Here is a 51,283-nt window from a genome sequence, read left to right as displayed (position 1 = left end):
CTGCTCTTCGGAGAAACGGCTGCGCTTCATGTTCTGGTCCTTATTGATCGGCCAGAACGAACTTCAACCTGGATCAAGCCACAGGGGCAACGTCAGGTTCATTGGTTTCAGAGCTCCGGTTCGTCATATCGACCTCCAGCAGGAATGCCTTTTGTATTCTGCTAGCGTGCTCGACATAGTTTAAGGCAGCGTGACTGAAGGGGGGCCGCGCCAGAGCGCTCGAAAAGTTTGTCTCAAACCGGCTGCCGATCTGTCGCAAATTCGCCGCCGCGCCACACGCTCCAACGGAACAAGCCGGGACCATAATTGTCTAACTCGACTGTCTAACCCCGGCATGTCGCATCCAATCGCACTGAGGCGGGACGCTGAAAGACCTGAGAAATAAGGGGTTTTTTGGTAGCGGAGGAGGGACTCGAACCCCCGACACGCGGATTATGATTCCGCTGCTCTAACCAACTGAGCTACTCCGCCACGCGTCGGTGCGTTGCGCCGTGCCGCGTCCCTATAGGGGAGGGGTGGGGCGTCTGTCAACGCTCTTTGGCCGGATGGAATCGCTTGATTTGTCATCGTCGCTGGTGGGCTCTGAAACGTGCTCGAATGCCGTGGTGACGGGTCGTTCGCCTTTTGCCGATCGGGTGAGGGTGCTTGGCCGTTCGCGCTGCCTGGCGGAACGTCGCGGGAACAGGGCGCGATACTTCGCAGGCGGCAAATCTTGAGACACGCACGAAGCTGCGCCGCAGCATGTGGGGCGGATGATCGCTCAAGCCATGGTCCTCAGAGACGCTTGCTGGCATAGATGGCGAGATCAGGCCGTTGGCGTCGGCGGATCAGAGGCTCTTGCCTTGCGCCGAGGCTTCAGGATCGGCAAGACCCCTTGCGCCGGCATGGCCGATCGCTTCGACATTAGGCATCAGAAGGAGACTTTCATCATGACCATCGGCGTCGGAGATACGCTTCCCAACGCAACCTTCCGCACGAAGACGGGTGACGGCATGGCCGATCTGTCGACCGACGATGTCTTCAAGGGCAAGACCGTCGTCCTGTTCGGCGTGCCCGGCGCCTTTACGCCGACCTGCTCGATGAACCATCTGCCCGGCTTCCTGGCCTATAATGACGAGATCCGCGCCAAGGGTGTCGACGAAATCGCCGTGGTTTCGGTCAATGACCCCTTCGTCATGCAGGCCTGGGAAGAGGCAAAGGAGGCCAGCGGAAAGATCCTGTTCCTGTCGGACGGCAATGGCGAATTCGTCAAGGCGGCGGGGCTCGACATCGATCTCTCGGCCGGAATGCTCGGCATTCGCTCCAAGCGCTTTTCGATGATCGTCAAGGATGGCGTCGTCGCCAGCCTTGCCATCGAGGACTCGCCTGGTCAGGCCGAGAAGAGCTCGGCCGAGGAAATTCTCCAGCAGCTTTGATCCGAACCCGCATCGGCGCCAGGACGCGGCCGGAGCTTACGGGTCTCGGCCGGGTCTTGGTGCTAAAAGCGCGGCAGCGCCGGGTTCCCTCGTGCCGGAGGGGGTGCAATGGGGTTGCGGCTCAGCCCCTCGTCAAGCGGGGGCGAGCGCCATGATGAGGAGAACGCTGGCGGTCAGGCAGAGGGCGGCGAAGAGGAAGAACTGCCGGTTCCAGCGCACGCCGACTTCGAGGGCGGTGGTATGGCCCAGCCGGCCGATCAGCATGGTCGTCGCGGTAAAAGGCGAGGTGGCCCCGGCCAGCGACCAGCCGGCCGTGATTGCGCAGATGACGGCGGCGGGCGAGACGCCCATCGCCTCAGGCGTCGGGAGCAGCGGGGCGAACAGCGAGACGGCCAGGATCGGGTTCATGCCGAGCTGGCCGAGAAGCGGAATGATCCAGACCAGAGAGCCGATGACGAGGGCGGGCGGCAGGCCCGATGGATCGATGCCGGCTGTCTCGATCAAAGGCACTGCGAGATCAGAACCAAGCGAGCCGATGATGCCGGCCATGACGAGCAGCACCATTTCGGAGCGATAAGCGGGGATTTCGGTGAAGAGGATGGTGGTGAGGCGCGTTCCCGTTTCCCTCAAGGGGGCGGGGCTTTCCCTGGCTTCGATATAGAGCCAGGCGATCGCCACGAGTGGCACGAAGACCATCACCACCGAGACGATCCGCAAACCGGTGAGAAGCTCCAGAAGGCCGACGCCGGAAAAGATGACGACGAGTAGGAGAAGAAGCGGCTTCAGATCTCGCCAATTGCCGATGGGAACAACGCGCGGGCGCGGGCCTGAATATTTCGGTTTGACGATCGTATCCAGCGCCCAGCCGACGAAGGTCAGGAGCGCGGCATTGAAGATTGCAAAGATCGCCGCGCCCGACCAGCTCGATCCGGGCACCACCGAGGTGGAGATCGCCATGGCAAAGGCGAGCGGCGACCAGCAGAGCGAGGCGCAGAAGCCGCGCTGAATGGCCAGAAGCATGCGCCGATTGCGGATCTCGCGGAGCACGGGATCGCGCTCCTTGGCGGTGATGCTTTCGGTCAGGCCGCCGAGAAGTTGGATCGCGCCGTAATTCAGAATGAGTGAAAAGAGATGGCCACCGGAGGTCAGCGCCAGATAGCGCTTTCCGGGCGGCTGGCTTGCCAGATATTCGCCGCATCGCGCGATCGCCGGCGAGGTCGCGGCCGGCGTTCGCAAGGTGGCGAGCGCGATGAAGAAGGTCGCGATGAAGGCGCCCTGGCCGAGGCCGTCCAGAATGAGGGGGATCGCATCCTTCCGCGTGGCGAAGGCGAGAAGCGCCAGCACCGCGCCGATAGCCATGAAGGTGCGCCGCGACGCGCTCGCCTTGGGCAGGGCGACGATCAGAAAGGCGAGCGTCAAGAGCGCCGCGATCGGGGCGGCGCCCGGCACGGCGAACCAGTCGCGCAGGACTGTGGCGGCCGCAACGAGAAGAAGGACGGAGCCGAGGAGGCGATCGGGCAAGGCGGGGACGATTCGTTCAGGAACTGGGATGAAACGCGTCTCGCCAACATAGCGCTTCCTCTCGGCCTGTCACCTGAGCAGGGCCAAGTCCAGAAGGGGCTTTCAATCACAGCAGCGCCTTGAGGGACGCGTCTTTTGCGAAAACCCCTTTCCCCTTTTGCATGGGAGGATTTATCACGGCGCCTATGACCGCCTTTTCCGTTGCCGCCTTTTATCGTTTTCTGCCGCTTGAGGATCTGCCCGAGCTCCGCCGCTCCTTGACGGAGGCCTGCGCCCTGCTCGGCCTCAGAGGCACGATCCTGATCGCGCCGGAGGGCGTCAATGGCACCATGGCTGGCAGCCCCGAGGCGATCGAGGGCCTCGTCGGCGAACTCGATAGGCGCTTTGGGCTGCCGCGCGAGGAGATCAAATTTTCCAGCGCCGAGATCTGGCCGTTTCAGCGATTGAAGATCCGCATCCGCCCTGAGATCATCACCATGCGGGCGTCGGAGGCCAATCCCTCCCATAGGGTCGGCACCTATGTGGAGGCGGGCGACTGGAACGCGCTTGTCGAGGATCCGGAGGTTCTGCTTCTCGATACGCGCAACCGCTACGAGACCAAAGTCGGCGGTTTTGCCGGCGCGCTCGATCCGGCGATCGACAGCTTCACCGAGTTCAAGGCCTTTGTGGAGGAAAAGCTCGACCCCTCCGTTCACAAGAAGGTCGCCATGTTCTGCACCGGCGGCATTCGCTGCGAAAAGGCCTCGAGCTTCATGCTGGCCAAAGGCTTCGAGAGCGTCTTTCACCTCAAGGGCGGCATCTTGAAATATTTGGAGGACGTGCCGGCTGAAGACTCGCGCTGGGAGGGCGAGTGCTATGTCTTCGATGGCCGCGTGGCGGTGGGACACGGCTTGGGGCAAACCGATTGGACGGCCTGTTTTGCCTGCGGTGCGCCCCTATCGGATGCCGAGCGGGCTTCGCCTGCCTTCGAGCCGGGCGTCTCTTGCCCGGCCTGTGTCGATCGAACGGATGAAGCCAAGAAGGCGGCTCTGCGCGAGCGCCACCGGCAATTGACGCCGGGCTGAGGCCGGTTGGCCGTTCAGCGTCAGCCAGCAGCGCGCTCGGCGGCCAGCGGTCCCTCGACCGGCATGGCCTGGAATTCGGCAAAGACCGGGCCCACACCAATCAGGATCGGCCGGTCGACGCCGATCACCTCGACCAGATGGCCGAGCCCGTCGAGACGGCCGCAGGCGCGGGTCTCGTCGGCGCGCGAGAGATTGGCGGCGACCGCGACCGGGGTTGCGGCCGACAAGCCTTCCGCGATCAGCCGCGCTGCGATCCGGCCGGCCATGCGCCCGCCCATATAGAAGATCGTCGTCGCATGCGGCTCGGCCAGCGCATGCCAATCGAGCTCTTCCGGCAGGCCGCCTTTCTTGGAATGGCCGGTGACGAAACGCACCTGCTGGGCGCAGTCGCGATGGGTCAGCGAGACGCCGAAGGCCGCCGCAAGGGCCGAGGCCGCCGTGATACCCGGCACGATCTGGACGGGAATGCCCTCACGCTTCAGCTCGTCCAGCTCTTCGCCGGCCCGGCCGAACACCGAGACATCGCCCGATTTGAGACGCACCACATGCTTGCCGGCCTTGGCGAACTGCACCATCAGCCGGTTGATGTCCTCCTGGCGGCAGCTTTCGCGCGCGGCGCGCTTGCCCACCAGCATGCGCTTGGCCTCGCGCCGGGCGAGCTCCAGAATGTCGTTGGAGACGAGATCGTCGAATAGGATGACATCCGCGGCTTGAAGCGCGCGAACCGCCTTGAGGGTCAGGAGCTCGGCTTCGCCGGGGCCGGCGCCCACCAGCGTCACACGTCCGCCGCTTTCGCCGGCTGTCGCGATCGCCTCGATCGAGGCTTTCATCTCGTCGTCATTGGCCGGAGACTTTGCCAGAAAGGCGCGGTCGGAAAAGCGCTCCCAGAAGGCCCGGCGCTTGGGCCCTGGGGCGAGCCTGTCGATCACCTCGCCGCGGATGCGGGCCGCAAGCTGTGCCCAGCCGGCAAGAGAGGGCGGCAGCAGCGTTTCGATCCGCCGGCGCGCGGCCTGGCCGAGAATGGGTGCGGCGCCATCGGTCGAGATGCCGATGACGAGCGGCGAGCGATTGACGATGGAGCCGAAGCGGAATTCGCAGAAGGCCGGCTTGTCGACCACATTGACCGGAACGCCGGCCGCCTTTGCCGCGCAATAGAATGCTTTCGCCTCGGCTTCGCTTTCCACGTCGCCGACGGCGATCGCCGCGCCCTGGAAGATGTCGATGCCCCAAGGGCGGTCGTGATGGCGGATCGATCCGTCGACCGGGCCGGCGGCGAGAAGCTCGGCCATGTCCTCGCCGATGTCATCCGCTTCCGCGTAAAGATCGACCTTGGCGCCGCTTGCGGCGAGAAGTTCGGTCTTCCAGGCCGCGCCCGCGCCACCGCCGGTCATCACCACGCGTTTGTCGCGAAGGTCGAAAAAGACAGGCAGCGTCGCAAGCGAGCCCATGCGCTCGCGCCGACCGGCGGCCTCGTTGGTTTCGCTGATGGTCGACAAACGTCGTTCGATGCGCGGTCCAGTCATGGAGCGTCCGTCCTTTAGATGTCGGGATGGGCGATCCGGCGACGCCCCGTTGCGGCACCGATGTCAGGCTCAAAGATAACGGGACTGCGCGGGGATGGCGAGGCTAATTTTCTCGCAATTCGTCTCGATCGGAGATGAATCTTTCGGCAAAGCGCTGAAAGGCGCATCAGCATCACGGGCATCCGGGATGGGTGTCGGTTCGGCAGCGAGCCTCGCTGTTGGCCGCGGGACCAGACGAAATCCTTAACCGGAGCTTTCCATCAGGTGTCGCGCTTAACCAAGCGTTAACCCTATCGGCAAAGAAATCGGCGTCGAGGAGACGCCTGATGTCCGTTCGCCGCCTTGTCCTTTCCCTGCTTCTGCCGACGGCGCTGCTTGCGGGCTGCGCCGGACAGACGTCGCGTTGCTATGTGACGATCGATCCGGCGGGTGACCCAACGGCCGAAGCCTGCGAGACGGGTCCGCATCTCATCGTACGACCGCTCGGCGAGACGAATGCCGCCTATTATGTGCCGCCTTATGTGCTCGGCGCCTTGCGTTATGAGGGATTTTTGAAGGAGGCGGACGAGGCGCTTGCCGCTGAGACGCGGCCCGTTGATGGCGAGGCCGGCCAGACCGCGGTGGCCGACGATCGCTGGCTCGGATTGCGATGGCCGGAAGATGGTGATCCATGGGCCGTATCGACGGCTTGGTTGCCGAGGCCAGAGACACGGCAACCGCTGTCCCTTGCGCTAGGCACGCTGGTTGCTGGTTCCAGACCATCGGACGTTACCGATCTGGCGACGGATGCTTTCAACGAGGCGGGCGGAATGGCGCCGCACGGATCGGCTCAAGCCTTTGGACCTCCCATGAGGGCAGGGCGCGCCGCTTTGGCTCTAACGACGGATGCGGCAGATGCTTTAAGCGGCGTGGGCGGGCTGAACCCTGTTTCGTCCGGCGTGGGCGTCGCGGAAAACCGGAGCGCTGAGGAGACCTTCCTTTTGAGCCGTCATTTCCATCCGGTTCGCGCGGCGAACGCGGACGGAAAAGAGCCTCGTCTCGGCGCCGCTAGCGGAAAGCTCGCGGCCGCTTATGCGGCGGGCGAAGCTTGGCGGAAAGAGGGGCGTCTCGCACGTCCTTTTTCGGTCGCCGAGGTTCTGGCGCTCCGGTTGCCGGAGCGTCACACGATCGACGGCGAGATTCGCTACCGGCGGCCCGTGTCATACGCTGCCATGAACGGCGCCATGCTTACCGACTGGCCTCTATGAGAAGCGGCATGCCGTTGACGAAAACACGGCCAGGCGACAAGCGCCTGAGCGCGATCGGCGGCTGAGGGCTGGCGGCATCGACCAAAACGGCGCCGTCGCGCACGTCGAAGGAGAATGAGACGCCGTCGCAGCTGACGGGTGTCCCGAACGCGGTCTCTTCAAAGGATGCGATGTCGATGCTTCTGCAGGACGCGATCGGCGTCGAGGCCCGCGTGCCGGCCGAAAGATCAAACAGAAGGGCGTTGAGCTGATAGCTGCCCTCGCGCTCGGCGAATTCGAAGGAGGTCTCCAGCATCGTTGCCGGTGCGGAAGCCGCAGGCTTTTCCGGCGCGGGACTGCTTTCGAAGGGAATGGCGAGTGCCGAAGCGGCAAGAATGATCGCCGAGAGCATGGCAGCCTCCTATGGGACGATATGGAAGGGGAATGTTGACGCAACGCTCCCCTTCCAGTGAGTGAATGCGGATCAGCAGCCGGTCAGGGTGTAGTGATCCTGCTCGACCAGCTTCTTGGTCGTCATGTAGACGGCCGGATTGCGGCGGTGATAGACCTTGCCGCCGTCGACGATCTCGCCCGACCAAGTCGTGCTTTCGCCCGTGACGAGCTTTCCCTTGGTGTTATATTTATAAGTCGAAGGGATATATTCGACGACATAGCATTTTGCGCTACGCTCGTCGACATGCTTCTTATAGTACTTCGCTTCGGCCGTGGCCGAGAACGACACTGCGGCCGCCAGGGCGGACATCGTGAGCAGCACTTTGCGCATGGAAATAACGCCTCCGTTGTTTTGATGTTGCGCAACGGAACAATGAAAGGGCGTTGGGGAAATAGCAACTGATTCCTGAGCCTTATAGATCGAATTTTCGCCATAAAGCAGGCGCGGTTCCAAATCGATCCAGGCATTGATCCAATATGAAACAAAGCCATCGCAAAGATGTGCCGAAACGGTCGAGCGGGACGCCATGACGCAGCCGCGAAAACCTCCTCTTGAGTAAGGCGGTGTAGATCATTCGCGGTTTTGGAGATGAAATCACGCAGCCGTGATGAATAGATTCCTGGCGGTTCGGGCATGACGACGGCGCTTGTTGCTCGCATTCAGGAAAATTGAGCGCGCGAGAGTCGCGATCGCAGCCGGGCGACCTTGGCCAACCTTGACCGGCCGTGACGAGCCTAGGTCTTTTTGGGCTTTCGCCCGGCGCTTTAAGCCCGGGGGCTCAGCCGCGTCCGCGATAGGGCGGTACGCCCTGGTCCGGCAGAAAGCAGCCGTCCGGCGCGGGGCCGGTCTGCCAGAAGACGTCGATCGGGATGCCGCCGCGCGGATACCAATAGCCGCCGATCCGCAGCCAGAGCGGCTTGGTTGCCTGGACGACGCGCCGGGCGATCATCACGGTGCAATCCTCGTGGAAGGCGCCGTGATTGCGGAAGCTCGTCAGAAAGAGCTTGAGCGATTTCGACTCCACCAGCCGGGCATCCGGCGCGTAATCGATGACGATATGGGCGAAATCCGGCTGGCCGGTCACCGGGCAGAGGGAGGTGAATTCCGGGCAGGTGAAGCGCACGATCGCCGGCGGCCCCTCGCGCCGCGTATAGGGCACGGTCTCCAGCACGGCCTCTTCCGGCGAGGCGGCCGGCCGGCTTTCGCGGCCGAGTTGCGAGAGATCGGTCGTGTCGGTCATCAGCTTCGTCTCTTCCAATCAGCGTTCGATGCGGTCGATGAACCAGCGGGTGAGGCGTGTCCAGACCTCGTCCTTTTCCGCCTGATCCTCGACGCCATGTTCGAGATTCGGATTGTCGTTCACTTCGATCAGGAAGATCCCGTCCTCGGTTTCCTTCAGATCGACGCCATAGAGGCCGTCGCCGATGCAGCGAGCGGCCTTGACGCCGATATCGAGGACGCGCGGGTCGGCATCGGCGAGCGCGAAGGCGGTGAAGCCGCCCTCCATCGGGCGCCCGCCCGTCTCGTGGTTGATGATCTGCCAATGCTGCTTGGCCATATGGTATTTGACGGCAAAGAGCGGCTCGCCGCCGAGAACGCCGATCCGCCAATCGAAGCTGGTCGGCATGAATTTCTGGGCGATGAGGAGATCGGTGTCCTCGAGCCAGGACCCGGCCAGGCGTACCAGCGCCGCCATGTCCTCGACCTTCTTGACGCCCCGCGAGAAGGAGCCGTCGGGGATCTTGAGCACCAGCGGAAAGCCGAGAAGATCGGCCGCCTTCTGGAAATCGTCCTTCGAGCCGATCATGACCGAAGGGGGCGTCGCCACGCCATTCGCGGCCATCAGCTCGTTCAGATAGACCTTGTTGGTGCAGCGGATCATCGACACCGGATCGTCGATGACCGGCATGCCTTCCTGCATGGCGCGCCGGGCGAAGCGATAGGTGTGGTTGGAGATCGAGGTGGTCTCGCGGATGAAGAGCGCGTCGAAATTGGCGAGGCGCGGCAGATCCTTGCGGGTGATCGGCGAGACGTCGACGCCGAGGCGCGCTGCGGTCTTCGCCCAATATTTCAGCGTATCGACGGAGGAGGGCGGCAACTCTTCCTTCGGATCGTAAAGCGTCGCGAAGGCGTATTTCGCCGGCGTCTTCACCTTGGCCGCGCGCCATTCGCGGGCGGTGTAGCGATCCATCGCCGCCATCAACAGGTCCTGGGTCGCATCGCTCATCTTGGCAAGCGATGCGAAGGCGATGCGCCGGATGGTCGCTTGAGCGCTCTTGGGCTCCAAATGGATTTCGAGTGCGGGGGCCCGGAACCAGTCGAAGACAAGCTTGGCGAAGCGCTCCAGACGCGGATCGTCCGAATAGCCGAAGAGGACGAGAATGGGAGAGGCCGGGGCCGCGCCCTCCTTGCCGAGCCCCGAACGCAAGGCCGCGTCGAGTTCGGGCAGGGCGTTCTCGTAGAGTTTCTTCTCCGACAGATCGATCATCGTCTCGACGGAGGGGATCACCCGATGTCCGCGCGCCCCCGCCAGTAGCGAGGCGTAATAGGCCCGCGACTGATAGGCATAGGAAGAGGCGATATTGATGAGCTTGGGACGTTGGCCGGCAAAGAGGCCTGGCCGTGCCAGATAGTCCTTCTGGCTCATGATCTTGTGGGGCGTCGCCCCGTTGTCGAGATCGGACGGGCGTCCGGTCAGCACCACCCATTGGGACATGGAGAGTTCGTTCAGCCTCGCTTGAAAAGGGTATCCGTCGGCAGCAGAGCGGTCGGCGGGATCGTATCTGTCCGTCTCATGCCGTCGCTTCCGTACCGCCGCGCTTTTTCAGGAAGACGGCGGCGCGAAGGCCGACCTTCCCGAAGCGCGCGATCCGGTCGAAGGTTTCATAGGGGATCGGCAGATTGGCCGCATCCGAAATGGTCTCTCCGCGCTCGTCCGCCACCCATGGATCATGGATGACGATATGGGAGCCGTCGTCGCCATGGGCGAGCACCCAGTGCGGCACCTTCTTGTCGAACATATGATAGCCGGAGATCAGCACGATCGCCGTGCCGCCGGCCTTCAGATGCCCGGACAGATCGTCGAGCGTGAAGGGGCGCACGAGGACCGGGATTCCGCTGGCTTCGGCCCGGCGGCGGAAATCCTCCTGGGCAAGCGTCATCACCTTCTGCTTTTCAGTCGAGCGGACGGAATCGAGAAAGAGGTCGCCGGCCTCCGAGACGTGAATTTCGGCGGCCAGGCCGAAATCATGGGCGGCAACCGCCAGGCCGTAAGGATCGCAGCCGCCGGGCCCCGACATCATGAAGATGGTCGTTGCCTCGCGCCACAGGCGGATCTCGGTGACCGGATCAAAAACGAAGCCCGGCACGTCCCGCGCCATCGCCATCATCAGACAGGAAGGGCCGCAGGTGAAATCGGTCGTCTGCTCGTAATAGGGAACGCCGGTCTCGATCCGCTTCTCGCCCTTCAGCACCTTCTCGAAGCGAAGAGCGGGCATGTGGTCGGCATAATAGTCGAGATAGCGGCCGATCGGCCGATAGCCGCTCGCCTTGTAAAGCTCGATGGCGCGGTGATTGTCTTCGCGCACCTCCAGCCTCAAGGCGATCCGGCCGGCCTCGAAGGCGTCCTGTTCGGCGCGCGACAGGAGAAGCCGCCCGACGCCGCGCCCGGAAGCCTCTGGCGAGACGGCGAGAGAATAGAGGCGGGCAAGACCCGTTCCTTTGCGGAACAGGAGAGCGCCATAGCCGATCAGCGTTCCGGCCTCGTCCTCGGCGAGGACAAGCGAAGCGCTCGGCGAGACGACCAGCTTGCGGAAGGAGCGCCGGGAAATGCGGTCGGCGGAAAAGACCAACCGTTCGAGCCGGGTCAAGGCGTCGACATCGGCGGGCAAAGCGCGCCGCAGATGGACGTTCGTCTTCGGGCTGGGCGCTTCGGCCGGCATCCGGGCGGGGGCGAGGGGAGCAAGTTGCATGGAAGATCGCTGCGTCGTCGGGCGGCATGCAAAGGGAAAATGCGCGGCCCACACCGTCTCATACGCCCAAGCGGCGCCGCTGGCGAGTGGCATTCCCGCATGGCGGGTTTGCGCATCGAATGTCGTCCTGAAATCGACATCCGAAGCGATCGGCGCGGGGCGCGAGGGCATCCGCGCCCCGCATCGTCAACAGAAGCGTCTGTTCTCAGACCACCGAGGCGTCTTCCAGCATGACGGGCCGTGGGATGCCCTTGGCGGAGAGGGGAACGCCCTCGGCCGTCGACGGATCGAAGGCCGGCAGATCGTCGAAAGCGCGCTTCAGGGCGTCCGACCAGCCGCCCGAGATCTGGCGATAGTAAGGGTCGTCCTTGGTGAAGCGATGGCGGAATCCAGCACGAAGGCTGTCGGTCTCATAAAATTGCAGATCGAGCGGCAGGCCCACCGAGAGATTGGATTTCAGCGTGGAATCGAAGGAGACCAGAAGCAGCTTGGCGCAGTCTTCCAGCGACATAGTCCGATCATAGGTTCGAATGATGATCGGGCGGCCATATTTGTGCTCGCCGATTTGGAAGAACGGATTGTCGTCCCCCGCCTCGACGAAATTGCCTTCGGCATAGATGTTGAAGAGCCGGGGGCGCGAGCCCTTGATCTGACCACCAAGGATGAAGGAGCCGGAGAACATCGGGTCCGGAGACTGGGCCTGGGGCCCGGTCGAACACTGGATGACCTCGCGCAAGGTCTCGCCGACGAGACGCGCCGTCTGAAACATCGAAGGCTGTTTCAGGATGGCGGGTTCGCGCTCGGAAGGCGCCACCAGCCGCTCTTCCAGAAGCGAGATCGTCGACTGTGTCGTTGCCAGATTGCCGGCCGAGAGCAGACAGATGAAGCGCTCGCCCGGGACTTCCCAGGTCTTGAGCTTCAGGACGGTCGAGATGTTGTCGATCCCCGCATTGGTCCTTGTATCGGACATGAAGACGAGTCCGCGATCGACGAGTAGTCCGACGCAATAGGTCATGGCACGCCTTAAGCCTCCCTCCCATGGGGCGACGAATGAATGAAGGCCGATGACGCGCCCGGCCATGCCCCAGCATGACGTCGGCATCGATCACGATCACTCGGCGAGGACCGAGGAGATCGGCCATCGAAGTGATCGGCAGATGCCTGCCCGACATGCTTTGGACGGCCGAGTAAATACCGAAAGGCTTTCGCGAGGCCTATGGCCGGCGCGCCACGATTGACGGAGTTTTAACGCTCGCCCGATCAGAGCCTCGCGTTCCGGCTTTCGCCAAAGCTTCGGAAGGCGGCAATCCCCGAAATGCGGAAGCGCCCGCCCGAAGATGCGGAAGCGCCGGATTAGGCCGATTGTGTCTGGATCTGCGATCCGTCCGTGTTGGCGGGGGCGTCGGGATAGAAGCGGAAATCGGCCGCGATCTGCTGGGCGACGCGATTGTTGTCGATGATGAAGCGTTCCAGAAACTCGTGCAAGCCGTTATTCAGCACTTGGCGAACGGTGACGGACGACAGACGGTTCGAAACGTCCCGCACGAGTTCGTCGGACGGGGCTGGCTCTGGACGGTTGCGATCGAGATAGCTGAGCGCATCGCCGATGACGCCGTAGCAATGGCCGAGTGAGCGCGGCATCCGCCGATTGAGCATCAAGAAGTCGATGATGTTTGGCGCCGTGTAATTGCCGTCATATTCCCAGGCATAGGAGCGATGGGCGGCGACCGAGCGCAGGATCGAGGTCCATTGGAAATTGTCCAGCGCCGAGCCGATCGAGGAATGTTCGGGCAAGAGCACCCAATATTTCACGTCGAGAATGCGCGCCGTGTTGTCGGCCCGCTCGAGCGATGCGCCGAGCTGACAGAAATCGAAGATCTCGTTGCGCAGCATCGTGCCATGGAAGGAGCCACGGATCAGGGCGCAGCGATGTTTGACGAGGTCCAGAACGCGCGGCAGGCTGCGATGATCGAGCTTTGAGGCCAGAACCGACTTGATGACGAGATAGCTCTCATTGATCGCCTCCCACAATTCGCGGGTCAGCGCCGTGCGCACCATACGTCCGTTCATGCGCGCCGTATCGAAAGAGGAGCGAACACTCGACGGGTTGTCCTGATCGCGGACTAGAAAGTCGATGATGAGATCGGGGTCGTAGTCACCGTGCTTTTCGCGATAGGCGCGCTCGACGCCGGCCGAGACGAGAATCGATTCCCATTCGTCGGTTTCGCCCGACAGATTGGTGAGCGAGATGCGCAGGCCCGCATCCACGAGGCGGGCCATATTCTCGGCTCGCTCGATATAGCGGAACATCCAGAACAGGCCGTTCGCCGTGCGTCCGAGAAGTGCCATCTTTGAGAAGTCCTTTCGTCGAAAATTGATCGCCGGTTCCCGCAAGCGGGCGCGTCAGTCGCGCAGCACCCAGGTGTCCTTGGTGCCGCCGCCCTGGCTGGAATTAACGACGAGCGAGCCTTCCTTCAGCGCGACGCGCGTCAGCCCGCCGGGAATGATGCGGATCTTGTCGGAGACGAGCACGAAGGGCCGCAGATCCACATGGCGGGGCGCAAGACCCTTTTCGGCAAGGATCGGAACCGTGGAGAGGGCGAGCGTCGGCTGGGCGATATAATTCGACGGATTTTCCTTCAGCTTGGCCGCGAAGGCTTCGCATTCGGCCTTCGACGCCGTCGGCCCGACCAGCATGCCGTAGCCGCCCGAGCCGTGGACCTCTTTCACGACGAGCTCCGAGAGATGCTCCAGCACATATTTCAGGCTGTCCTCCTCGGCGCAGCGCCAGGTCGGCACGTTTTCCAGCATGGCCGGCTTGCCGGTATAGAATTCGACGATCTCCGGCATGTAGGAATAGATCGCCTTGTCGTCGGAAATGCCGGTGCCGGGCGCATTGGCGATGGTGATCGCGCCGCGCTTATAGGCGTCCATGATGCCGGGAATGCCGAGCATGGATTCCGGATTGAAGACCTTCGGATCGAGGAAGGCGTCGTCGACGCGCCGATAGATCACGTCGATCGGCTTGTAGCCCTCCGTCGTGCGCATCTGGATGCGCCCGTCGATCTCGGCGACGTCCGAGCCCTCGACCAGTTCGACGCCCATCTGATCGGCAAGGAAGGCGTGTTCGAAATAGGCCGAGTTGAAGATGCCTGGCGTCAGAACGGCGACGCAGGGGTTGCCGTCGCAGGCCGGCGGGGCGACCGCTTCCAGCGAGCGGCGCAGGTGATGGGGATAGGTCTCGACCGGCCGCACCCGGTTCTGGGCGAAGAGCTCGGGAAACATCTGCATCATCGTTTCCCGGTTCTCGATCATGTAGGACACGCCCGACGGGGTGCGGGCATTGTCCTCCAGGACATAGAACTGATCCTCGCCAGTCCGAACGATGTCGGTGCCGATGATATGGGTGTAGACGTTGCCCGGCGGCGTGAAGCCGACCATTTCCGGCAGGAAGGCCTCGTTGCCCTCGATCAACCGGGCGGGCAGCTTACCGGCTTTGACGATCTCCTGGTCATGATAGATGTCGTGGAGAAAGGCGTTGAGCGCCTCCACCCGCTGCTCGATGCCGAGAGCGAGCCTGTCCCATTCGCCCTTCGCCATGATGCGCGGAACGAGGTCGAAGGGGATCAGGCGCTCGGCGGCTTCTTCCTGGCCGTAGACATTGAAGGTAATGCCCGTGCGCCGGAAGAAGCTTTCGGCCTCAGCCGCCTTCGAGGCGAGATCCTGGGTATCCTGCGCGGCGAACCATTCGAAAAACTTTTCGTAGGGTTGCCGGACGTCGGATTCCGACAGGAGCATCTCGTCGAATGGCGGCACGGCTCACTCCTCACAGTTTCATTCGTTGCCTCACTATAGAAAGCGCTTTGGCTCGCGAACAAGGGCAGGAGCCGCCGCTTTTTTGTGCATTTGGCTGCGAGCTTCCGTTCAACTCCGCGGATTTCTTCATAACGGCCAATAGTCACTTGAGGGGATCATGGCCCCAATTCATCAAGGAGTAGCGCCACTTGGAGTGTTCCGGGTCGTTCTTCGGCCCTTGCGCCTTATGGCGCTTGATGTAGCCATTGACCTTGTTCATCCATTCCCACTGATCCTGGGAGAGCTCAGCCTTCTTGGTGCGCTTGATCTCGACGATCTTCCGTCCGCTCTTGTGTCCGGTCGACTCGCCGTCCTCGGAATCTCCGACGGATTTCGACTCCTCGGTCTCCAGCCACTCTTCGAGTTCCTTGGGCGCCATGTTCACGAGGTCGCCGAAATCCTGCCAGATCTCTTCATGATCCTTCGCCATGCTATCCGGTCCTTGTCATCTTGCTTCGTGATGGCGCAGTAAGCAGAAAAGGGTGGCCGATGTTCCCGCCTTTAAACGGGGCGAGCCTGCGGCCGATCCGCCGTGTCTCGGGGCAAACGGTCCGGCACAAAACAGCGCAAAAAGCGCCGTGAGGGGCTGGACCTGACTTGAAAGGTGGTGCGAAGCAGGCGGAAGGTGCCTATGTCCTCACTCACGGGCGCCCGAATCTGCCCGAATGTCATCGATGAAGACCTGAGGCCCCGGCTTTTGCTGACCACATCCCGGATCGATCCTGCCGACTTTCGAGCTGCCATGCGCCGCTTTGCCGCGAGCGTCTGTCTGGTGACCACGGATGGGCCAGCAGGCCGGCGCGGCGTCACCGTCACGTCCAGCTGTTCGGTTTCGGACGATCCGCCGACGCTGCTTGTCTGTCTGAACACGTCGAGCCCGCTCAATCAGCGCTTCGAGGAAAATGGCTGTTTCGCGCTCAACGTGCTCGGCCATCACGACGAGAAGCTCGCGCGCGCCTTTGCCGGCGAGGGCAAGCTCGAGCCTGAAGAGCGCTTCGCCTTGGGCGATTGGGAGACCCACGAAAGCGGTGCTCCGATCCTGAAAAGCGCGCCCGTCGCCTTCGATTGCCGGCTGATCGACACCAAGATGGTCGCCACCCATCGCATCATCATCGGCGAGGTGGTCAGCGTTTCCAGCGGCGCGCTGTCGCCTTCTTTGGTCTACCTCGACCGGGCCTGGCGAGCGCTCTAGCCTTCGTGTCCTCAAGGCGAAGAGACAAATTGCCGAAGACGATCGGGGGCGAAACGAGCCGTGACCAAGCCACTACCGGATAGCATCGACGCCACAGTGTCGCTTCTCGAAGGGGCGGACTATGTGGCCGACCGCTCGCTCGCGACGGTCCTGTTCCTTGCGCTCAAAATGGGCCGGCCGCTCTTTCTCGAAGGGGAAGCCGGCGTCGGCAAGACCGAGATCGCCAAGGTTCTGGCCGAGGCGCTGGACCGTCCGCTGATCCGTCTCCAATGCTATGAGGGGCTCGACGTCGCCTCGGCTCTCTATGAGTGGAACTATGCCGCGCAGATGATCGAAATCCGCATTCGCGAGGCGTCCGGCGATACGGCGCGCGATGCGATGCGGTCGGAGATCTTCTCCGAGGACTTTCTCATCCGCCGCCCCATCCTTCAGGCGCTGGAAGGGGCGCCGGGTCGCGCGCCGGTCCTCCTCATCGACGAACTCGATCGGACCGACGAGGCCTTCGAAGCCTTTCTTCTGGAGGTTCTGTCCGACAATCAGGTGACGATCCCCGAGCTCGGCACGATCAAGGCGCCCGAGCCGCCCATCGTCATTATCACGACGAACCGCACCCGTGAGATCCACGACGCGCTGAAGCGGCGCTGCCTGTATCATTGGGTGGATTATCCGCAAGCCGACCGGGAACTCGCCATCGTCCGGCGCAAGGCGCCTCGGGCCAATGAAGAGCTGTCGCGCGAGCTCGTCGCCTTCGTTCAGCGTCTGCGCGCGATGGACCTCTTCAAGTCGCCCGGCGTCGCCGAAACCATCGATTGGGCGAATGCGCTCACCGAGCTCGATGCCGTCGCCCTCGATCCGAACCATGTGGCCGATACGCTCGGCGTCCTTCTCAAATATCAGGACGATATTCAGCGGCTGCAGGGCGCCGAAAGCCGCAAGATCCTCGACGAGGTTCGGCGCGACCTCTCTTCGTCCTGACGGGGTCTTGCAATGAGCCCGGATTCTGAGATGGTCGACGCCCAAATCCTCACGGAAGCCGAGCCGAACGGGCGGCTGGCTGATAATATCGCCTGGTTTGCGCGAGCTTTGCGCCGGGCGGGCCTCAAGATCGGTCCGGCTGCGACCCTTCAGGCGATCGAGGCGGTGAAGGTCGCAGGGCTTTCCTCGCGCGAGGATTTTTACTGGACGCTCCACGCCAATCTCGTCTCACGCCATGAGGATACGCTTGTCTTCGACGAGGCGTTTCGCCTGTTCTGGCGCTCGCGCGAGCTTGTCGAGAAGATGATCGCCATGTTCTCGCCCAAGGCGCCGCCGCGCCAGGAGGAGCGGGAGAAGCGAGCCGGCGAGAAGCGCGCGGCGGACTCCCTCTTCGAAGGACAGGACGAGCACGTCACGAAGCAGGAAAAGCCCGAGCTCGACATCGACGCCTCGCTCACCGTCTCCGGCGAGGAAGTCTTTCGCGACAAGGATTTCGCCCAGATGAGCGCGGCCGAAATCGCGCGCGCCAAAAGGGCGATCGCCGAATTGCGCCTGCCCGAAGACCGGATCCGCACTCGGCGTTTTCGGCTCGATCAACGCGGTCGGGAGATCGATCCGCGCGCCACCTTGCGCGCCGCGATGCGCTCGGGCGGCGATCTCGTCCTGCCGAAATACCGCTCGCCGCGCATCGTCCATCCGCCGCTCGTCGTCATCGCCGACATTTCGGGCTCGATGAGCCAGTACAGCCGCATCTTCCTGCATTTCCTTCATGCGATCAGCGAGAAGCGGCGCCATGTTCACGCCTTCCTCTTCGGCACGCGCCTGACCAATGTCACGCGCCAATTGCGCCGAAAGGACCCGGACGAGGCGCTGGCCGACTGCGCCGATGCGGTGAAGGACTGGTCGGGTGGCACCCGCATCGCCGAGGCGCTGCACGCCTTCAACCGCGACTGGTCGCGCCGGGTTCTGGGGCAGGGGGCGGTGGTGCTTCTCATCACCGACGGGCTGGAGCGCGACAGCGACGAGGATCTCGGCCACGAGATGGAGCGGCTGCATATGAGCTGCCGCCGTCTCGTCTGGCTCAATCCGCTTCTGCGGTACGAGGCCTTCTCGGCACGGGCGCGGGGCGTGAGGACGATGCTCGCCCATGTGGACGAGTTCCGGCCTGTCCACTCGCTCGATGCCATGGCCGATCTCTGCCTTGCTCTCGGAGAGCGCGGGCGGCAAGGCAGCGACCCGCGCGATTGGTTGCGCGCGGCGGAAGGCCTGCCCCGCGTAGCCTGAGCCGGATGGGTCGAGGCGTTACCGGCCGATCAGGGCGCTCGGGTCCCAGCCCGCGTCTTTTAGCGAGGCCGCCGAGGGCGTTGGCTGCGACAGCATCAGGGCGTGAAGCTCGGCCGTCTTGTCGGCTTTGCCGCGACCGAGGCCGGCGACGACCTTGCTGTCCTTGACGTAATAGGCGGTGTAGCTGCCTTCGCCGAGGTCGCCCTCAATATGGATGTCGTCGAAGTCCTTAGCGTGGCCGACATAATGGATCGGGCCATATTGCGCCGACCAGAAGAAGGGGATGCCGGCAAAGGGCTCTGCCTCACCGAGCATGGCGCCGGCCGCATGGCGGCCATGCTGTTCTGCGACCCGCCAATGTTCGATGCGCGTCGCATATCCGCGTCCAGGGAGTGGGAAGGAAGCGACGTCGCCGCCGGCCCAAAGACCCTCGGCCGCCTTCAATGTTCCATCGACCGACACGCCGCCATCCTTGGCGAGATCACCGAAGATCTCGAGATTGGGCTTGGCGCCGACCGCCAGCACGAAGAGGCCGGCCTGGACGCGTTCGCCCCCTTCGAGCCGCACGGCGATCGCCATGCCGTCCGTTGCCTCGATGGCTTCGACCTTTGCGCCGGTCTTCAGCGTCACGCCCTTCTCGCGGTGCTGGTCTGCGATCTGTCCGGCGACTTCCTCGCCCCATTTCTTGGCGAAAGGTGCCTCTTCGGGGGTCACCACGGTGACGGTCTTGTCGCGCTGGACGAGGGCGGCGGCGGCCTCCATGCCGATAAAGCCTGAGCCGATGATGACGATCTCCTTCTCGTCCTCGCTCGCCTGGCGCAGGGCCTCGCCGTCTTTCAGCGAGCGCAGGGTCATGACATTCGGCATGTCCGTATTGTCGAGCGGCAGCATGGAGGAGCCGCTGCCGGGCGCTGCGAAACAGGCGTCGTATCGAAGCTCGGACGGCGCGCCACTCCCTTCGATCTTGAGCATCTTCTCCGCCGCATCGATCGCCGCCACTGTCCCATGAACGCGCTCGATGCCGAGGTCGGACAAGGCTTCACGCGTCGCGAGCGGCAGATCGTCCTTGCCCTTCTTGCCCTGAAGATAGGCCTTGGAGAGATCCGTGCGATCATAGGGCGGGGCGTCCTCCTTGCCGATCATGACGATCCGTCCATCGAAGCCGCGCCGAACCAGTTCCTGGGCGCAGGCGAGGGCGGCTGCCCCCGTTCCGACAATTGCGAAGACCTTCGAGCCGCCGGTCCGCCTCTCGCTGACCTCGACTTCCGGGCGATGGCCGTCGGTGTCCTCGGGAACCTCTACCAGGATGCGCCCATTCTCGATTCTTGTTTCGAAGCGGGCGAGACAGCCCTGTCCCGGCGGTTCGCAATGAAAGCCGCTTTCCAGATCGAACATGGCGTGGTGCCAGGGGCAGATGACGCGATTGCCGATGCGCGTGCCATTCTTGAGGGGCGCGCCCTTATGGGTGCAAGTGGCGCCGGTGGCAAAGACCCGGTCGCCATCGCGCGCCAGCAGCAATTTGACGCCGTTCGCCTCCACCTCCTTCAGCTCGTCGGCGCCCAGTTCGTCGAGCGACAGAACGTCGTGCTGCATCGTCATCGTCCTCAGTCTGGAATCGTTGGCAAGTTGCGAACGAAACGGCGGCTTCGGGGAAGGCGTTCCTTGGAGTGGCGAATTCGCCGCGATCCGCCCGTTTCTTTCGAACGGCGGGAGATGCCGCATAAGGCGGCTGCCTCAGCGATAGACCATATCGATCCGCTCGAAGGCGCCGCCGGCATGGTCGTCACGGAAAAAGCCGTGATCCTCTTTAAGACGATCAGCCGCTTCCTCGGTGAAGCGGACGATATCGGCAATGAAGAGGGGGCGGGGTTCGGCGGCAGCGACGATCGATGGCTCCATGTCGTAATCGATCTCGCCCAGATCGTCGGACAGGGCATGCGCCTGGGCCAGCGCCGCGCCGCAGACCTCGGCATAATCCTTCCATGTGCTGAAGCTGAGCTCGTCGAGATCGATGTCGTCGCGGAACGGGGCGCGTTCGCGACTCATGAAGCTTTTCCCGTCGATCTCGACAGCGCCATAGAAGATATCGCCATGGGCGAGCTGGACGGCCTGGCCATGGGCGATCCGGTCGGCTTTGGCGCCGGCATTGAAGTCCGAGGGCGGCGTCAGGCCTTCAAGGGCGGATCGGCGAGCCCGCTTGAATTCGATAATGAGATCGTCGGTGGCATCCTTCGACGGCCCTTCGATCAGGACATAGTAGCGCGGCAATCCGAGCGAGGCCGTGCCCTGTCCATGGCGCTTGCAGACATCCTTGACCTTCAATTCGCCCGCCCTGTCGGGCACGTCGATTCCCTTTTTCGCCATGACATCGTTGATCGCCTTCTGGAACTTGTCGATCTCGTTGGAGATCGGCTGCAATTCATCGCTGGCGCGAAAGCCTCGCCCTGATGGTTTCAGATAGTCGTCCCAGAGCCAGTCCTTGCGCTCTTCCCAGGCTTCCTCGAACAATCGCTGGATGACCTCCGGCGAATTGTCCATCCGATAGCTGTCGTTCTTCTCGGTCGCGCGTTTGGCATAGCCATCCATCGCTTCGAGATAGCCCTTGATGAATTTCTTCACGACCTTGCGGCGCTTCTTGCGGTTAAGGCCGCCCTCTTCGCGCGCCGCGATCCAGAAACCGACGGCGCCGCGTTTCAGATCCCAAGTGAAGGGCGCGTAGATCGTCTCGTCGAAATCGTTGACGCCGAAGATCGGCGCGCCGTGCTCGTCAGGCATGACGCCGAAATTCTCGGGATGAACGTCGCCAAGAGCCAGAACCGACGGCATATGTCCGTCCTGCCCGACCATGTCGCGATAAAACAGAAGCGCTGTTCCCCGAAAGAATTTGAAGAGATCGCCTGCCAATTCGTCGAATTTTTCCCGCGCCGCCGGATTGCGCTGCTCGATGCGCTCGGCGTGATCCTCCCGGAGCGTCGAGCGCACGTGCTCACGCCTCGCCTGCCCCTTGAGAAGAAAGGGTGGTACGACCCGTTCGCCTGATGCAATGCGCTTCGACAGCACGCGAAACGCCTCGACTTGTCCGTCCGACCTCCAGGACGTTTTGATCTCGGTTTCTGTCGATTGGGTCTGCGGTTTCGACTTCTTTCGGTTGTTCTGCGCTTTCGCCATCGAGTCGGGTCCTTTCGATTTATGACCAAACGCTGACGGAAGATCGCCGTTCCTCTTTGCGACGCGCTTTGGCATCTTCGTCCGGCCTTTCGCGATATTGTAATCTAACCGAAAGGAATTTTGCGGACGGCTAACGTGCTTATGCCGCGCGGACGGTGCCTCAAACGACCAAAGGGCCGCCGTCGCCGGCAACCGTTTGCTCAAAGGCCGATGGCGGATCTCTCGAACCGCCGCAATAATGGATCTCAGGAGACTTTACTCAAAGACCGCCGAGAGAAGGCCGGAGCCGGTCGCGCCCAGATCGCGATAGACCCCTCGGCCGCCCTGGCCTTCCGGTCCGATCACCACGACCTTGGTGCCGTTCGGAACCCGCTCATAGAGGTCGACCACGTCCTCGTTCATCATGCGGATGCAGCCTGAGGACAGGCGCAGACCGATCGTCCAGGGCTGGTTGGTGCCATGGATGCGGAAGAGGGAGTCGTGACCGCCGCGATAAAGATACATGGCGCGGGCGCCGAGCGGGTTCTCGGGGCCGCCTTCCATGCGGGCGGGCAAAACGCGGCCCTTGGCGCGCTCGCGCGCGACCATCTCCCGGGGCGGAATCCAGGTCGGCCATTCGGCCTTGCGCCCGACCTTCATCTCGCCGGACCAGCCGAAGCCTTCCTTGCCGACGCCGACGCCGTAACGGATAGCGTTGCCGCCCGTGCCGACGAGGTAGAGATAGCGACTACGCGAGTCGACGATGATCGTGCCCGGCGCTTCCCGCGTCTCGATCCGAACATTGGCGCGCTCGAAGGCGGCGGACGGCCGGCGCTGCTTCATGGCGCGGCGCATCTGAAGCTGGGGGTCGGCCTTTTTCCACTGCCCGGTCGCGTAATCATAGACGCGTTCCTGCGCGGCCGCGCCGTTCGTCGTCGCACCGAAGCCGATCACGCAGCCGAGAATGGCCGCAAGAGCCCATGTCGCCTTTTTCATCGAAGAAATCCTTTTCCAGCCTCGTCGACCTTTGCGGTCGTTATTGTGGCCGGTCATCCGGCCTTTGACGCAATTTAACCACAATCGCGCCTTTTTCTCAAAACAGTCTTGACGGCGAAAGGTTCCGCTGCGGACGAATCGCTGTTCGGCTTCAGCATCTACGCCGTGACTGCTTCTGAGAAAAAAGCCTCACATCACAACGACTTTGGTGCCGACGCCGACGCGCTCGTAGAGATCGATCACGTCTTCGTTACGCATGCGGATACAGCCCGACGAGACGGCTTGGCCAATCGTCCAGGGCTGATTGGTCCCGTGGATGCGGTACAGGGTCGAGCCGAGATACATGGCGCGTGCGCCCAAGGGATTGCCGGGGCCGCCTTCCATATGGGCGGGCAGAATCCGACCTTTGCGTTTCTCGCGCGCGATCATCTCCTTTGGCGGGGTCCAGCCCGGCCATTCGGCCTTGCGCGTGATGTTGTGCGAGCCGCGCCAGGAAAAGCCCGGCTTGCCGACGCCGATGCCATAACGCATGGCGCTGCCGCCGGGCCCGACGAGATAGAGGAAGCGGTCCGCGGTCGAGATGACGATCGTGCCCGGCGCCTGACCGCCCGAATAGGCGACGCGCTGGGGCAGATAGAGCGGATCGATCGTTGCGGCCGGGCTGGTCGCCCGATAGGCCGCCCCGCGCTGAAGCGATTGACGCTGACCGGGGTTGCGCTGGACCGGTTGGCGCTGAACCGCTCGGGGTTCGGGGCGCCCGAAGGGGTAGGGAGAAAATATGCTGCGCGAGGCGCTCGTCTGATAGGCGTGAGCGGTCGCGGGCTGGCGGCTGAAGACGACGCCTGCGCCATTGACGCGCGGCGCCTGGCCGAGCTGCAGCAGCCAGTTCTGCTGAAGCTGCGGCGAAACCTCAACGGCTTGGCGCACCCCATATCGCTCTCCGGCCATTGCCGGCGAGGGAGCGTTGAGGAGAGGAAGCGTCGTCAGAAGGATGGCAGCGATCGCCTTCGCGATCGGTGAGGAAGACGGATTCATGGATTGGCCCGCTCTTGGCTTTCGACCGGCATTTCCCGGCTTTCAGAGAGCGAGTGTGGCCGCTGTTGCCCAGCGAAGAGTTAAGGTTGTTCTTGCACCTTACTGCAAGGTTAATACAATATTTAAAGGTTAATATAATATGTCCCGCAGCTTGCTTCGTCGACACCATCGAATGAGACGGATTTTTGTTGGCACGCTGTCTTTGCAGCATCATGGGATCGGAGAAATTGCATGACGTTTCCGACTCCATCATGCGCCGAAGCAAAGGTTCAGAGCGGAATGGCGATCCCGGTTTTTTTGCATTTCGCTCTGTCGGTGCCGGAGCCGGTGTCGCGAGGCCGTTCCCAAACGCTTCCTCTCCCCATAGGCCATTCACACGGCCTGCAATGAGTCACTGTTGTGGTCGCTTGCGATTGTCTGCGGTCCTGGTAACGACCTCGGCGATTTGTTTCAGCTGTCGGTAGCGAGCAGCCGACGCCTTTTCCCCTTGGGGGGAAGCCGAAGCGTCCATGTCGACTCTGCCCCGTCAGCGAGACAATGTGTCCAACTCGTAGCGCTCTCCCTGGCGCGCACGTTTTCGGCCTGCGCATAGCCGGCCGGGCATGATCTCGCCGGAAAGATCGGGCATGGAGCCTGTCAGAGCGCGCGCGCGAAGACGGCGCGTGACATCCCCAAAGGCCGAGGACATGACATGAAAATCCAATCCATAGGCGTCATGACGGGGCTGATCGTTGTCCTTTCAGTCCCCATCTCGGCCGTGGCGCAAACCGCTTTGACGGACGAGGGCGGGCGCTACGAGATGCAGCCGGTGGAAGGCGGCATTGCGAGGCTCGATACGCAGACCGGGTCGGTCACGCTCTGCCGGGTGCGCGGCGACGCCATTCGCTGCAAGCCGGCAGACGCGGAGGGGCCGCGCGAAAGAGAGGGCCGGGAGGCGCGGCGCGAGTTCTCGCGCGGCCTGGTCCGCGACAGCCCGCAAACGCGCCTTGGCCGGATCGAGACCCGGCTTCAGCGTATCGAAGATCGCCTCTCGCGTCTCGAACAGCGTGGGCGCGGCCAGCCGCTGCCCCTCGATGAGATGAAACAGGTCCTGCGGGGCTTTTCCGACCTGATGCGCGAGTTCGACCAGAATGATGAACAGGGCGGTCGCGGCGGCGACTTCACGGAACAGCCCCGTCGAGACCGGGGCTTGAAGGATCATCTCGGACCCGCCCCGGACCGGCTCTAATACCGTTCCGACCGGTGCTCAGCCGCCTTGCGAGGCGATCATGGCGCCGATGCGGGCATTCAAAAAGGCCTCGGCGCGTGAAAGCGAGGCCTCGCCGCTTGGCGTGCCAAAAACCTCGAAGACATGGCAGCCGCCGGGCATGAGGCTCATCTCGGTTTCGTTGCCCGCGCGCAGCCACCGGGCCGCCATGAAGAGCGTATCGTCGAGGAGAAGATCGGCCGTGCCACAAGAAAAATGCGCCGGCGGCAGATCGGCCAGATCGGCATAGAGCGGCGAGTTGAGGGGCTCGCGCAAGGCGGATGCGTCCGGTACCGCGAATGCGGCGAACTGGCCGACATCGCGTGTGTTGAGGATGAGGCGCTGTTCGCCGAAGCGCGCAACGCTCGGCGTCATGGCCAGATCATAGCATCCGGCGACGAGATTGGCGGCATGGAAGGGCGTCGCCCCATCTTCGTCTCGGAGGCGAAGGAGGGTGACGACCGACAGATGGGCGCCCGCCGATTCCCCGCCGATCGCCAGGAATGCCGTCGGTGCTCCCCCTATGCGGCCAGCAAGAAGCGCCCGCGCGGCGGCGAGACAATCCTCGCCCGCCGCCGGAAAGGGGTGTTCGGGAGCGAGACGATAGTCGACCGAGATGGTGACGAGACCCGTCGCCTCAGCAAGGCGGCGCAAGCGCGGATCGTTTTCGAGCGCGGCGCCGAACACCCAGCCTCCACCATGGATGTGAAGAAAGGTGCCGCGCGCCTCACGCGTCCTGGGTCGGATAATCCGCAAGGAGAGCGGCGCCCCATTCGGCGCCTCGATCGTGATCGTCTCGGCGTCTTCGTCCGGCCGAGGCGGCGGAAAGATGCCCTTGCCTTCGGCTCGCGCCTGGCGCACCTCGGCGACGGGCTTCGACCACGTGTCCGGCCTGCGATCGTGCTCGGCCCTTATGCGGGCGTTCAAAGCCCGGAGATCGGCGGGGATCTGCGCGTCGTCGAACTGGTCGGGCGAGAGCATGAGAAGCGAAGTCATGGGGTCTTTTCGTGAAGTCGTGGCCGACGGATGGAGTTAGGCCAGACAGTCGCAAAGGCCAATCCGTGCGCCGTCGCATCGAAGGATCGGTCCCGCGCATCGGTTCAGCGCAGCGCAGCGCAGCCTGACGGACCGAAGCCGGCCCGTTCAGATGCAAGCCCGCCGCGCTGACGAAGCGTGGCGGGCTTTTTCCTATGGCCTTTGCTCTTACACGCCCTGAAGCACGATGACGGTCGGCTGGCGTGGAAGGGTGCGCGGCGAGACGGTGAGGCTCGGGCTGTCGCGGCGCTCGACGGCGAAGTCGGGCATTTTGTCGAGGAAGCGCTCGATCGGGCCGCGAAAGCGGTGCATGGGCAGGACGATGGACGAGCGGAGCCGGTCGGCGATCTCGCCCATGCCTTCCTGGCTGAGTGTCATGCCGCCATCGACCGGCACCATCAGAATGTCGAGCCGGCCGATCGCGGAATAGTCGTCCTCGGTCAGCCGGTGATGGAGATGACCGAGATGGCCTATGCACAGACCCCCGGTCTCGAAGATGAAGATCGAATTGCCGTCCGTCTCCATACCGGACCAGGAGCGGATGTCGGTCGGCACGTTGCGCACATAGACATCTCCCTCGAAGAGCCGGTGGCGCGCCGGGCCGGCACCGGTGGGATCCCAGCCGGGCAGGACATTGGGAATGCTCGGATCGGGGTTCAGCGTATAATGGCTGCCATGGGCCTTGTTCATCGTCACGATGTCGGGCTGAAACGCGCCGGAATAGCCGGCATAGTCGGTGGCGATCGTGATGCCGCCCGGGCTTTCGATCACATAGGTCGAATGGGTGACATAGGTGATCGTCGTAACACGATCGCCGGTCTGATTGTCGAAAAGGCCGCGCCCCTGGGGCTGAGCTTGCGCGAATGTCGCGCCCGGCAAGCCTTGCGCGATCGCTCGACACTGGCTCGGCGGCTCGTCCTTAAGCTCGGCTTGGGACGCCTCCTGGGCCTGAGCGGAGGGCGCCAGAAGAAGCCCGAAGAGAGCGGCGATGGCGAAGCTGCGATCGCGCATTTGCGGGCCCCTGGCTTTCACGACGCGCTCTTTTTGCGGCGGCAGTCCGAGACGGGCGTTCGGCATCGGCGGCAAGCTCCCCTCGCTGGTGGGCCGGCTTTCACCGGCACCGGCATCGCTTTGCGCCTCAGACTACACGGATCGGGGCGAAGCGCGGGATCAACAAGCCGTCAGAAAGGCATGGGATCGGGGAGCGCGCTTGCCGATTCACATTCCCGGCCTGCCGCTCATGTCTCGGAGGGGCTCTTTCGGCCGGCCTCCAGCATCGCCTTCCAGCGGGCCGTGATGGCGGTAAAACCGTCCGGTGGACCTTCGGCATAGGCCAGATCGTCAGCGGGAATGGCCACGAAACTGCGTTTCGAGCGCGTCCAGCTATGGCCGGCGGGCTTAAGCCAACTCGCATCGTCAAGCGTTCCGGCCTTGACGTTCACATTGCCGGGCCTCGCATCGGAGCGGTGGAGAATGCGCACGCCGCAGCTCGGGCAATAATCGCCATGGCGCTTCGTGCCGCTCGCCGCCGACCAGCTGATGGTGGCGAGGTCGCCGGTGATCGAAACCGTTTCGGACTCGCAGCGCAGGCTCTCGCCAAAGGCGCTTGCCGTCTGTCGCTGGCACTCTGTGCAGTGGCACAGATAATAGAGCATCGGCGCAGCCGAGATCTGATAGCGGATCTGGCCGCATTGGCAGCCGCCGGTCAGCGGCAAGGGCGGCATGTGAACCGGCTGGATCGGCTCGTTCATTGGGGGATCGTCCTCCATAGGCTTTGCAAGCATCCGCGACGTTCTGGACGTTGCGCTTCTCATTTTTTATATGACGGACGATTTCACGCATTCCAGCACGAGACATGAGGTCACCATGGCCGGCCATTCACAGTTTAAGAATATCATGCATCGCAAGGGCCGGCAGGACGCCGTTCGCTCCAAGATGTTCTCCAAGCTCGCTCGCGAAATCACCGTGGCGGCGAAGGCCGGCCTGCCCGACCCTGACATGAATCCCCGCCTGCGCCTGGCAATCAACAACGCCAAGGCCCAGTCCATGCCGAAGGACAATATCGAACGGGCCATCAAGAAGGCCGCCGGCGGCGACAGCGAGAATTACGAAGAGGTTCGCTATGAGGGCTATGGGCCTGGCGGCGTTGCCGTCATCGTCGAGGCGCTGACCGACAATCGCAATCGCACCGCATCCAATGTCCGCTCCTATTTCACCAAGTCCGGCGGCGCACTGGGCGAGACGGGATCGGTCTCCTTCATGTTCGATAAGGTCGGCGAGATCGTCTACCCGGCGAGTGCCGGCGATGCCGATACGATCATGGAGGCGGCGATCGAGGCCGGCGCCGACGATGTGGTGTCGGACGAGAACGGCCACACGATCATCACCGCCTTCGAGGATCTGAACGAGGTGTCCACCGCGCTCGAAGCTTCGCTCGGCGAGGCCGAAAGCGTCAAGGCGATCTGGCGCCCCCAGACCAACACGCCCGTCGACGAAGACCGTGCCCAGAGCGTCCTCAAGCTCATCGGCAATCTCGACGACGACGACGACGTCCAGAACGTTTATGCCAATTTCGAGGTCGACGAGGAGACGATGGCCAAGCTCTCGGCGGCCTGATCCTTCTTAATTTTCAGCCTCACGGGAAGACAGTCGCGAGGGCGCGTGGCATCCTGCAGGTCGGCGAATGGCGCGTTCCATGGTTCGATCGCGCTCGCGCTCACAGGAGGATGCGCCATGTATGCCCCGCCTCTGTCCCGCTGGAGCGATCGCGACGAACTCGTCGAAGCGATCGCCCGCCTCCGTTTTGCGACGCTGGTCACCCATATCGACGGACGGTATTTCGCATCGCCCGTGCCGATGGTTGTCCGCCGGGACGGGGACGAGGTCTTTCTCGAAACCCATCTCGCCCGCGCCAACCCCCATTCGGCAATCTTCATGGGGTCTGAGGCTGGCGGCGCCAAGCCGTCTCTTGCCATCTTCCAGGGGCCGGACGCCTATATCTCGCCGTCCTATTACCCGTCGAAAGCCGAGCACGGAAAGGTCGTGCCCACCTGGACCTATACGGCCGTCCAGGCCGAGGGACCTGTCTCGGCGCTCTCGGACCGCAAGACGCTTCTGGCCCATTTGGGCGCCCTGACCGACGCCAATGAAGCGAACCGCGAGCGGCCCTGGTCCGTCTCGGACGCACCCGCCGACTTCATCGACAAGCTCACGCGGTCGATCGTCGGCCTCTCGATGCATGTGACCCGTCTGGACGGGGCACAAAAGCTCAACCAGCATAAACCGGACGTGGACCGGGCTGGAGCCATGACCCATCTTTCTGGGTCAACTCGCCCAGGCGAGGCAGCGGTGAGTGAGTTGATGAGCGAGGTCGAACGCCTGCGCGGCCAGCTGTGACGGCAGAGAGGCAGCCGTAAGCCGTTCATGCCGCCGCATCGCTCATCGCCAGGAACGACCTCGGCAGACGCACGACATCGCGGCGTCAGCTGGCAGGCCTGTTCGTGGGCGCATTGGTGACGCCGGTGCCCTCGTAAATCTCCGACAGCGGCAGTTCGCAGCCGATCTCCGGCAGGGCAATCCTCGCTTCGAGCCCTTCCACGATTTCGGAGCGCCAAGCCTCAGGGCCAGCCGAGCCCGGCATGCGGCGCCACACGATCACTTCCGCCGTCTCCGAGGCGACGAGTAGCACGACCCTAATGGCGTCATTGGTCTTGTATTCCTCCACCTTGCGAAATCGGTCGAAGGCCATGGTCGAGGGCGATAAAACTTCCACGAGGACGCGCGGTTCGACCGTTTCCATCGACCGGTCCGGACCCTCTTTGCAGTCGATGGTGATGTCCGGACGGCGCACATTGCCGTTCGGATTGGTCACGGTCATATCGGCCGTATGCGGACGGCATGGCTTGCCACGAAGCTGATAGCGCAGAAAGGCTAAGATATTGACGGTGATGGTGTCGTGCCGGCGCGACGCGCCGGTCATGGCCTTGGGCGCGAGGACCGGAAAGCCATCGACGAGTTCGTAATTGCGATCCTGCTCGACCTGCCAATCGAAGAACTCGGCCGGCGTCATGCGCTTTGGCGGCTGTCTCAATTCGCTCATGCGAACCTCCGTCGGTCGTCATCGAGGATACCGCGCGCGCGGCCTGAAGGCTATCGCCGTGCCGATCTCGCTAAGCGCGCCCTATTAACCACCTTCATTGAGGTGAGATTAACGGAGCGCATGCAATTTGAGGCACTTACGATCGTCGCATCGAGGAGTGTCTCCATGCGTTTGAGCCTATCGCCCGCCCTCGCACTGTTGCCGCTTGCCTTTCTCGGCGCCTGCGCCTCCCGCGCGCCGATGATGAGCGCGCATGAATGCATGGCGCGGGTCATGTATTTCGAATCCAACCGGACCAGCGAAGAGGGAATGGTCGCCGTCGGCACCGTGGTGATGAACCGGGTCGAATCGCCGAAATTTCCGAACACGGTCTGCGGCGTCGTTGGCCAGCGCAAGCAGTTCGCGCCCGGTGTCTTGACCAAGCCCATGGGCAAGGGGCGGGACCTCGCCTTCGCCACCGCCGACAAGGTGCTCGGCGGAACGCGCCACGCCTATGTGGGCGATCACGCCATGTTCTTCCACACGGCGGGCTACAGCTTTCCCTATACGAACATGCATTATGTGGCGATCGCTGGCGGTAATGCCTTCTACGAGAAGCGCCGGGATGCCTCGGTCACCCAGGAGATGGTCGCGGAGCGCCAAGCGGCACGCGCGCGTCGGGCCTCGGAAGGGCTTCTCGAGCGCGTGTTCGATCCATTCGATATCTTCTGACCGTTGCCGAACTCGTCGGAGCCTTGGCGCGGGCACCGCGATGCCGAAGGTCATGACGGTATGATCGCCAAGGCTCGGGCAAGGGTCGCCTTTTTCGCATCCTGTTTCAGATTCGTTCACGATACGGATGCGATTTCTTCCTCTTCATGATAGGCAGAAGGAGGGACGGCGATCATGCTTCAGGAGGCACCCATCCGCATTATCGGCATCGATCCGGGGCTTCGGCGCACGGGATGGGGCGTCGTCGAGACGCAGAGCAATTCGCTGCGCTTCGTCGCCAGCGGAATGGTCACGTCCGATGCGGCACTCGATCTCGCCGGCCGGCTCTGCCAGCTCCATGACGGGCTGACCGAGATCATCCGAACCCACCAGCCGGACGAAGCAGCGGTGGAGCAGACCTTCGTCAACAAGGATGCCGTCGCGACCCTCAAGCTCGGCCAGGCCCGCGGCATCGCGCTCTTGGTCCCGGCCATGGCGGGCCTGCCGGTTGCCGAATATGCGCCCAACGCCGTCAAGAAGGCCGTCATCGGCGTCGGTCATGGCGAGAAGCGCCAGATCCACATGATGGTGAAGGTCCTGATGCCCAAGGCAACCTTCAATACCGACGATGCAGCCGATGCACTCGCCATCGCCATCTGCCATAGCCACCACCGCCAATCGGCCAAGGCAAGGGCGCTGGCGTCCCTTGGTTGATTGTTGTGTTCTTGACTTGTTCTGATTTTCGTCATAGGTAATACCTCCAGGTATTACATGGTGGGGCCTGGACCCTGTCGGAGCGAGGGTGCCATGCGCGTAACCGAAAAGGGCCAGGTGACGATCCCCAAACCCATTCGCGACAAGCTGGGCATCAAGCCCGGCAGCGAGGTGGATTTCGTCGATCGCGGGGATGGTGTGCGTCTCGAGCGGCGGGCCGGGTCCGAATCGGAAGAGGAGTTGCGCCGCCAGTTCATGAAATGGTCCGACTCGGTGCGGGGATCGATAGATACGAAAGGGATGGACGGCAAGGCCTATGTCGATTGGCTCCGAGGACCTCGCGATGACCTCGACGCTGATTGACTCCAATATCCTCATCGATCTGATGGCAGGCGGGCCGCACTTCGACCTGTCTCGCGAGGCGCTGTTCCAGGCAAAGCTTGCAGGACCTTTGATCCTGAGTGCACTGGTCTGGGCCGAGATCGCCCATACGAATCTGGAAGCGGCGGATTTGAAGATGCGGCTGGGCTGGCTGAGGCTTCAGGAAGATGATCTTCCTTTCGAAGCCGGTTTCATTGCGGGCAAGGCCCACCGCCTCTACCGCTCACGCGGCGGGGGGCGGGAGCGCACGCTGCCGGACTTCCTGATCGGCGCCCATGCCCTGGTGGGCGGCCATCGTCTTCTGACACGCGATTCCACGCGCTATCGCAGCTATTTCCCCGATCTGGCGATCGTTACCCCGGAAGGCTCCGCATGATCGGCAAATTGAAGGGCACGATCGACGAGATCGGCGAAGATTACGTCCTCGTCGACGTTCATGGCGTCGGCTATGTGGCCTATTGCGGGGCGCGCACCCTCTCTGCGCTCGGCGGGGCGGGGGAAGCGGTGATCCTCTTCATCGAGACGATCGTGCGCGAGGACATGATCCGGCTTTACGGCTTCACCAGCGCTGCCGAACGCGAATGGTTCAAGCTTCTCCAGAGCGTGCAGGGCGTCGGCTCGAAGGTGGCGTTGGCGGTCGTCGGCACGCTGTCGGCCGGCGATCTCGCCAATGCCGTCGCGCTTCAAGACAAGGCGATGGTGGCTCGCGCGCCGGGCGTCGGGCCGAAGGTCGCCCAGCGCATCGTCGCCGAACTGAAGGACCGAGCGCCGGCCTTTTCCGGGGCCGGCTCGGAAGAGGCGTTCGGCCTGAAACGCGATATCGGCGGCGGGACTGCGACTGCCCCCGTTGCGGACGCCGTCTCGGCCTTGACCAATCTTGGCTATGGACGCGAGCAGGCAGCAAGCGCCGTCGCGGCGGCGCTGAAGGAGGCGGGGGAGGGCGCGGCAAGCGCCCAACTGATCCGCCTCGGCCTCAAGGCCCTAGCCCGGGACCACTGATCGCCGCGTAGCAATCCTTGCGATGGCGCAAGGCATTCAAAGGCAATGCCTTCGATAAGGACCCGCGACTATAGGATCTGCCCGATTTCCCGGCCAAGGGCGAAGGCGCGTTGTTCGATGAGAACCGGCACCTCGCAGACATAGGTCAAGGAGTGGCGGCGCTCGTCGAAGATGCGCGTGTCCCAGACGACCTGTTCGCGCATGTCGTTGATGGCGGTGATGTCCTTCGCCTCGCGCTGCAGCCGTTCGAGCTCCGCGGTCTTCTTGCGAAGCGCGGCGGCAAGCGCCTTTTGCTTGGAGCCGTAACGTTCGATGCCGGCAAGGATCTGAGTGCGTTCGGCATTGAGGCGCCGCAGCATTTCCGCAAAAAGCGCCGTTCCCACGGCCTCTTTTCGATCGTCCGGAATGTCTGCCAGGAAATCGCGGACCATTTGCTGGGCTTCCTCGCCCGAGATGCGCCGTGCGATGGCACGATCGATCAAGGAGCGCATGTCGGGCGTCAAGGCCACGTCCTTGCCGGTGTCGAGAGGGGGGCCGGCCCAGACCTGCGCCGGCTGGATCGTTTCCACCTTGCGCTGGACACAGGGCCAGTTGGTCGTGCCCTCTTCGGGGCGCGAGGCAAAGGCCATGGGATTTGAAGTTGAGGATGCCGGGCCAACGACGGTCTCCGGCGCCGCGACATTGGTGCCGCCCATGGATGAAGGCGCCGAGGCGGAGCCGGCGGCTTGGCCGTCAGCGGGTTCCTCTTCGCCCGCGGGGCTCGCTGCCGGGTTCTCCGGCGTCGGCAGGGTGCCATCGGCATTGACATTAGGGGCGTTGGTCGGCGCGGGACCCGGCAGGACGAAGCCCTCTGGGATCGCGCGCGGCTGAGATTCGTCGCGGTCCTGCGCGCTGACGGACCCGACAGACAGTGTCAGGGCAGCCGCGACGACAGCGGTGCCCAATAGGCTTCCAAAGCCAAGGCTGACCAGATTGCGTTGGTTCGGTATCATGGAAGAGGTCCTCCCGTATCATCTTGCCATAAAGCGCCAAAAAGCGCTTCGGGCCGGTCTTTGTCTCATCATCTTATGCGCAAGGATGGCGGCCTTCGTCTCGCAAAGATTTCGTGTGTTTCGAAGTCGGCCGCGATCCAGCATCGCTCTATCGGCTCAACTCTGCTTCTTGCGGGCGATCACGCCGCGGGCCGGATCGTAGGCGAGGATGGCGGCTCCCAGAAACGCCACCGTGCAGCCGACGACCACGAGGAAGGCCTGAAGGTTGAATTGCTGGTAGAGCGCGAAGCGGACGAGTTCCACCGCATGGGTGAAGGGGTTGAACAGGCAGATCGTATAAAGGAGCGGACTCGATTCCTGCACCCGCCAAAGCGGATAAAGAGCGGAGGAGGCGAAATACATCGGGAAGATCACGAAATTCATGATCCCCGCGAAGTTCTCCAGCTGCTGGACGAGCGAAGAGAGCAGCATGCCGAGCGAGCCGAGCATCAGGCCGGCCAGGATCATCGCCGGCAGGACATAGAGATAGCCCGGCCAGTCGGGCCGCACCTCCCAGAACCAGGCGATCGCCAGGAACACATAGACTTGGAGAACGCCGACCGCGACGCCGGCGGCGAGCTTGGAGACGAGCAGGAACCAGCGCGGCAGGGGTGAGACGAGCAGCGTCTTCATCGTGCCCGTCTCCCGATCATAGACCATGGAGAGCGACGACTGCATGCCGTTAAAGAGGAGGATCATCCCGATCAGGCCGGGCGTGATATAGACCTCATAAAGGATGTAGGTCTTGTAGGGCGTGACGATCGAGACGCCGAGCACTTGGCGAAAGCCGGCGGCGAAGATGAAGAGCCAGAGCAGGGGGCGCACCAGCGCCGAGACGAAGCGCTCTCGCTGATGGAGAAAGCGCAGACCCTCCCGTCCCACGATGCCGGAAAAGCAGGTGAGATAGGCCGAGAGCGAGAAGGGCGGCAGATCGCGCGGCGTGGCGGCAGCCTCAGGCGCTGGCGCTGCCTCGCGTGTTGCCATCGGTGTGATCTTGGCCTCGCTCATAGGACGGTTTCCGTTTCTGCAGCCTCGCTCGGGCGGGCCAAGCCGGTCAGGCGCGAAAAGGCTTCTCGGATCGATTGAGCGTTCTCCGCCTCCGTCACGTCCGACACGGCGCCTTCGGCGAGAACCTTCCCGTGGTGGAGCACGACCACCCGATCGCTCGCATCGATCTCGTCGATGAGATGGGTGGCCCAGAGCACCGACACGGCCTCGTCACGCACCAGCCGGCGTACTTCGGCGACGATCTCGGCCCGCGAGCGGATGTCGAGCCCCGTGGTCGGCTCGTCGAGGAGAATCAGACGTGGGCGATGCATGAAGGCGCGCACGATCTCGATGCGTCGCAGCTGCCCACCGGAGAGGTTGCGGGCCTTTTCCCCGAGGCGCTCGGCCAGTTCGGAACCGGCGAGAATCTCGCCGATGCGCTTGTCCGCATCACCGCGCTTCATGCCGTGAAGGGCTGCGTGATAGGTGAGGTTCTGGCGGATCGAGAGGTCTAGATCGAGGGTTCTGGCTTGAAAGACAACGCCGAGCCGGCGCAACGCTTCCGTCGGCCGTCCCTGAAGCGGGTAGCCGAGAATGCGGATCTCGCCATGGCGGGTGTTGAAGAGCCGGGTCACCAGCGAGAACAGGGTCGACTTGCCGGCGCCGTTCGGCCCGAGAAGCGCGGTGAACGAGCCCTGCGGGACCGTGAAGGACACATCGTCCAGGGCTTTGCGGGAGCCATAGGAATGGCTGACGCCATCGACCGCGAGAGCCGGCACCAAAGCGCGCGCTTCGCTCAAATCTATCCTCCTCCCATCACCGCTCATCGTCGGCTTCGTTGGGGTCTTTTCTTTGTCCGTCTCTCCAACCCACCCATCGGAAAAAACGTCCACCCCGCCTCCTTGTAGAGCAAGGTCAAAGCGAGGGGCACCGTCTTTTTGCCCAAGGCTTTGAAAATGATGCGCGGCCTTTTGCCATGCGCTTGTCCGGGGATCGAAGTCTCAGCCAGACGTTCCAATTCTCATGCGGTTGAATTCAGAACGACCCGCAGGCGGGAGGTCGTGGACTGCTCTTTGGAACGCCGCATCGCCCTCGGCAAGGCAGCCAAGGGCGATGGCGGATCGGGTTCGTTCGGCAGAGGGGGCGTTGAGCCGCAGGATTATGTCATGCGCCGCAGAAATGCCCTCCTAAACCTCATGTCGCCGGAAGCTCGGCGTCACGGAACGATGGTGATCGTGCCCTTCATCCCTTCGTCCTCGAGCCCTTCCACATACCAGTCGTAGCGGCCGGGACGCACGGTCTGGAACTGCACCGTGATCGGCCCCTGGGCGTCGAATTCGAGCCAGGCGGGCGAGCCGTCCATGTGGATCTCGCGATCGGCGATGACGATCTGATTGTTCCACACGTTCCGGAAGAAGTCCGGCGCATGCCACTTATATTCGACGCCGCCCTTGGAGACGATGTCCCAGCGATAGGGCTGACCGGCTCTCAAGACGAAATCCTTGGCGCTGACGGCATAGGGATCGTCTTCGGAACCGATGACCAGTGGCGTGATGATCTGCGAGGAGAGCGAGACGGGGGGCAGGCCGATCTGATCGGCGTTCAGCGCGCTCGCTGGCATCATTTCCGAACCGGGCGCCATGTTGAGTTCGCTCGCCGGCGGCAGCATATCCGCGTGGCCGGCAACGGCGTCGTCATCGTCATCATCGTCGTCGTCGTCATCAGCAGACATCGCGGCGCTGGAGCCGTTCGCGTCCTGGGCCGCCGCGACCGTGATGGGTGCGAAGGCGAGCACCGACGCCATCAAGGCGAGCCAGAGCGGTCTGTTGATCATGATGTCCTCCCGATCATTTTGGATGAATTGAAATTCTCGTGCGATCGCCGGAGCCAGACGGCGCCTGGCGATCCGCGTCCTCTGCGGATGTCACTCGACATCGGCCACGGCGACACCCCAAGGCTGCTGTCCGACCTGGACGGAGCGGATCACTTCGTCGTCGGCCACGTCGACGATCGAGATATCGTTGGAGATGCCGTTGGTGGTGAACAGGTATTCCTCGTTGGGCGAGAAGGCGAGCTGCCAGACGCGCTGGCCGACGAGGAGATAGTCGAGCACCTCATAGGTGTTCGCATCAATGACCGCGACGCGGTTCGCCGGTCCGAGCGCCACATAGGCCTTCGTGCCATCGGAGGTGATGCGCACGCCCACCGGCTGGATCGATTCGGAGCGAATGCCCGGGATCTCGAAGGTGATCTTGTGCTTGATCTCCTTGGTCGCGGCATCGATGACCGAGACCGTGCCGCCGATCTCGGCCGAAACCCAGATTTCGGAGCCATCCGCCTTGTATTGGGCAAAGCGCGGACGCGAATCGACGAGGACATTGGCCGTGATCTGCTGGCTGTCCTTGTCGATGAAATGGGCCATGTTCGTCGTTTCCGACGTGTTGACGATCGTCTGGCCGTCCGGCGAAATGCCCATGCCTTCGGGCTCGACACCGACGGGCACTTCGACGATGCGCGAGCCGGTGGTCAGGTCGATGATGGTGACGAGATTGTCGTCTTCATTGGCGGCGTAAAGGCGCGAGCCGTCGGGCGAGACGACGAGCAGCTCCGGATCTGGCCCGGAGGGCAGGGTGCGGATGAACTCGTAGGTCTTGGTATCGAATTCCTTGATCGTGTCGTCGTCCGAGGTGCAGACATAGAGGCGCGTTCCGTCCGGGCTGGCCGCAATGCCGCGGGGACGCTGGCCCACCGGAAAGGTGTCGGTGACCTCGAAATTCTCCGAGGACAGGACGGTGACGTCGTTGCCCTTCTCGTTGGAGACGAAAATCTTGTAGGCGAAAGCCGGCGTCGCGGCGAGGCCGAGCGCGCCTATAAGGGCGGTGGCCGCCAGATATCTCAGCATTGATCCTCCCAATTCCTCCCGGGGCCCGCTTATCTGCGGCCCCGTTTCATATGTGTCCGTTGCGGGGTTTGGCGCATCCGAAACGACGTCATGAGCGATGCGCCATTCGGCGGCAATGGGCAAGGAGGCCATCGCCCGAGGCCCTATGCGGTTGCTTCGCCTCAGTGCATTCGACCCGCCCGGCTCGTTTCCCGCCTCACACGATGGGGAGGAGCGGCCGTGACGAGCCACGCCGCCCGTGAAAATCTTTCATCCCGTGCCTCGCCGTCCTTGCATCTTGCCGAGAGGGGCGCACGCTCCGGGATTTGCGCTACTCGTCGAGCGACATGACCCAGATCTTGTAGTCGCCATTCAATTTGATGTCGTATTGGCCGATCTCGCAGGTCGCATCGTCAACCTCGAAGAGATCGTCGCTTTCCTTCTCGACCTGGGGTGCTTGGCAACCGATCTTCGACAAGGTGTCTGCGACCTTCTGAACCTCTTCGGGGGAGGCGAGAGTCTCGACCGTGTCATCGGCATCCTGCGCGAAGGCCGCAGCTGGTAGCACGACCAGGGACAGCGCGAAGAGGACGGATCTCATAGCCACTTTTGGTCTCCCATCTCGTCATCAAGGGTCGCATGAGACCCTTCTGTTCGCAGATCGGTCGTGACAGATGGAAACCCCATCTGGAAGACCGGGCGAAGACGGCCAGTGCCCTCGATGAGCCAAGGCCAATTCGCTTGGATGGTGCCCTATCAGCCGGACGAACCTGCCGATCGGCGGGATGTCCAAAGCCGCCACCGTCTCCTTGCACCTTTGGGAGAGGTGAGGTGACGGCGGCGACTGATGGGGAGAGTGGAATGGGGAGCGCCCGGCGACAACGGGACTACTTCCCGTGTTTGGCCGGAATTCTACCAAGGAGCTTTGATCGGAACGCGGTTCGAGCGCGTCGGATCAGGCGAGTGGCGATGCGGCGGCGAGGATGCGCACGGTCTCGACCGCTTCGTCGGCTCCGGTTTCGGGCGCCTCCCGCGTTTCGATCGACTGGATGAAATGCAGAAGTTCCTGGGTCAGCGGCAGGCCGGGTTCGCATTCGACGAATTCGACCGGCGCATTCTTGAAGTCGAAGCCCTCCTCGCCGCGCCAGACCTTGTGGCCGTAGAAGGCAAGTTTCTCGCCCTCGGGCGCGCCGTCGTCGAAGACCAGCATCCCGTCCGTGCCGATCGCCGTGAACCGCCTGTCGCGGTAGGGCGAGACACGAGAGATATGGGCGAGCGCCGAGACGCCGCCTTCGAAGGTCATGGCGATGTCGGCCATGTCGGTCGCATCGCTCAGGATCGTGCGGCGTTGGCTGTCGATCGAAATGGGCGCTCCGCCGGCCAGGTGAAGGATGAGCGACAGATCGTGGGGCGCAAGATCCCAGACCGCGTCCATCCCTAAAAAGCGCCCGAGCCCCATCCGATTGGCGACCATATGGCGAAGCGTGCCGATCTTGCCCTCGCGCACGAGCTCCGCCAAGCGGCGGAAGACGGGATGAAAGCGCAGCACATGGCCGACCATCAGAAGCCGCCCATTCTCGGCGGCGGTCCTGGCGGTCAGGGCCGCGTCCTCGGGATCGAGCGCGATCGGCTTTTCGATGAGCACGTCCTTGCCCGCCACGAAGGCGGCGCGGGCCGTCGGTCCGTGCATCGTCGCGGGCAAAGCGAGCACGAGCGCGTCGAGATCGGGATGTTCGATAGCCTCTTCGAGTGTGAATTGCGGAACGCCGAAGCGCGCGGAAAATTCGCTGGCGCGCTCGCCGTTTCGGTCCGCGACACCGGCCAGCGCTCCGAGTTCGGCAAGCGTGCGCACATGGTTCTGTCCCCAACGTCCGCATCCGACGACGGCTATTCTCGGCGCCATTCGGCTCTCCTACGCGTTTTTTTCGTAGGCGAAGGCCTAGTCCCTCCACCCGCATCGGGCAAGGCGATCGCGATCAGCCGCTCTTGGGGCGCCTGTAGCGGATCGTCTCGAAGCGCATCGAGATGAGATCGACCATGAGGAGCCGGCCGATCAGCGGCTCGCCGATGCCGCAGATCACCTTGATCGCCTCCGTCGCCGCCAAAGTGCCAAGGACGCCGGTGGTTACGCCAAGAATTCCGGCCTCGGCGCAGCTCGGCACGACGCCTTCTGGCGGTGCTTCGGGAAAAAGGTCGCGATAGCGCGGCATCAGCCGGCCTTCGGCATCCTGGCGAAAGGGCGCGAGAACGGTGAGCGAGCCGGAAAAGCGCTGAACGGCGGCCGTGACGAGGGGGATCATCGCCGCCTCGGCCAGATCGGCCATGGCGTAACGGGCATCGAAATTGTCCGAACCGTCTATGGCGAGGTCGTAATCTTGAAAGATCGCGGCGCCGTTCTGTTCGCTGAGGCGCACAGGATGTTGCTCGACGCGCACATGCGGGTTGAGGGCGGCGATCGTCTTGGCCGCGCTGTCCAGCTTGGAGTGGCCGACATCCGCCGTCCCGTGAATGATCTGGCGCTGGAGATTGGAGAGCGAGACCGTGTCGTCGTCGACGAGGCCGATCGTACCGACACCGGCCGCTGCGAGATAAAGCGCGATCGGCGAGCCGAGACCGCCGGCCCCGAGGATCAGCACCCGCGCGGCCTTCAACCTCTGCTGGCCCGCGCCGCCCACTTCCGGCAGGACAATGTGTCGGGCATAGCGCTGGAGTTCGTCCGAAGAGAGGGTTGGGGTGGTCATGATCTCGTCTCGGTCAGGATGAGAGGGTCTGGACGGCGCCTTCGCTCACCGCCACCATCTGCGCCCGCTGGCCCAGAGCGTCGAAGAGCGAGGCGTCGGTGCCGGTCATGAAGGCCTGCCCGCCGAGTTCGCCGATCAGATCGAACAGACTCGCTCGCCGGCTCTGGTCGAGATGGGCGGCGATTTCGTCGAGGCAAAGGATCGGCGCCAGGCCCGAAAGATGGGCGGTCAGCCGCGCATGCGCCAGGACGAGGCCGACGAGAAGGGCCTTTTGTTCGCCGGTCGAGGAGAGCCCCGCCGGCATCGCCTTCTCCCAATGGGTGACGAGAAGATCGGCCCGGTGCGGTCCTTCCAGCGTGCGCCCGGCCGCCCGGTCGCGATAGCGCTCGCGCGCCAGACGCTCCCGATAGCGGTCCTCGGTCTCGACCGCCGGACCGCTCAGATCGGGATCGGCCAAGCCCGATTGCAGATCGAGGCCCGCTTGGGGAAAGGCGGCTTTCGCCCGGTCGAAGGCCGCGCCAGAGGTCTTCAGATGGGCGACGAGGTTTTCGCGCGCGATCGCCATGGCGACCCCGAGCTCGGCCATCTGGGCCTCGATGCCGGTCAACCAGCGGTCGTCGAGCCGGTCTTCGGACAAAAGCTTGTTGCGCGAGCGCATGGCGCGCTCGAAATCCACCGCCCGGCGTCCGTGAACGGGATCGATCGCCAGAACCATGCGATCGAGAAAGCGGCGGCGGTCGCCGGCCGGCCCGGTGAAGAGCCCGTCCATGGCCGGCGTCAGCCAGACGATACGCAAGAGATCGAGAAGTTCGTCGGCGGAGCGAGCCTGGGTCTGATCGATCTTGACGGTGCGGGCGGCGGCCGATCCCGGCTCGTTGCGGACACCGGTCAGGACGCGCAGGACGTCGCCATCCTTCTCGATATCGGCGCGGATCGAAAAGGCGCCGGCCCCATCCTTGCGCGCCATGTCGCCATAGGCGGCCCGCCTGAGACCTCTGCCGGGGGACAGAAGAGAGATGGCTTCGAGAAGATTGGTCTTGCCGGCGCCATTCGCCCCAGCAAAGACCACGAAGCGCTTGTCGAAGGCGAGGTCGAGAGCGGCGTAATTGCGGAAGTCGAACAGGCGGAGCGAGGCGATGCCATTTGCCGGTGGCAGAGTTGCCCGACCCGCTCCCTCACCGCTCATCGATCCGGTCTTTTCCGCCTGATCCTCCTCGATGGTCACGCCCGACGGGTCCCGATCGTCCCCGATCAGACGCGCATCGGCATCAGGACATACAGCGTCGCCGGATCGCCGCCATCCTTGATGAGGGTCGGCGAGCCCGGATCGGCCAGCATGAAGACCGCGTCCTCGCCGGAGAGCTGCCCCGTAATGTCGAGGAGATACCGCGCATTGAAGCCGATCTCGAGATCGTCCGATTCGTAACCGACTGCAAGCTCTTCCGTCGCGGTTCCGGAATCAGGCGAGTTGACCGTGAGGGTCAGCTGCGAATCCACAAGGCTCAGCTTCACGGCCCGGCCACGTTCGGAGGAGATGGTCGAGACGCGGTCGACGGCGGCCGAAAAGCTCTGCCGGTCGAGCGTCAGCTCCTTGTCGTTGTTCTGGGGAATGACGCGCTGATAGTCCGGGAAGGTGCCGTCGATGAGCTTGGAGGTCATGACGATCTGGCCGAGGGAGAAGCGGATCTTGGAATCGGACAATTCGATCCGCACCATCGCCTCGTCCTCGCCATCGCCGAGGAGCTTTTGAATTTCGCCCACCGTCTTGCGCGGTACGATGATGCCCGGCATGCCCTCCGAGCCCGCCGGCGCCTCCATTTCGGCGCGCGCGAGCCGATGGCCGTCGGTCGCGACCGCCCGCAGCATCAGATCGGAACCCGATTCGATCGTGTGGAGGTAGATGCCGTTCAGATAATAACGGGTCTCTTCCGTCGAGATGGCGAATTGGGTGCGCTCGATGAGCCGGGACAGTTCGGCCGCCTTGATCTCGAAGCTGTGGCTGAGCTCTCCGGCGGTGATGTCCGGGAAATCCGATTCCGGCAGGCATTGCAGGCGGAAATTCGAGCGGCCGGCCGAGACCGTCATCTGGGTGCCCTCGCCATTCAAAGCGAGCTTGACCTCCGAGCCGTCGGGAAGCTTGCGCACGATGTCGTAGAGGAGATGGGCGGGGACGGTGGTCGCCCCGTCCTGCTCACTTTGAGCGGCGACGCTTTCAGTGATTTCCAGATCGAGATCGGTGGCCTTCAGGCCGAGGCCGTCCCCAGAGGCGCGCAAGAGGACATTGGACAGGATCGGAATCGTGTTCCGACGCTCCACCACACGATGCACATGGGCCAGCGACTTCAGGAGATTGGATCGCTCGATGATGATACGCATGACGCCAAACCATTCGGGTGGGACGGACCGGTCGGGAAGAGCGGGCGCCAACCATTTCGCTTCGCGTCCGCTCCTTCGGGACTGTCGGTCTTAGAAGGTTCGAGCGGGCTTGAAAAGCGCAAGCCCGGCCTCTTACGCTTGGCTGTTCACAGCCGGAGCGCTTTTATCCTCGAAAAACTGCATTGGCGCTCGAACCTGGCGCGGAATCGGCTGCCGAGAGAGAGCGGCCGCGCCTATTCCTCGATCATCCGCCGGATCAGGTCCAACTCCTCGGAAAAGGCCTCGTCCTTGCCCCGCTCGGCTTCGATCTTGCGCACGGCATGAAGAACAGTCGTGTGGTCGCGCCCGCCAAAGCGTCGGCCGATTTCCGGCAAGGAGCGCGGCGTCATGGTCTTGGCGAGATACATGGCGATCTGGCGTGGGCGCACGATGGTGCGGGTGCGCCGTGCCGAGAGCATGTCGGTGCGCGTGACATTGTAATGGCGCGAGACGAATTTCAGGATGTCCTCGATCCGCACCCGCCGCTCGGCGCTTGTGCGGGTGATCTGGGCGAGGAGCCCGTCGATCGCTTCGGGTGTCAGCGGTTGGCCGAGCGAATGACGGAAGGCGATCTGATTGAATGCGCCTTCGATGTCGCGGCCGGTGCCGGCCACGCGCCGGGCAATCGCCTCGACGGTCGCGTCGGGAAGGTGGAAGCTCGGATCCTCGCCCGCCAACGCCTTGGCGCGCATCTCGACGATGGCGCGGCGCATGGACAGATCCGGGATCGCCATCTCGATCGTGATACCGTTGGACAGGCGCGAGCGCACCCGCGGATCGAGGCTTTCCAGTTCCTGGGCCGGCCTGTCGGCGGCGCAGATGACATGCTTGGCCGAATCGATCAGCGCGTTGAGAAGGTGGCAGAATTCCTGCTGGATCGATTTGCCCTGAAGGAACTGGACATCGTCGATGACGAGAACGTCGATGCCGCGCAGCGCTTCCTTCAGGTCGAGCGCCTTGTTGTCGCGGATCGCAGAGGCGAAGCGCCACATGAAGTATTCGGCCGTCAGATAGACGACGCGCGGCGCATCCTCCCGCGCGGCCGCCGCGTTGGCGATCGCCTGGAGGAGGTGGGTCTTGCCGAGGCCGACGCCGGCATGGATGAAGAGCGGATTGAAGCGGGTCGATTGCGGCCCGTTCTCGGCGATCGCCCGGCCTGCCGCGAGGGCGACGCGATTTGCGGGACCTTCGACGAAGCTGTCGAAGACATAGCGCGGATCGAGGGGCGAGCCGAGATTGTCGACATTGGCGACCGTACGCGGGCGCGCCTCGGCCGAGGCGGCGCCGAGAAGCGCGCTCGTATCCTGGACGAGCGGGCGCTCCTTTGCTGCGGTCGGACGCGCCGGGGTTTCGGCGCTCGCGCTCGGCTTTTCGCCCGGCCGAACCTCCTGGCGAAGGCGAACGCCGCCGCCGCGAACCGCGCTGCGCACGACGATGTCGACCCGAAGCGTCGCCGGAACCTCGGCCTTGAAAGCCTCGATCAGGAGATCCTGATAATGGGACTGGATCCAGGAGCGCAGGAAGGCTGTCGGAACGGAGACCTGGCAGACGCCCTTGCCAACCGAATCAAGGCGCATGCGCTGGAACCAGCTCGCATAGATGTCGGGTCCGAGCTGAGCCTTCAGGCGAGCGCCGACGCGATCCATCACCTCAGAGCTTGCCCGCTCAGCCTTGTCCGTCCCCGTCATCGTCACTTTCGCCGCCATCATTCGTCAACTCTCAAGTCTCTGGAAGCGCTACGCAAAACAAAAAACAGCACACTTCCGCCTCGTCTCAATGCCGGGGTTTGGGCCCCGCTCGCCCCTGTGTCAGCTTTGCGCCCAGGGCAGGCCCTCCGCTTTCCAGCCCTTTTCCTTGCCACGCTGGCCCTTCGCATCGGGCGGCCCCTCGAACCCGCCGGCAATGTTGAAGCAGTTCTCATAGCCCTCCGCCGCCATGGCCGCGGCCGCCGCCATGGAGCGCTGCCCGGACCGGCAGAGGAAGTAGATCTCCGACTCGCGGTCGCCGCCGGCTTTCGCGACTGCTTCGGCCACTAGCGAGACGAAGTTCGGATCGATGCTCATGGTCGGATAGACTTGCCATTCGGCCAGGATCGGCGCCTTGCCGATCTGCTCCATCCGGGGGAGGCCGACAAACGTCCATTCGGGACGGGTGCGCACGTCAACGAGATAGGCGTTGGGCGTTGCATTGAGACGGGCCCAGCAGTCCGACGCCGAAACGTCAGCTTTATATGCGTCAGCCATGAGACAGACCTCCTCAGCCCCTGTTGAAATAGACAACAGAAGTTGCTCGGCGAAATTCGCCGTATAATGATTTTTACTGTGCCGATTGGCGAGAAACGGAAAGCTAGGCCCGGCCCGGACTTGATCCAGATGAGCAGACCACTTCGGTGGTCGCTTTCAATCTGGATAGTTGGGGATTGTCCGACACGCCGCGCCGCTCCGTCTTGTGTGAGGCTGGAAAATACGGAAGGCGTTCGGGCAGGGCAAGACGGATTCGGCGCGGCCGGCCGCCGAGGCCCCATTCGAGTGGCGATTGGGCAGCGCATTTGCGCCCGATGAATCGCCGAGAGCCCTGACTCCTATGGGCTGGCGCGCGCAAATCTGTTGATAGCCGCGCTTCGGAATAAAAAATTTGGCCGTTTCGCGGCGTCCCACTTGACTCAAGGCGTTAACGGAAGAGCCTATTCGTCCCATATGAAAGTGCTCACTGACCTCTTTTAAGTGGCTGACTCTACGAGCGAATTTTCGTCGGTCCGAGTCGTCGGTGTGTGCGTTCGGTAAACGGCTACCCTGAATGCGACGAATCGGTGACGATCCGGGTGAAGGCGCGAGAATCAATGCCGGCTAAGAAAAGGCAGATCGGGCGAATGCGGGCTTTGGGGCGCAACCGAGCTGGGCCGAAAAACGCGATTCCGGGCTGAACGGGCTGTTCCAGCGAGCGGACGAGTCGATCGCGCGGCCCTTGCGCATTGCACTGATGGTTCGAGCGCCAAGCACCAGCATCAATGCCGATGCTGCGGTCGATCCGTGACGTCAAACGACTCGCGGGCCGTACGGCGCTTTCAAATTGAACGAGCTGCCGCCCTGACCTTGCGTGCCGCGCCCACGCGCTTCCCTCTCTGGAGGTTGGGCTTCCCGTGAGACGATGATCAGCCAATGGCGGTATCAATATTTGATTTCGACCATTGCGGCCGGAGCGATGATGCGGAAAGCGATGGCTGAGTGTCGAGCCGCCGTCGGAACGCCGATGCCAGAGCCAGGAATCGAAAAGGCCCGGCGAATGGCCGGGCCTTTTCCCAATACTGTCGGCTTGCCACTGAGCCCTCGGCAGAGGGTGTGTGCGCTCCACTTCCTGGCCACCGCCCGATTGGCTCGCTGGCCTTCCGATCCCGGCTCCCGGCCGGCACTTGAAAGAAGCCGGCGAGATTCACGAGGGGCCGCGAAACTCGGCCCCGTCGCGACTCAGGCGGTTTCGAGAGCTTTCACGCGGTGGGACAGGCGAGAAATCTTCCGCGAAGCGGTGTTCTTGTGGAACACGCCCTTGGAGGTGGCGCGCATCAGCTCCGGCTCCGCGACCTTAAGCGCGCTGACGGCGGCCTGATGATCGCCGGACTGAAGCGCTTCCTCCACACGGCGGAGGAAGGTGCGCACGCGCGAGCGGCGGGCGGTGTTGACGGCGGTGCGGCGGGCGATCTTACGCGCCGCCTTCTTGGCCGAAGGCGTATTGGCCATCTTGAGCGTCTCTTCTCTCTGTCTCGATTCTGTCGTCTGGCTTAAGCGCGATGGGCAGACAGGCTGAACCTCGTCTCACCGCATCTCAAGCACGGAAAAGCGCCCCATCGGGACGCCCGTCTTTGGCGGGTTCTATATGCGTCTCGGCCCCAAGCGTCAAGCTGGATGACCCCAAGCTTGCCGATGATATTCACTCCCGCCCGTTGCTTTCTTGCGGTCGGGGCCCCTCATGGCTACATCGGGCAGGACCCGTCAAAGAGGAAACGATCGCCCCGCCATGCTCGCCGTCACTTTCGTTCTGTATCAGGCACTCAATTTCTATTGGTGGATCGTCATTGCGTCGGCGATTCTGTCCTGGCTCTATGCCTTCAATATCATCAATGCCGGCAATCCGGTGGTCGATGCGATTGGCACGTTCCTCTACAAGATGACCGAGCCGGTCTATCGCCGCATCCGCTCCTTCATGCCCGATCTCGGCGGGCTCGATCTCTCGCCCCTGGTCGTGCTGTTCGGCATCATGTTCCTGCAGTATCTCATCGTCATCTATATCAACCCGGCGATCGCCAATGCGGGCGTCTGATCGGTGTCCGCGAATGGGCCCGAATGCTTCGAGCGAACGGCGGACGGCATTCGCCTTTTTGTGCGGCTGACGCCGAAATCTTCCGCCGACAGGGTGGACGGCGTCGCCGACCAGGGGGACGGATCGCTTCGGCTGAAGGTGCGGGTGCGCGCCGTGCCCGAAGACGGCAAGGCGAATGCGGCGCTCGGCGTCCTCCTGGCTAAGACCTTCGGCGTTGCCAAGTCGGATGTGACGCTGGTCACCGGCGCGACCAACCGGTCGAAGGCACTCGTCATTGCCGGTGATCCTGATAGACTGGCCGAGATCGCCGCGTCCCTTTCGCGATCCTGAAGCTCGGCCGAGTGATCGCGGCGATATGGGCGGCTTGCACCGCTTTTGCCGATCGCCGTGAGGCTTCTGTCGCCTGTTTTCGCCTGGAGATCGCCGATGCCGCCCCTTGTCTTGCGCCCCACCGCCTGGCGAATGGTTTGCACCGCACTTTTCGCGCTCCTCCTGGCAAATCTGGCGCCGAAAGCGGAGGCGGCCGAGAGCGTCTACACTAAGATCGTTTTCGACGCCTGCGAGACCCTGTCCTTGGCGGAAGAGGACGGTTCGGTCTCGCTGCGCTGTGCGGGCTACCGCGATATCCCCATCTTCTACAATGAAGGGGACTTGCGCGCCGATATCGATTTCGGCGCGCCGAACGAGGAATTCGCGACCTTTGGCGGTTTCAATTCCGTCGGCCCGACCGTCGAATGGCGTCTCGACGGCGGGCGCCCGATAGCTGCGATCATCCGATTCTTCGTCCGGAGCGCCGATGGCGGTGCGGATGGGCAGGTTCTGTCCGTTCACAAGGTCGGGCAGCCTAAGGCGCCGGGCTGTGTCGTCGCCTATGTGGATGCGCGGGCCAATCGCAACGCCAATGAACTGGCCCGCGACGTGGCCGACGCCCGCGTGCCGGGCTTTGCCTGCGGCCGCGACCGGCCGGCTTATGTGGGAAAGGTCGGCCCCAGCGGGCAAGGCGCAACAGCGGTCGAGCGCTGACGGGGCTTCCCGCATGGGCGGTACGTTCAGGCGATTTCGGCTGCGACATCTTCCGTTTCGAGAGGCACGACATCGACCGAATGGCCTGTCATCTGCCGTCCGGTGGTGACGAGGACGCCCGAGACCGGGGCGACATCGGCATAATCGCGGCCGATAGCGACGACGATATGGGCCGTGTCGGCGAGAATGCCGTTGGTCGGATCGAAATCGACCCAGCCGACCTCCGGCCCGAGCCAGGCCGTCACCCAGGCATGCATGGCATCGGCGCCTTCGAGCCGGGGTTGGCCGGGCGGGGGATCGGTGCGCAGGAAGCCGCTGACATAGCCGGCCGGAATGCCGCAGCCGCGAAGCCCGGAGATCATCACATGGGCGAAATCCTGGCAGACCCCGACCCGCGCCACGAAGGCGTCTTCGACCGAAGTGCCCACATCGGTCGCGCCGGGGAGATAGGTGAAATCAGTCTTGATCCGCTCCGTCACCTTCAATACTGCCTCGCCCGCCGAGCGATCGCGCGACGGGCCGATTATTTCCTGGATATAGGCCGTGAGGGCCGGTAGCGGCGCAATTCGCCGGCTGGGCCCGAGATACCAGGCGGGAGAGCCGGGACTCATCGAGGTTTCGCGCAAGCCGAGATCGGCAATGGCGCCAAGGCTGGCAGAGCGCGAGATGTCGAACGCCGGGCGCTCCACCTCGACGCGTGCACGCATCTCGACCGACAGGCTGCGATGGGCGCGCCACAAGGCGATCGTGTCGGTTCGGTTGCCGAAAAAGTCGACTTCGCGATGAATCTCTTCCGGCTTCGGATCGATCTTGATCCTGCTCGACAGGATGCGTTGGTTCGATGTGGAACGCGGAGACACGCGCAAAGCATGTTGAGCGTCCGCGACCTCGGCGGCATAGTGGTAGTCGATGGTCAGCTTGACGTCGTAGATCATTCGGGCGCCGGTCCCTCTTTGACCCCATCCGGGGCCGACAGAAGATATCGGGCCGTCAGAAGATTGGAGATATCGGACAGATCGGCGGCGATGCGGGTGATGAAGGCCTGGTTCGCTTCCTCCGCATCCGCCGTCTGCAATCGCACCTGCAGACGCGAGACCCGCCGGGTCAGGGTGTCGAGCGTCTCGGCCTCGTTCTGATCGGGCAAATCGGCGAGGGTCGCGCGGATCGTATTGATCTGAAAGGCGATCGAGCGCGGATTGAGCGGATCGAGCACGGCAAGGTCGAGGACCGTCTCGCGGGATAGGTCGACGGAATAGCGCCGCCGATAGGTCACCCGGCTGTCGGTGAACTCCAGAAGCGCTTCCAGCGCCCCGTCCCTGAGATCGTCGTCTGGAATGAGGCGGCTCGTCACCGTTGCCGTGATGAAACCGCGTTCCAGGCAGCGGCCCATCTGCATGAAGCGCCAGCCGGTGAACTGATACATGTTCTCATGGACGAGACCGGCAAAGCCGGAGAGATGGGTGAGGATCGAACTCGTCAGGCCGACGAGCTCCACCTCGCCGTCCTCGGCCTTGGCCTCCATGATCAGCCCGACGATCTCGTTCAGCGCGCGCCAGGCATCCGGCGAAAAGCGATCGCGAATGCGCGATGCTGTCTCTGAGGCCTGCCGGGCGAGCGACAGAAGCCCACGGCCGGGATTGGCGGGATCGGCATCGACCCCGAAAAGGCGCACCAGGGCAAGCAGCGTCTCCTCGATCGCGCCGGCCGAAGACGATTCGTCGACCCTTGCACCATAGACACGAAGGAGCCTTGCTGCCGCCTCGCAGCGTTCGGCGTAGCGACCGAGCCAATAGAGATTGTCAGCCGCCCGGGCGGGCAGGGCGCCGGGAATGCGCCGCTCGAAGCGGGTCGTGCGATTGGAGAGCAGCGTGACGGGGCGGATCTCCTGCCCCTTCGACGGAATCCAGACGTCGATCGAGCCGCCGCCCTGCTGCATCGAGATGACACGGGCATCGCGCTGATCGGCGACGCGGGCAAAACCCCCGGGCATGACGTGCCATCCTTCTGAATCGCGGCAGAGAAAGGCGCGCAGGATCACCGGTCTCGGCGCCAGGCTTTCATCGACAAGGACCGGAGCGGTCGAAAGCGCCGCGATTTCTCGGCCGACCCAGCGCACGCCGTCCGTTTTCAGATCGACCGCCCGGCTCTCATGCTTGAGGAGCGTCTCCGAGCCTTCCGGCAGGGGCACGCGGCCGGAACGCCCATGGGCGGCGGGAAAGGCAGGCGCGAGCTGCAGTCTTTCGCGATGTGCCTCCACATAAGCGCGCTCCGACGCTTGGCCGCACCACCAGGTGGCGACCGTTGGCAGGTCGAGGTCGCGGCCGAGAAGGGCGCGTGCCATGGGGCGCTGAAAGGCGAGAAAGGCCGGGGTCTCCAAGATGCCGGAGCCGATCGCGTTGACGACGGTGAGCTTGCCGGCACGCACCGCCCGCAAGAGGCCCGGCGTTCCGATGCGCGAGCCCTCGAAGAGCTCGAGCGGATCGACGAAATCGCTGTCGAGACGCCGCCACAGGACATGGATCGGGTTGAAACCAGAGACCGTGCGAACCGTCGCCTCGTCGCCATGGACGACGAGATCGCCGCCTTCGAGGAGAAGGAGGCCGAGATAACGGGCGAGATAGGCGTGTTCGAAATAGGTCTCGTTGTGCGGTCCCGGCGACAGCAGGCCAAGCCGCGTCCGGTCGGGACCGGCGAGCTCGTAGAGCATTTCGCGAAAGCGCTGGAAGAAGGGCGCCAGGCGCTCGACATTCATCTTCCGAATAATGTCCGGAAAGGCCTTCTGATTGGCCACGCGGTTTTCGAGGACGAAGCCCGCGCCGGACGGCGCCTGGGTGCGATCGCCGAGAACCCACCAGCGCCCGTCCGGCCCGCGGCCGAGATCGACCGCGATGAAGCGGATCAGAGGCTCGCCGGGCCGTGCTTGATCGGCAAGCGGATGGACGAATTCCGGGTTTTGGGCAACGAGCGCGCTGGGCAGGATGCCGTCGCGCACCAGGCGTCGCTCGCCATAAATGTCGGCGGCGAGCTTTTCCAGGAATTCGGCGCGCTGGACGAGACCGTCGGAGAGCT

Annotated in this window: 52 protein-coding genes and 1 tRNA gene (1 of these 53 only partly in view); 18 read left to right on the top strand and 35 right to left on the bottom strand. The window is 63.4% G+C overall.

The window, feature by feature from the left end; all coding sequences use genetic code 11:
- On the top strand, positions 1 to 184 hold a 184-nt coding region (locus tag B9A15_RS23260; protein ID WP_210190536.1), incomplete at its 5' end, for a hypothetical protein.
- Between the two features lie 210 nt (positions 185 to 394).
- Here the strand turns inward: B9A15_RS23260 and B9A15_RS16655 are convergent.
- Positions 395 to 471, bottom strand: a tRNA-Met gene (locus B9A15_RS16655).
- 458 nt (positions 472 to 929) lie between these two features.
- Here B9A15_RS16655 and B9A15_RS16650 point away from each other — a divergent pair.
- Positions 930 to 1,415, top strand: coding sequence for a peroxiredoxin (locus B9A15_RS16650; protein ID WP_084411657.1), 486 nt, complete (start codon positions 930 to 932; stop codon positions 1,413 to 1,415).
- 132 nt (positions 1,416 to 1,547) lie between these two features.
- Here B9A15_RS16650 and B9A15_RS16645 read toward each other — a convergent pair whose 3' ends face one another.
- Positions 1,548 to 2,936 (bottom strand): hypothetical protein, encoded by a 1,389-nt coding sequence (locus B9A15_RS16645; protein ID WP_244557003.1) that lies wholly within the window; start codon positions 2,934 to 2,936, stop codon positions 1,548 to 1,550.
- A gap of 185 nt (positions 2,937 to 3,121) precedes the next feature.
- On the opposite strand from B9A15_RS16645, the gene trhO reads away from it, so the two are divergent.
- Complete coding sequence (trhO, locus tag B9A15_RS16640) at positions 3,122 to 4,000, top strand: oxygen-dependent tRNA uridine(34) hydroxylase TrhO (protein WP_084411636.1); 879 nt, start codon at positions 3,122 to 3,124, stop codon at positions 3,998 to 4,000.
- Positions 4,001 to 4,020: 20 nt separating this feature from the next.
- Here trhO and cysG read toward each other — a convergent pair whose 3' ends face one another.
- The gene (cysG, locus tag B9A15_RS16635; protein ID WP_084411655.1) at positions 4,021 to 5,448 is read right to left on the bottom strand and encodes a siroheme synthase CysG; all 1,428 of its coding nucleotides are present in this window, start codon (positions 5,446 to 5,448) and stop codon (positions 4,021 to 4,023) included.
- A gap of 401 nt (positions 5,449 to 5,849) precedes the next feature.
- Between cysG and B9A15_RS16630 the strand changes: the two genes are divergently transcribed.
- The gene (locus B9A15_RS16630) at positions 5,850 to 6,770 is read left to right on the top strand and encodes a hypothetical protein (protein ID WP_084411635.1); all 921 of its coding nucleotides are present in this window, start codon (positions 5,850 to 5,852) and stop codon (positions 6,768 to 6,770) included.
- Here B9A15_RS16630 and B9A15_RS16625 read toward each other — a convergent pair.
- The 9 genes from B9A15_RS16625 to B9A15_RS16585 all read right to left on the bottom strand — a co-directional run bounded on the left by B9A15_RS16625 (position 6,751) and on the right by B9A15_RS16585 (position 15,459).
- Positions 6,751 to 7,161: a hypothetical protein gene (locus tag B9A15_RS16625; protein WP_084411634.1), complete on the bottom strand. Its 411-nt coding sequence runs from the start codon at positions 7,159 to 7,161 to the stop codon at positions 6,751 to 6,753. The genes B9A15_RS16630 and B9A15_RS16625 overlap by 20 nt on opposite strands.
- A gap of 72 nt (positions 7,162 to 7,233) precedes the next feature.
- Positions 7,234 to 7,731 carry a hypothetical protein gene (locus B9A15_RS16620; RefSeq protein WP_084411633.1) on the bottom strand — a complete coding sequence of 166 codons (498 nt, stop codon included), beginning with the start codon at positions 7,729 to 7,731 and terminating at the stop codon, positions 7,234 to 7,236.
- 250 nt (positions 7,732 to 7,981) lie between these two features.
- Positions 7,982 to 8,443 carry a preQ(1) synthase gene (queF, locus tag B9A15_RS16615; protein WP_084411654.1) on the bottom strand — a complete coding sequence of 154 codons (462 nt, stop codon included), beginning with the start codon at positions 8,441 to 8,443 and terminating at the stop codon, positions 7,982 to 7,984.
- 18 nt (positions 8,444 to 8,461) lie between these two features.
- Positions 8,462 to 9,919: a RimK family protein gene (locus tag B9A15_RS16610; RefSeq protein ID WP_084411632.1), complete on the bottom strand. Its 1,458-nt coding sequence runs from the start codon at positions 9,917 to 9,919 to the stop codon at positions 8,462 to 8,464.
- Positions 9,920 to 9,995: 76 nt separating this feature from the next.
- The gene (locus B9A15_RS16605; RefSeq protein ID WP_084411653.1) at positions 9,996 to 11,144 is read right to left on the bottom strand and encodes a GNAT family N-acetyltransferase/peptidase C39 family protein; all 1,149 of its coding nucleotides are present in this window, start codon (positions 11,142 to 11,144) and stop codon (positions 9,996 to 9,998) included.
- A gap of 235 nt (positions 11,145 to 11,379) precedes the next feature.
- Positions 11,380 to 12,189, bottom strand: coding sequence for a proteasome-type protease (locus B9A15_RS16600; RefSeq protein WP_244557002.1), 810 nt, complete (start codon positions 12,187 to 12,189; stop codon positions 11,380 to 11,382).
- Positions 12,190 to 12,527: 338 nt separating this feature from the next.
- Positions 12,528 to 13,523 (bottom strand): alpha-E domain-containing protein, encoded by a 996-nt coding sequence (locus B9A15_RS16595; protein WP_084411652.1) that lies wholly within the window; start codon positions 13,521 to 13,523, stop codon positions 12,528 to 12,530.
- Positions 13,524 to 13,577: 54 nt separating this feature from the next.
- Positions 13,578 to 14,972 (bottom strand): circularly permuted type 2 ATP-grasp protein, encoded by a 1,395-nt coding sequence (locus tag B9A15_RS16590; protein ID WP_084411651.1) that lies wholly within the window; start codon positions 14,970 to 14,972, stop codon positions 13,578 to 13,580.
- Positions 14,973 to 15,132: 160 nt separating this feature from the next.
- Positions 15,133 to 15,459: a DUF3140 domain-containing protein gene (locus tag B9A15_RS16585; protein WP_084411631.1), complete on the bottom strand. Its 327-nt coding sequence runs from the start codon at positions 15,457 to 15,459 to the stop codon at positions 15,133 to 15,135.
- A gap of 312 nt (positions 15,460 to 15,771) precedes the next feature.
- Here B9A15_RS16585 and B9A15_RS16580 point away from each other — a divergent pair, with 312 nt between their 5' ends.
- From B9A15_RS16580 to B9A15_RS16570, 3 genes are read left to right on the top strand one after another with little or no spacing between them, the layout of a single operon-like run.
- The gene (locus B9A15_RS16580; RefSeq protein ID WP_084411650.1) at positions 15,772 to 16,221 is read left to right on the top strand and encodes a flavin reductase family protein; all 450 of its coding nucleotides are present in this window, start codon (positions 15,772 to 15,774) and stop codon (positions 16,219 to 16,221) included.
- A 60-nt stretch (positions 16,222 to 16,281) separates the two neighbouring features.
- Positions 16,282 to 17,196, top strand: coding sequence for an AAA family ATPase (locus B9A15_RS16575; protein WP_084411630.1), 915 nt, complete (start codon positions 16,282 to 16,284; stop codon positions 17,194 to 17,196).
- Between the two features lie 12 nt (positions 17,197 to 17,208).
- Positions 17,209 to 18,480, top strand: coding sequence for a vWA domain-containing protein (locus B9A15_RS16570; protein ID WP_084411629.1), 1,272 nt, complete (start codon positions 17,209 to 17,211; stop codon positions 18,478 to 18,480).
- A gap of 18 nt (positions 18,481 to 18,498) precedes the next feature.
- Here B9A15_RS16570 and B9A15_RS16565 read toward each other — a convergent pair whose 3' ends face one another.
- The 4 genes from B9A15_RS16565 to B9A15_RS16550 all read right to left on the bottom strand — a co-directional run bounded on the left by B9A15_RS16565 (position 18,499) and on the right by B9A15_RS16550 (position 23,658).
- Positions 18,499 to 20,073, bottom strand: coding sequence for an FAD-dependent oxidoreductase (locus B9A15_RS16565; RefSeq protein WP_084411649.1), 1,575 nt, complete (start codon positions 20,071 to 20,073; stop codon positions 18,499 to 18,501).
- A gap of 141 nt (positions 20,074 to 20,214) precedes the next feature.
- On the bottom strand, positions 20,215 to 21,648 hold the full coding sequence (locus B9A15_RS16560) for a DUF2252 domain-containing protein (protein WP_084411628.1): 1,434 nt from the start codon (positions 21,646 to 21,648) through the stop codon (positions 20,215 to 20,217).
- Between the two features lie 255 nt (positions 21,649 to 21,903).
- Positions 21,904 to 22,623 (bottom strand): L,D-transpeptidase, encoded by a 720-nt coding sequence (locus B9A15_RS16555; RefSeq protein WP_084411627.1) that lies wholly within the window; start codon positions 22,621 to 22,623, stop codon positions 21,904 to 21,906.
- Positions 22,624 to 22,812: 189 nt separating this feature from the next.
- Positions 22,813 to 23,658: a L,D-transpeptidase gene (locus B9A15_RS16550; protein WP_425292967.1), complete on the bottom strand. Its 846-nt coding sequence runs from the start codon at positions 23,656 to 23,658 to the stop codon at positions 22,813 to 22,815.
- 691 nt (positions 23,659 to 24,349) lie between these two features.
- On the opposite strand from B9A15_RS16550, the gene B9A15_RS16545 reads away from it, so the two are divergent.
- Complete coding sequence (locus B9A15_RS16545) at positions 24,350 to 24,886, top strand: hypothetical protein (RefSeq protein ID WP_139798447.1); 537 nt, start codon at positions 24,350 to 24,352, stop codon at positions 24,884 to 24,886.
- An 18-nt stretch (positions 24,887 to 24,904) separates the two neighbouring features.
- On the opposite strand, the gene B9A15_RS16540 is transcribed toward B9A15_RS16545, so the two are convergent.
- From B9A15_RS16540 to B9A15_RS16530, 3 genes are all read right to left on the bottom strand, one after another.
- On the bottom strand, positions 24,905 to 25,900 hold the full coding sequence (locus tag B9A15_RS16540) for an alpha/beta hydrolase (RefSeq protein ID WP_139798446.1): 996 nt from the start codon (positions 25,898 to 25,900) through the stop codon (positions 24,905 to 24,907).
- Between the two features lie 207 nt (positions 25,901 to 26,107).
- Positions 26,108 to 26,950, bottom strand: coding sequence for an MBL fold metallo-hydrolase (locus B9A15_RS16535; RefSeq protein ID WP_084411646.1), 843 nt, complete (start codon positions 26,948 to 26,950; stop codon positions 26,108 to 26,110).
- Between the two features lie 227 nt (positions 26,951 to 27,177).
- Positions 27,178 to 27,690 (bottom strand): GFA family protein, encoded by a 513-nt coding sequence (locus B9A15_RS16530; RefSeq protein ID WP_084411625.1) that lies wholly within the window; start codon positions 27,688 to 27,690, stop codon positions 27,178 to 27,180.
- A gap of 115 nt (positions 27,691 to 27,805) precedes the next feature.
- On the opposite strand from B9A15_RS16530, the gene B9A15_RS16525 reads away from it, so the two are divergent.
- On the top strand, positions 27,806 to 28,555 hold the full coding sequence (locus B9A15_RS16525; protein WP_084411624.1) for a YebC/PmpR family DNA-binding transcriptional regulator: 750 nt from the start codon (positions 27,806 to 27,808) through the stop codon (positions 28,553 to 28,555).
- Positions 28,556 to 28,672: 117 nt separating this feature from the next.
- On the top strand, positions 28,673 to 29,335 hold the full coding sequence (locus tag B9A15_RS16520; RefSeq protein ID WP_084411623.1) for an FMN-binding negative transcriptional regulator: 663 nt from the start codon (positions 28,673 to 28,675) through the stop codon (positions 29,333 to 29,335).
- A gap of 85 nt (positions 29,336 to 29,420) precedes the next feature.
- Here the strand turns inward: B9A15_RS16520 and B9A15_RS16515 are convergent, their stop codons facing one another.
- A complete protein-coding gene (locus B9A15_RS16515) occupies positions 29,421 to 30,038 on the bottom strand; it encodes a Uma2 family endonuclease (RefSeq protein WP_084411622.1) in 618 nt (205 codons plus the stop codon).
- 165 nt (positions 30,039 to 30,203) lie between these two features.
- Between B9A15_RS16515 and B9A15_RS16510 the strand changes: the two genes are divergently transcribed.
- The 5 genes from B9A15_RS16510 (at position 30,204) to ruvA (ending at position 32,822) form a co-directional block, all read left to right on the top strand.
- Positions 30,204 to 30,749 carry a cell wall hydrolase gene (locus B9A15_RS16510; RefSeq protein WP_084411621.1) on the top strand — a complete coding sequence of 182 codons (546 nt, stop codon included), beginning with the start codon at positions 30,204 to 30,206 and terminating at the stop codon, positions 30,747 to 30,749.
- A gap of 174 nt (positions 30,750 to 30,923) precedes the next feature.
- Complete coding sequence (gene ruvC / locus B9A15_RS16505; RefSeq protein WP_084411620.1) at positions 30,924 to 31,442, top strand: crossover junction endodeoxyribonuclease RuvC; 519 nt, start codon at positions 30,924 to 30,926, stop codon at positions 31,440 to 31,442.
- 93 nt (positions 31,443 to 31,535) lie between these two features.
- On the top strand, positions 31,536 to 31,805 hold the full coding sequence (locus B9A15_RS16500) for an AbrB/MazE/SpoVT family DNA-binding domain-containing protein (protein WP_084411619.1): 270 nt from the start codon (positions 31,536 to 31,538) through the stop codon (positions 31,803 to 31,805).
- A complete protein-coding gene (locus tag B9A15_RS16495; protein WP_084411645.1) occupies positions 31,786 to 32,199 on the top strand; it encodes a type II toxin-antitoxin system VapC family toxin in 414 nt (137 codons plus the stop codon). The genes B9A15_RS16500 and B9A15_RS16495 overlap by 20 nt, the downstream gene beginning before the upstream one ends.
- The gene (gene ruvA / locus B9A15_RS16490; protein ID WP_084411618.1) at positions 32,196 to 32,822 is read left to right on the top strand and encodes a Holliday junction branch migration protein RuvA; all 627 of its coding nucleotides are present in this window, start codon (positions 32,196 to 32,198) and stop codon (positions 32,820 to 32,822) included. Before B9A15_RS16495 ends, ruvA begins: the two co-directional genes overlap by 4 nt.
- 68 nt (positions 32,823 to 32,890) lie before the next feature.
- Here the strand turns inward: ruvA and B9A15_RS16485 are convergent, their stop codons facing one another.
- The 13 genes from B9A15_RS16485 to rpsT all read right to left on the bottom strand — a co-directional run bounded on the left by B9A15_RS16485 (position 32,891) and on the right by rpsT (position 46,611).
- Entirely contained in the window at positions 32,891 to 33,814 is a 924-nt protein-coding gene (locus B9A15_RS16485; protein ID WP_084411617.1) for a hypothetical protein, read from the bottom strand.
- A gap of 156 nt (positions 33,815 to 33,970) precedes the next feature.
- Positions 33,971 to 34,861 carry an ABC transporter permease gene (locus tag B9A15_RS16480; protein WP_244557000.1) on the bottom strand — a complete coding sequence of 297 codons (891 nt, stop codon included), beginning with the start codon at positions 34,859 to 34,861 and terminating at the stop codon, positions 33,971 to 33,973.
- Entirely contained in the window at positions 34,858 to 35,667 is an 810-nt protein-coding gene (locus B9A15_RS16475; RefSeq protein ID WP_084411643.1) for an ABC transporter ATP-binding protein, read from the bottom strand. Before B9A15_RS16475 ends, B9A15_RS16480 begins: the two co-directional genes overlap by 4 nt.
- A gap of 389 nt (positions 35,668 to 36,056) precedes the next feature.
- Positions 36,057 to 36,674 carry a cupredoxin domain-containing protein gene (locus B9A15_RS16470; RefSeq protein WP_084411616.1) on the bottom strand — a complete coding sequence of 206 codons (618 nt, stop codon included), beginning with the start codon at positions 36,672 to 36,674 and terminating at the stop codon, positions 36,057 to 36,059.
- Positions 36,675 to 36,764: 90 nt separating this feature from the next.
- Entirely contained in the window at positions 36,765 to 37,742 is a 978-nt protein-coding gene (locus B9A15_RS16465; RefSeq protein WP_084411615.1) for a PQQ-dependent catabolism-associated beta-propeller protein, read from the bottom strand.
- A gap of 310 nt (positions 37,743 to 38,052) precedes the next feature.
- Positions 38,053 to 38,328 (bottom strand): hypothetical protein, encoded by a 276-nt coding sequence (locus B9A15_RS16460; RefSeq protein ID WP_139798445.1) that lies wholly within the window; start codon positions 38,326 to 38,328, stop codon positions 38,053 to 38,055.
- A 348-nt stretch (positions 38,329 to 38,676) separates the two neighbouring features.
- Entirely contained in the window at positions 38,677 to 39,624 is a 948-nt protein-coding gene (locus B9A15_RS16455) for a Gfo/Idh/MocA family protein (RefSeq protein ID WP_084411613.1), read from the bottom strand.
- A gap of 73 nt (positions 39,625 to 39,697) precedes the next feature.
- Positions 39,698 to 40,462 carry a HesA/MoeB/ThiF family protein gene (locus B9A15_RS16450; protein WP_084411612.1) on the bottom strand — a complete coding sequence of 255 codons (765 nt, stop codon included), beginning with the start codon at positions 40,460 to 40,462 and terminating at the stop codon, positions 39,698 to 39,700.
- Between the two features lie 13 nt (positions 40,463 to 40,475).
- The gene (gene recF / locus B9A15_RS16445) at positions 40,476 to 41,618 is read right to left on the bottom strand and encodes a DNA replication/repair protein RecF (RefSeq protein WP_425292968.1); all 1,143 of its coding nucleotides are present in this window, start codon (positions 41,616 to 41,618) and stop codon (positions 40,476 to 40,478) included.
- A 95-nt stretch (positions 41,619 to 41,713) separates the two neighbouring features.
- Complete coding sequence (gene dnaN / locus B9A15_RS16440) at positions 41,714 to 42,838, bottom strand: DNA polymerase III subunit beta (protein WP_084411641.1); 1,125 nt, start codon at positions 42,836 to 42,838, stop codon at positions 41,714 to 41,716.
- A 233-nt stretch (positions 42,839 to 43,071) separates the two neighbouring features.
- Positions 43,072 to 44,586, bottom strand: a complete 1,515-nt coding sequence (dnaA, locus tag B9A15_RS16435; protein ID WP_084411611.1) for a chromosomal replication initiator protein DnaA — start codon at positions 44,584 to 44,586, stop codon at positions 43,072 to 43,074.
- Positions 44,587 to 44,685: 99 nt separating this feature from the next.
- On the bottom strand, positions 44,686 to 45,120 hold the full coding sequence (locus B9A15_RS16430) for a rhodanese-like domain-containing protein (RefSeq protein ID WP_084411610.1): 435 nt from the start codon (positions 45,118 to 45,120) through the stop codon (positions 44,686 to 44,688).
- Between the two features lie 1,221 nt (positions 45,121 to 46,341).
- Entirely contained in the window at positions 46,342 to 46,611 is a 270-nt protein-coding gene (gene rpsT, locus B9A15_RS16425) for a 30S ribosomal protein S20 (protein WP_084411609.1), read from the bottom strand.
- Positions 46,612 to 46,888: 277 nt separating this feature from the next.
- Between rpsT and B9A15_RS16420 the strand changes: the two genes are divergently transcribed.
- From B9A15_RS16420 to B9A15_RS16410, 3 genes are all read left to right on the top strand, one after another.
- A complete protein-coding gene (locus tag B9A15_RS16420; protein WP_084411608.1) occupies positions 46,889 to 47,191 on the top strand; it encodes a YggT family protein in 303 nt (100 codons plus the stop codon).
- Positions 47,192 to 47,194: 3 nt separating this feature from the next.
- Entirely contained in the window at positions 47,195 to 47,521 is a 327-nt protein-coding gene (locus B9A15_RS16415; protein WP_084411607.1) for a DUF167 family protein, read from the top strand.
- Between the two features lie 96 nt (positions 47,522 to 47,617).
- Entirely contained in the window at positions 47,618 to 48,214 is a 597-nt protein-coding gene (locus B9A15_RS16410) for a hypothetical protein (RefSeq protein ID WP_139798444.1), read from the top strand.
- A 26-nt stretch (positions 48,215 to 48,240) separates the two neighbouring features.
- Here B9A15_RS16410 and B9A15_RS16405 read toward each other — a convergent pair whose 3' ends face one another.
- Positions 48,241 to 49,149, bottom strand: a complete 909-nt coding sequence (locus tag B9A15_RS16405; RefSeq protein WP_084411605.1) for a transglutaminase family protein — start codon at positions 49,147 to 49,149, stop codon at positions 48,241 to 48,243.
- Positions 49,146 to 51,283, bottom strand: partial view of a circularly permuted type 2 ATP-grasp protein gene (locus tag B9A15_RS16400; RefSeq protein ID WP_244556998.1) — the 3' portion only. 250 nt of this gene lie beyond the right edge of the window; only the last 2,138 of its 2,388 coding nucleotides appear in the window; its start codon lies beyond the right edge, outside the window — the gene reads right to left on this strand; its stop codon occupies positions 49,146 to 49,148. Before B9A15_RS16400 ends, B9A15_RS16405 begins: the two co-directional genes overlap by 4 nt.

The sequence above is a fragment of the Fulvimarina manganoxydans genome, assembly GCF_900176465.1.
GTDB lineage: Bacteria > Pseudomonadota > Alphaproteobacteria > Rhizobiales > Rhizobiaceae > Fulvimarina > Fulvimarina manganoxydans.
The sequence above is the reverse complement of the archived record's forward strand: the minus strand, read 5'-3'. Positions and strand labels throughout refer to the sequence as shown.

Bases quoted from the DNA above. Each gene is read 5' to 3' on its own strand.
- B9A15_RS16515 (WP_084411622.1), bottom strand. From the start codon at position 30,038: ATGAGCGAATTGAGACAGCCGCCAAAGCGCATGACGCCGGCCGAGTTC.
- B9A15_RS16565 (WP_084411649.1), bottom strand. From the start codon at position 20,073: ATGCAGCACGACGTTCTGTCGCTCGACGAACTGGGCGCCGACGAGCTG.
- B9A15_RS16450 (WP_084411612.1), bottom strand. From the start codon at position 40,462: ATGACCACCCCAACCCTCTCTTCGGACGAACTCCAGCGCTATGCCCGA.
- B9A15_RS16430 (WP_084411610.1), bottom strand. From the start codon at position 45,120: ATGGCTGACGCATATAAAGCTGACGTTTCGGCGTCGGACTGCTGGGCC.
- B9A15_RS16630 (WP_084411635.1), top strand. From the start codon at position 5,850: ATGTCCGTTCGCCGCCTTGTCCTTTCCCTGCTTCTGCCGACGGCGCTG.
- B9A15_RS16510 (WP_084411621.1), top strand. From the start codon at position 30,204: ATGCGTTTGAGCCTATCGCCCGCCCTCGCACTGTTGCCGCTTGCCTTT.
- B9A15_RS16620 (WP_084411633.1), bottom strand. From the start codon at position 7,731: ATGGCGTCCCGCTCGACCGTTTCGGCACATCTTTGCGATGGCTTTGTT.
- B9A15_RS16555 (WP_084411627.1), bottom strand. From the start codon at position 22,623: ATGAAAAAGGCGACATGGGCTCTTGCGGCCATTCTCGGCTGCGTGATC.
- B9A15_RS16405 (WP_084411605.1), bottom strand. From the start codon at position 49,149: ATGATCTACGACGTCAAGCTGACCATCGACTACCACTATGCCGCCGAG.
- B9A15_RS16530 (WP_084411625.1), bottom strand. From the start codon at position 27,690: ATGAACGAGCCGATCCAGCCGGTTCACATGCCGCCCTTGCCGCTGACC.
- B9A15_RS16550 (WP_425292967.1), bottom strand. From the start codon at position 23,658: ATGAATCCGTCTTCCTCACCGATCGCGAAGGCGATCGCTGCCATCCTT.
- B9A15_RS16650 (WP_084411657.1), top strand. From the start codon at position 930: ATGACCATCGGCGTCGGAGATACGCTTCCCAACGCAACCTTCCGCACG.
- B9A15_RS16455 (WP_084411613.1), bottom strand. From the start codon at position 39,624: ATGGCGCCGAGAATAGCCGTCGTCGGATGCGGACGTTGGGGACAGAAC.
- B9A15_RS16480 (WP_244557000.1), bottom strand. From the start codon at position 34,861: ATGAGCGAGGCCAAGATCACACCGATGGCAACACGCGAGGCAGCGCCA.
- B9A15_RS16545 (WP_139798447.1), top strand. From the start codon at position 24,350: ATGAAAATCCAATCCATAGGCGTCATGACGGGGCTGATCGTTGTCCTT.
- B9A15_RS16585 (WP_084411631.1), bottom strand. From the start codon at position 15,459: ATGGCGAAGGATCATGAAGAGATCTGGCAGGATTTCGGCGACCTCGTG.
- B9A15_RS16495 (WP_084411645.1), top strand. From the start codon at position 31,786: ATGACCTCGACGCTGATTGACTCCAATATCCTCATCGATCTGATGGCA.
- B9A15_RS16410 (WP_139798444.1), top strand. From the start codon at position 47,618: ATGCCGCCCCTTGTCTTGCGCCCCACCGCCTGGCGAATGGTTTGCACC.
- B9A15_RS16570 (WP_084411629.1), top strand. From the start codon at position 17,209: ATGAGCCCGGATTCTGAGATGGTCGACGCCCAAATCCTCACGGAAGCC.
- B9A15_RS16520 (WP_084411623.1), top strand. From the start codon at position 28,673: ATGTATGCCCCGCCTCTGTCCCGCTGGAGCGATCGCGACGAACTCGTC.
- B9A15_RS16600 (WP_244557002.1), bottom strand. From the start codon at position 12,189: ATGACCTATTGCGTCGGACTACTCGTCGATCGCGGACTCGTCTTCATG.
- B9A15_RS16465 (WP_084411615.1), bottom strand. From the start codon at position 37,742: ATGCTGAGATATCTGGCGGCCACCGCCCTTATAGGCGCGCTCGGCCTC.
- B9A15_RS16525 (WP_084411624.1), top strand. From the start codon at position 27,806: ATGGCCGGCCATTCACAGTTTAAGAATATCATGCATCGCAAGGGCCGG.
- B9A15_RS16605 (WP_084411653.1), bottom strand. From the start codon at position 11,144: ATGCCGGCCGAAGCGCCCAGCCCGAAGACGAACGTCCATCTGCGGCGC.
- B9A15_RS16625 (WP_084411634.1), bottom strand. From the start codon at position 7,161: ATGCTCTCGGCGATCATTCTTGCCGCTTCGGCACTCGCCATTCCCTTC.
- queF (WP_084411654.1), bottom strand. From the start codon at position 8,443: ATGACCGACACGACCGATCTCTCGCAACTCGGCCGCGAAAGCCGGCCG.
- B9A15_RS16500 (WP_084411619.1), top strand. From the start codon at position 31,536: ATGCGCGTAACCGAAAAGGGCCAGGTGACGATCCCCAAACCCATTCGC.
- dnaN (WP_084411641.1), bottom strand. From the start codon at position 42,838: ATGCGTATCATCATCGAGCGATCCAATCTCCTGAAGTCGCTGGCCCAT.
- B9A15_RS16560 (WP_084411628.1), bottom strand. From the start codon at position 21,648: ATGGCGAAAGCGCAGAACAACCGAAAGAAGTCGAAACCGCAGACCCAA.
- cysG (WP_084411655.1), bottom strand. From the start codon at position 5,448: ATGGGCTCGCTTGCGACGCTGCCTGTCTTTTTCGACCTTCGCGACAAA.
- B9A15_RS16610 (WP_084411632.1), bottom strand. From the start codon at position 9,919: ATGTCCCAATGGGTGGTGCTGACCGGACGCCCGTCCGATCTCGACAAC.
- B9A15_RS16580 (WP_084411650.1), top strand. From the start codon at position 15,772: ATGCGCCGCTTTGCCGCGAGCGTCTGTCTGGTGACCACGGATGGGCCA.
- trhO (WP_084411636.1), top strand. From the start codon at position 3,122: ATGACCGCCTTTTCCGTTGCCGCCTTTTATCGTTTTCTGCCGCTTGAG.
- B9A15_RS16485 (WP_084411617.1), bottom strand. From the start codon at position 33,814: ATGATACCGAACCAACGCAATCTGGTCAGCCTTGGCTTTGGAAGCCTA.
- B9A15_RS16595 (WP_084411652.1), bottom strand. From the start codon at position 13,523: ATGGCACTTCTCGGACGCACGGCGAACGGCCTGTTCTGGATGTTCCGC.
- B9A15_RS16475 (WP_084411643.1), bottom strand. From the start codon at position 35,667: ATGAGCGGTGATGGGAGGAGGATAGATTTGAGCGAAGCGCGCGCTTTG.
- B9A15_RS16590 (WP_084411651.1), bottom strand. From the start codon at position 14,972: ATGCTCCTGTCGGAATCCGACGTCCGGCAACCCTACGAAAAGTTTTTC.
- ruvA (WP_084411618.1), top strand. From the start codon at position 32,196: ATGATCGGCAAATTGAAGGGCACGATCGACGAGATCGGCGAAGATTAC.
- dnaA (WP_084411611.1), bottom strand. From the start codon at position 44,586: ATGATGGCGGCGAAAGTGACGATGACGGGGACGGACAAGGCTGAGCGG.
- B9A15_RS16420 (WP_084411608.1), top strand. From the start codon at position 46,889: ATGCTCGCCGTCACTTTCGTTCTGTATCAGGCACTCAATTTCTATTGG.
- B9A15_RS16535 (WP_084411646.1), bottom strand. From the start codon at position 26,950: ATGCGCGATCGCAGCTTCGCCATCGCCGCTCTCTTCGGGCTTCTTCTG.
- rpsT (WP_084411609.1), bottom strand. From the start codon at position 46,611: ATGGCCAATACGCCTTCGGCCAAGAAGGCGGCGCGTAAGATCGCCCGC.
- B9A15_RS16470 (WP_084411616.1), bottom strand. From the start codon at position 36,674: ATGATCAACAGACCGCTCTGGCTCGCCTTGATGGCGTCGGTGCTCGCC.
- B9A15_RS16540 (WP_139798446.1), bottom strand. From the start codon at position 25,900: ATGACTTCGCTTCTCATGCTCTCGCCCGACCAGTTCGACGACGCGCAG.
- ruvC (WP_084411620.1), top strand. From the start codon at position 30,924: ATGCTTCAGGAGGCACCCATCCGCATTATCGGCATCGATCCGGGGCTT.